The sequence below is a fragment of the Rhodanobacter sp. FW106-PBR-R2A-1-15 genome (assembly GCF_058789735.1).
In genome coordinates, this window is record NZ_JBYTEM010000027.1 from 1 (window position 1) to 56691 (window position 56691).

Annotated in this window: 47 protein-coding genes and 2 riboswitches (1 of these 49 only partly in view); of the genes, 23 read left to right on the forward strand and 24 right to left on the reverse strand. The window is 68.5% G+C overall.

Features of this window, described 5'->3' with window-relative positions:
* Positions 1-142 precede the first annotated feature (142 nt).
* Positions 143-1750: an electron transfer flavoprotein-ubiquinone oxidoreductase gene (locus tag AC3WTD_RS13585; protein WP_492614078.1), complete on the reverse strand. Its 1608-nt coding sequence runs from the start codon at positions 1748-1750 to the stop codon at positions 143-145.
* A 168-nt stretch (positions 1751-1918) separates the two neighbouring features.
* Between AC3WTD_RS13585 and AC3WTD_RS13590 the strand changes: the two genes are divergently transcribed.
* The 7 genes from AC3WTD_RS13590 (at position 1919) to AC3WTD_RS13620 (ending at position 10701) form a co-directional block, all read left to right on the forward strand.
* Complete coding sequence (locus AC3WTD_RS13590; RefSeq protein WP_492614079.1) at positions 1919-3316, forward strand: amidase; 1398 nt, start codon at positions 1919-1921, stop codon at positions 3314-3316.
* A 415-nt stretch (positions 3317-3731) separates the two neighbouring features.
* Positions 3732-4649 (forward strand): sulfate adenylyltransferase subunit CysD, encoded by a 918-nt coding sequence (gene cysD, locus AC3WTD_RS13595; RefSeq protein WP_492614080.1) that lies wholly within the window; start codon positions 3732-3734, stop codon positions 4647-4649.
* Positions 4649-6526: an adenylyl-sulfate kinase gene (gene cysC, locus AC3WTD_RS13600; RefSeq protein WP_492614081.1), complete on the forward strand. Its 1878-nt coding sequence runs from the start codon at positions 4649-4651 to the stop codon at positions 6524-6526. The genes cysD and cysC overlap by 1 nt, the downstream gene beginning before the upstream one ends.
* 88 nt (positions 6527-6614) lie before the next feature.
* A complete protein-coding gene (gene gcvT, locus AC3WTD_RS13605; protein ID WP_492614082.1) occupies positions 6615-7715 on the forward strand; it encodes a glycine cleavage system aminomethyltransferase GcvT in 1101 nt (366 codons plus the stop codon).
* Between the two features lie 91 nt (positions 7716-7806).
* Positions 7807-8202 (forward strand): glycine cleavage system protein GcvH, encoded by a 396-nt coding sequence (gene gcvH, locus AC3WTD_RS13610; RefSeq protein WP_492614083.1) that lies wholly within the window; start codon positions 7807-7809, stop codon positions 8200-8202.
* Positions 8203-8811: 609 nt separating this feature from the next.
* Complete coding sequence (metJ, locus tag AC3WTD_RS13615; RefSeq protein WP_027492813.1) at positions 8812-9345, forward strand: met regulon transcriptional regulator MetJ; 534 nt, start codon at positions 8812-8814, stop codon at positions 9343-9345.
* 327 nt (positions 9346-9672) lie between these two features.
* A complete protein-coding gene (locus AC3WTD_RS13620) occupies positions 9673-10701 on the forward strand; it encodes an energy transducer TonB (RefSeq protein WP_492614084.1) in 1029 nt (342 codons plus the stop codon).
* Positions 10702-10773: 72 nt separating this feature from the next.
* On the opposite strand, the gene AC3WTD_RS13625 is transcribed toward AC3WTD_RS13620, so the two are convergent.
* On the reverse strand, positions 10774-12093 hold the full coding sequence (locus AC3WTD_RS13625) for a serine hydrolase domain-containing protein (RefSeq protein WP_492614085.1): 1320 nt from the start codon (positions 12091-12093) through the stop codon (positions 10774-10776).
* A 57-nt stretch (positions 12094-12150) separates the two neighbouring features.
* Here AC3WTD_RS13625 and AC3WTD_RS13630 point away from each other — a divergent pair, with 57 nt between their 5' ends.
* Complete coding sequence (locus tag AC3WTD_RS13630; RefSeq protein ID WP_492614086.1) at positions 12151-12738, forward strand: LemA family protein; 588 nt, start codon at positions 12151-12153, stop codon at positions 12736-12738.
* A gap of 44 nt (positions 12739-12782) precedes the next feature.
* Positions 12783-14666: a M48 family metallopeptidase gene (locus AC3WTD_RS13635; RefSeq protein ID WP_492614087.1), complete on the forward strand. Its 1884-nt coding sequence runs from the start codon at positions 12783-12785 to the stop codon at positions 14664-14666.
* A gap of 112 nt (positions 14667-14778) precedes the next feature.
* Here the strand turns inward: AC3WTD_RS13635 and AC3WTD_RS13640 are convergent, their stop codons facing one another.
* Positions 14779-16377: a GMC family oxidoreductase gene (locus AC3WTD_RS13640; RefSeq protein ID WP_027492818.1), complete on the reverse strand. Its 1599-nt coding sequence runs from the start codon at positions 16375-16377 to the stop codon at positions 14779-14781.
* 69 nt (positions 16378-16446) lie between these two features.
* Here AC3WTD_RS13640 and AC3WTD_RS13645 point away from each other — a divergent pair, with 69 nt between their 5' ends.
* Positions 16447-17754 carry an NTP/NDP exchange transporter gene (locus AC3WTD_RS13645; RefSeq protein WP_492614088.1) on the forward strand — a complete coding sequence of 436 codons (1308 nt, stop codon included), beginning with the start codon at positions 16447-16449 and terminating at the stop codon, positions 17752-17754.
* 40 nt (positions 17755-17794) lie between these two features.
* On the opposite strand, the gene AC3WTD_RS13650 is transcribed toward AC3WTD_RS13645, so the two are convergent.
* The 3 genes from AC3WTD_RS13650 to mtgA all read right to left on the reverse strand — a co-directional run bounded on the left by AC3WTD_RS13650 (position 17795) and on the right by mtgA (position 20060).
* A complete protein-coding gene (locus AC3WTD_RS13650) occupies positions 17795-18223 on the reverse strand; it encodes a CBS domain-containing protein (RefSeq protein WP_027492820.1) in 429 nt (142 codons plus the stop codon).
* A 95-nt stretch (positions 18224-18318) separates the two neighbouring features.
* Positions 18319-19257: a glycosyltransferase family 2 protein gene (locus AC3WTD_RS13655; protein WP_492614089.1), complete on the reverse strand. Its 939-nt coding sequence runs from the start codon at positions 19255-19257 to the stop codon at positions 18319-18321.
* Positions 19258-19319: 62 nt separating this feature from the next.
* Positions 19320-20060, reverse strand: a complete 741-nt coding sequence (mtgA, locus tag AC3WTD_RS13660; RefSeq protein WP_492614090.1) for a monofunctional biosynthetic peptidoglycan transglycosylase — start codon at positions 20058-20060, stop codon at positions 19320-19322.
* A 108-nt stretch (positions 20061-20168) separates the two neighbouring features.
* Between mtgA and hslO the strand changes: the two genes are divergently transcribed.
* Positions 20169-21068: an Hsp33 family molecular chaperone HslO gene (gene hslO / locus AC3WTD_RS13665; protein ID WP_492614091.1), complete on the forward strand. Its 900-nt coding sequence runs from the start codon at positions 20169-20171 to the stop codon at positions 21066-21068.
* Positions 21069-21117: 49 nt separating this feature from the next.
* Here hslO and AC3WTD_RS13670 read toward each other — a convergent pair whose 3' ends face one another.
* Positions 21118-24018 carry a bifunctional diguanylate cyclase/phosphodiesterase gene (locus AC3WTD_RS13670; protein WP_492614092.1) on the reverse strand — a complete coding sequence of 967 codons (2901 nt, stop codon included), beginning with the start codon at positions 24016-24018 and terminating at the stop codon, positions 21118-21120.
* A gap of 239 nt (positions 24019-24257) precedes the next feature.
* Here AC3WTD_RS13670 and AC3WTD_RS13675 point away from each other — a divergent pair, with 239 nt between their 5' ends.
* Positions 24258-25166, forward strand: coding sequence for a hypothetical protein (locus AC3WTD_RS13675; protein ID WP_369490795.1), 909 nt, complete (start codon positions 24258-24260; stop codon positions 25164-25166).
* Between the two features lie 74 nt (positions 25167-25240).
* Here the strand turns inward: AC3WTD_RS13675 and AC3WTD_RS13680 are convergent, their stop codons facing one another.
* The 5 genes from AC3WTD_RS13680 to AC3WTD_RS13700 form a co-directional block, all read right to left on the reverse strand.
* Positions 25241-26143 (reverse strand): DUF4097 family beta strand repeat-containing protein, encoded by a 903-nt coding sequence (locus AC3WTD_RS13680; protein ID WP_492614093.1) that lies wholly within the window; start codon positions 26141-26143, stop codon positions 25241-25243.
* A gap of 263 nt (positions 26144-26406) precedes the next feature.
* The gene (locus AC3WTD_RS13685; protein ID WP_492614094.1) at positions 26407-26865 is read right to left on the reverse strand and encodes a hypothetical protein; all 459 of its coding nucleotides are present in this window, start codon (positions 26863-26865) and stop codon (positions 26407-26409) included.
* Positions 26862-27407 (reverse strand): RNA polymerase sigma factor, encoded by a 546-nt coding sequence (locus AC3WTD_RS13690; RefSeq protein WP_369490789.1) that lies wholly within the window; start codon positions 27405-27407, stop codon positions 26862-26864. Before AC3WTD_RS13690 ends, AC3WTD_RS13685 begins: the two co-directional genes overlap by 4 nt.
* 132 nt (positions 27408-27539) lie before the next feature.
* A complete protein-coding gene (locus tag AC3WTD_RS13695) occupies positions 27540-29405 on the reverse strand; it encodes a phosphoenolpyruvate carboxykinase (GTP) (protein WP_492614095.1) in 1866 nt (621 codons plus the stop codon).
* A 45-nt stretch (positions 29406-29450) separates the two neighbouring features.
* Positions 29451-30029: a TetR/AcrR family transcriptional regulator gene (locus tag AC3WTD_RS13700; protein WP_369490787.1), complete on the reverse strand. Its 579-nt coding sequence runs from the start codon at positions 30027-30029 to the stop codon at positions 29451-29453.
* Positions 30030-30169: 140 nt separating this feature from the next.
* Between AC3WTD_RS13700 and AC3WTD_RS13705 the strand changes: the two genes are divergently transcribed.
* The 3 genes from AC3WTD_RS13705 to AC3WTD_RS13715 are packed head-to-tail and all read left to right on the forward strand — an operon-like array spanning position 30170 to position 34078.
* Positions 30170-31108, forward strand: coding sequence for an alpha/beta fold hydrolase (locus AC3WTD_RS13705; RefSeq protein ID WP_492614096.1), 939 nt, complete (start codon positions 30170-30172; stop codon positions 31106-31108).
* Positions 31099-33549, forward strand: a complete 2451-nt coding sequence (locus tag AC3WTD_RS13710; protein WP_492614097.1) for an acyl-CoA dehydrogenase — start codon at positions 31099-31101, stop codon at positions 33547-33549. The genes AC3WTD_RS13705 and AC3WTD_RS13710 overlap by 10 nt, the downstream gene beginning before the upstream one ends.
* 55 nt (positions 33550-33604) lie before the next feature.
* A complete protein-coding gene (locus AC3WTD_RS13715) occupies positions 33605-34078 on the forward strand; it encodes a hotdog fold domain-containing protein (RefSeq protein ID WP_492614098.1) in 474 nt (157 codons plus the stop codon).
* Positions 34079-34096: 18 nt separating this feature from the next.
* Here the strand turns inward: AC3WTD_RS13715 and AC3WTD_RS13720 are convergent, their stop codons facing one another.
* The 4 genes from AC3WTD_RS13720 to AC3WTD_RS13735 form a co-directional block, all read right to left on the reverse strand.
* Complete coding sequence (locus tag AC3WTD_RS13720; RefSeq protein WP_492614099.1) at positions 34097-35092, reverse strand: diguanylate cyclase domain-containing protein; 996 nt, start codon at positions 35090-35092, stop codon at positions 34097-34099.
* A 72-nt stretch (positions 35093-35164) separates the two neighbouring features.
* On the reverse strand, positions 35165-37999 hold the full coding sequence (locus AC3WTD_RS13725; protein WP_492614100.1) for a response regulator: 2835 nt from the start codon (positions 37997-37999) through the stop codon (positions 35165-35167).
* Between the two features lie 74 nt (positions 38000-38073).
* Positions 38074-38967, reverse strand: a complete 894-nt coding sequence (locus AC3WTD_RS13730; protein ID WP_492614101.1) for a CPBP family intramembrane glutamic endopeptidase — start codon at positions 38965-38967, stop codon at positions 38074-38076.
* A gap of 52 nt (positions 38968-39019) precedes the next feature.
* Positions 39020-40621: a peptide chain release factor 3 gene (locus AC3WTD_RS13735; protein WP_492614102.1), complete on the reverse strand. Its 1602-nt coding sequence runs from the start codon at positions 40619-40621 to the stop codon at positions 39020-39022.
* 147 nt (positions 40622-40768) lie between these two features.
* Between AC3WTD_RS13735 and AC3WTD_RS13740 the strand changes: the two genes are divergently transcribed.
* Genes AC3WTD_RS13740 through AC3WTD_RS13755 form a run of 4 tightly spaced genes read left to right on the forward strand, consistent with a single transcriptional unit; the run spans position 40769 to position 42712 of the window.
* Complete coding sequence (locus AC3WTD_RS13740; RefSeq protein WP_369490771.1) at positions 40769-41110, forward strand: ArsR/SmtB family transcription factor; 342 nt, start codon at positions 40769-40771, stop codon at positions 41108-41110.
* Entirely contained in the window at positions 41107-41565 is a 459-nt protein-coding gene (locus tag AC3WTD_RS13745; protein ID WP_369490769.1) for a VOC family protein, read from the forward strand. The genes AC3WTD_RS13740 and AC3WTD_RS13745 overlap by 4 nt, the downstream gene beginning before the upstream one ends.
* The gene (locus AC3WTD_RS13750; protein WP_369490767.1) at positions 41562-41945 is read left to right on the forward strand and encodes an arsenate reductase ArsC; all 384 of its coding nucleotides are present in this window, start codon (positions 41562-41564) and stop codon (positions 41943-41945) included. Before AC3WTD_RS13745 ends, AC3WTD_RS13750 begins: the two co-directional genes overlap by 4 nt.
* Positions 41946-41947: 2 nt before the next feature.
* Positions 41948-42712, forward strand: a complete 765-nt coding sequence (locus tag AC3WTD_RS13755; RefSeq protein ID WP_492614103.1) for an aquaporin — start codon at positions 41948-41950, stop codon at positions 42710-42712.
* 59 nt (positions 42713-42771) lie between these two features.
* Here the strand turns inward: AC3WTD_RS13755 and AC3WTD_RS13760 are convergent, their stop codons facing one another.
* Positions 42772-44130 (reverse strand): M20/M25/M40 family metallo-hydrolase, encoded by a 1359-nt coding sequence (locus AC3WTD_RS13760; RefSeq protein ID WP_492614117.1) that lies wholly within the window; start codon positions 44128-44130, stop codon positions 42772-42774.
* Positions 44131-44301: 171 nt separating this feature from the next.
* Positions 44302-44395, forward strand: a riboswitch (yybP-ykoY riboswitch).
* Positions 44396-44473: 78 nt separating this feature from the next.
* Between AC3WTD_RS13760 and AC3WTD_RS13765 the strand changes: the two genes are divergently transcribed.
* On the forward strand, positions 44474-45040 hold the full coding sequence (locus tag AC3WTD_RS13765) for a manganese efflux pump MntP (RefSeq protein WP_369490761.1): 567 nt from the start codon (positions 44474-44476) through the stop codon (positions 45038-45040).
* A gap of 67 nt (positions 45041-45107) precedes the next feature.
* On the opposite strand, the gene AC3WTD_RS13770 is transcribed toward AC3WTD_RS13765, so the two are convergent.
* The 7 genes from AC3WTD_RS13770 to AC3WTD_RS13800 form a co-directional block, all read right to left on the reverse strand.
* The gene (locus AC3WTD_RS13770; RefSeq protein WP_235642531.1) at positions 45108-48038 is read right to left on the reverse strand and encodes a TonB-dependent receptor; all 2931 of its coding nucleotides are present in this window, start codon (positions 48036-48038) and stop codon (positions 45108-45110) included.
* A gap of 185 nt (positions 48039-48223) precedes the next feature.
* Positions 48224-50353, reverse strand: coding sequence for an elongation factor G (fusA, locus tag AC3WTD_RS13775; protein WP_492614104.1), 2130 nt, complete (start codon positions 50351-50353; stop codon positions 48224-48226).
* 96 nt (positions 50354-50449) lie between these two features.
* Entirely contained in the window at positions 50450-50854 is a 405-nt protein-coding gene (locus AC3WTD_RS13780) for a shikimate kinase (protein ID WP_492614118.1), read from the reverse strand.
* Positions 50761-51615 carry a M24 family metallopeptidase gene (locus AC3WTD_RS13785; protein ID WP_492614105.1) on the reverse strand — a complete coding sequence of 285 codons (855 nt, stop codon included), beginning with the start codon at positions 51613-51615 and terminating at the stop codon, positions 50761-50763. The genes AC3WTD_RS13780 and AC3WTD_RS13785 overlap by 94 nt, the downstream gene beginning before the upstream one ends.
* Before the next feature lie 13 nt (positions 51616-51628).
* Complete coding sequence (locus AC3WTD_RS13790) at positions 51629-51991, reverse strand: DUF1304 domain-containing protein (RefSeq protein WP_492614106.1); 363 nt, start codon at positions 51989-51991, stop codon at positions 51629-51631.
* A 94-nt stretch (positions 51992-52085) separates the two neighbouring features.
* Positions 52086-52808, reverse strand: a complete 723-nt coding sequence (locus tag AC3WTD_RS13795) for a 2OG-Fe dioxygenase family protein (RefSeq protein WP_492614107.1) — start codon at positions 52806-52808, stop codon at positions 52086-52088.
* A gap of 125 nt (positions 52809-52933) precedes the next feature.
* Positions 52934-53947: a cysteine synthase A gene (locus tag AC3WTD_RS13800; RefSeq protein ID WP_492614108.1), complete on the reverse strand. Its 1014-nt coding sequence runs from the start codon at positions 53945-53947 to the stop codon at positions 52934-52936.
* A gap of 173 nt (positions 53948-54120) precedes the next feature.
* A riboswitch (SAM riboswitch) is annotated at positions 54121-54236 on the forward strand.
* A gap of 87 nt (positions 54237-54323) precedes the next feature.
* Between AC3WTD_RS13800 and metX the strand changes: the two genes are divergently transcribed.
* The 3 genes from metX to AC3WTD_RS13815 form a co-directional block, all read left to right on the forward strand.
* Positions 54324-55343: a homoserine O-succinyltransferase MetX gene (gene metX / locus AC3WTD_RS13805; RefSeq protein ID WP_492614109.1), complete on the forward strand. Its 1020-nt coding sequence runs from the start codon at positions 54324-54326 to the stop codon at positions 55341-55343.
* An 89-nt stretch (positions 55344-55432) separates the two neighbouring features.
* Positions 55433-56620: a cystathionine gamma-synthase gene (gene metB, locus AC3WTD_RS13810; protein WP_492614110.1), complete on the forward strand. Its 1188-nt coding sequence runs from the start codon at positions 55433-55435 to the stop codon at positions 56618-56620.
* Positions 56617-56691 carry the beginning of a homoserine dehydrogenase family protein gene (locus AC3WTD_RS13815; RefSeq protein ID WP_492614111.1) on the forward strand. 1008 nt of this gene lie beyond the right edge of the window, so the window shows 75 of its 1083 coding nt (coding positions 1-75); it begins with the start codon at positions 56617-56619; its stop codon lies off the right edge, out of view. The genes metB and AC3WTD_RS13815 overlap by 4 nt, the downstream gene beginning before the upstream one ends.

Consider the following 56691-nt stretch of genomic DNA (forward strand, 5'->3'; position numbering starts at 1 on the left):
GCGTTAGCGACCCCGCCCAAGCCGCTTTGAGCGGCTCACACAACTAAAGCCCCCGGCTTTGCCGGGGGATACTTACCGGTCGCCGGAGGGAGAAGGGAAAAGCGTCGTCGCCAATCGGGCGAGCCAATGGACAGCCGCAAGCTCAGAGGTTCTGGTAATTCGGCCCCGAGCCACCCTCCGGCGTGACCCAGGTGATGATCTCGTACGGGTCCTTGATGTCGCAGGTCTTGCAGTGCACGCAGTTGGCGGCGTTGACCTGCAGGCGCTTGCCGTGCGGGGCGCTTTCGTCCGGCACCATTTCGTAGACCGCGGCCGGGCAGAAGCGGGTGCACGGGTTGTCGTATTCCTCGACGCACTTCGTGGCGCAGATGTCGGGGTCGGCCACGCGCAGGTGGATGGGCTGGTCCTCGTCGTACTCGGTGGCGGCGAAGTAGACGCCGGCCAGGCGGTCGCGCGGGGGCAGCGTGCGCTGCACGTAGTCGCGCTTCGGCTCTTCGTATTCGCCGAGCTTGTGCAGGCTGGACCAGTCGGCCTTGTTCTTCAGTGTCCACGGCGACAGGCCGGCGGTGGCGGTTTCCCAGCTGGCGTTGAATATGCCGAACCACAGGCCTTTCTTGAAGCCGGGTTTCACGTTGCGCACTTTCTTCAGCTCGGCCATCACCGCCGAACTGCGCAGCTTTGCGTCGAAGCCGGCGCTGTCGAGCTTGCCGGCCAGATGTTCGGCGGCGAGCATGCCGCTCCTGATCGCCTGGTGGGTGCCCTTGATCTTGGGCACGTTGAGCAGGCCGGCGGTGTCGCCGATCAGCAGCGCGCCGGGCATCTCCACCCTGGGCAGCGACTGGTAGCCGCCGGTGGCCATGGCGCGCGCGCCGGCCGAAAGAATGCTGCCATCTTCCAGCAGCGGCTTGATCAGCGGGTGGTGCTTCCACTGCTGGAACGCTTCCCACGGCTTGTACTCGGGGTCGCTGTAATCGAGCCCGCTGACATAGCCCAGCGCGATGCGGTCGCCGTCCAGGTGGTAGAGGAAGCCGCCGCCGTAGGTCCGGTTGTCGGCGGGCCAGCCGAAGCTGTGCACGATCTTGCCTGGCGTGACGCGGCCGGCGGGCACCTGCCACAGCTCCTTGATGCCGATGGAATAGCCTTGCGGGTCGCTTTGTTCGTCCAGCTTGAAGCGCTTGACCAGTTGTTTGGTCAGGCTGCCGCGTGCGCCCTCGGCCAGCACGGTGACCTTGGCCTTGATGTCGATGCCCTGGGTGTAGTTGGCCTTGTGCGAGCCGCCCTTCGCCACGCCCATGTCGCCGATGCGCACGCCGGCGACCGCACCGTTCTCGTCGTAGATGTTGTCGGCGGCGGCGAAGCCAGGGAACACGTCCACGCCCAGCGCCTCGGCCTGCGGCGCCAACCAGGCGCACAGCGCACCCAGCGAGACGATGAAGTTGCCGGTGTTGTGCATGCCCGGCGGCATCGGCAGCTTGCGCGCGCCGGTCTTGCTGAGCAGGTAGAACTCGTCCTTGCCGGCCGGCACGCAGATCGGCGGCGGGTTGTCGCGCCAGCCGGGCAGCAGCGCGTCCAGCGGCTGCGGCTCGATCACCGCGCCGGAGAGGATCTGCGCGCCGATGGTCGATGACTTCTCGATCACGCACACGCTCACGTCCGGCTTGATCTGCTTCAGGCGGATCGCGAAGGACAGGCCGGCCGGACCGGCGCCGACCACGACGACGTCGTATTCCATGGTTTCGCGTTCGCTCATGGTGGACTCCCTGAAGCTGGGTGGTGGCGTAGGCGTGGCCGTGCGCACGGGTATGGGTCGAGCCGCCATTGTCCGTTTTCGCGCGCCGTGCGGCAACGCGTGCTGCGCTACCGCTTGCAATCGCTTCACCGGGGGCGGCGATAATCGGGCCAACCCAAGGGAGCGTTCATGAATTCCATGTCGCCGATCGCCGATCTCGACCTGCGCCGCGCCTCGCTGTGCCAGTTGCTGCATTGGCTGGCGGTGGGCCGCGTGCAGCCGCAGGCGCTGACCGACGTCTACCAGCAGGCGATCGAGCGGATCGATCCGCAGCTGCATGCCTATGTGGACCAGCGCTCGGGCCTGCTGCAGGATCAGGCGGAGCTGGCCGAGCGGCGTCGCCGCGACGGCGTGATCGGCCGGCTGGACGGCATTCCGATCGCGCTGAAGGACAACTTCGATATCGCCGGCTGGCCCACCCGGGTCGGCCTGCCCGGCCGCAGCAAGCCGGTGCGGGAGGACGCGCACGTGGTGGCGCGGCTGCGCGCCTCCGGCGCGGTGCTGCTGGGCAAGACCAACATGGACGAGGGCGCGCTGGGCGCGGTCACCGACAACCCGCACTTCGGCGCCACCCACAACCCGTACCGTCACGGCTGCACCGCCGGCGGTTCCTCCGGCGGCGCGGCAGCGGCGGTGGCCGCGGGCCTGGCCGCGGCGGCGGTGGGCTCGGACAGCCTGGGCTCGATCCGCATCCCGGCCAGCTACTGCGGCGTGTACGCGCTCAAGCCCACCCACGGCGAGATCTCCGCGCGCGGCCTGGTGCCGGCGGCGCGCCGGCTGGATGCGGTGGGCCTGCTGGCGCGCAGCGCCAACGACCTCACCGTGCTGCTGCAGGTGCTGGCCGGCTACGACGCCGACGACGCGCGCTCGCGCCGGCGCCGGGTGGCGTTCGCGCCGCCGGACTGGGAACCGGGCAACCTGCGCACGGGCCTGATCCCCGACCTGGCCACGGTCGGCGTGCAGCCGGAGGTGATCGAGGTGTTCGAGGCGGCGCTGGCGAAATTGCCGCATGCGCTGGGCGACCGCCGCACGGTCGACTTCGCCGACTGGGATTTCGCGCGCACCCGCCGCGCCGGCCTGCTCCTGATGGAGGCGGAGATGCTCGGCACCTTCGCCGCGGACCTGGCCGATGCCGGGCGCCCGGTGTCGGAACGCTTCCGCCGCCTGCTCGGCTACGCCGCCGGCAAGAGCGCGGCCGACTACGCGGTGGCCGACCGCGTGCTCGACGCGGCCACGCTGAAGATGCGCCGGCTGTTCGCCCAGGTCGACGTGCTGGTGCTGCCGACCACGCCGCAGGGCGCGTTCCCGCTGGATGGCCAGGTGCCCGATTCGCAGGCCGACCTCACCAGTTTCGCCAGCCTCGCCGGCTGCCCCGCCGTGAGCCTGCCGATGGGCATGCTGCCCAACGGCATGCCGGTGGGCCTGCAACTGGTCGGCGCCCGCGGCTCGGACCTGCGCCTGCTGGAACTGGCCGCGGTGTGCGCGGCCACGCTGGATGCCGATCCGGTGTATCCAGCGATCGCCTGAGGGCACCCCGGCAAAACTCCGATTGCACCACCCGGCCGCGCAACGGGACGCCTGCAGGAGCAAACCTCAAACGTCCGTCATTCCAGCGCAAGCTGGACAAAAGCGAGCTATGCGAGCGTTGAACAGCCGGAGGCTGGCCCCGAAGGGGCGAGCGTAGCGAGTCATCCAGCGCCTTGGATGCCCAAGGGCTTGGAGACACTGGATCCCGGCTTGCGCCGCGATGACGAACGAGAAGCCGGTTGTTTGATGATCTCAGGAGGCGGGCTTGCCCGTAGATTTCATAGAAAGGCATATGCCATACACGTGCGACATGCCGCACTCAGGTTATTTCGGAACCTCGCCGGCGATCGCGTAACATGGCCGGATGACCGGCGCGCGATGGCGCGCCCGCGCAAGGCCAGCTTGGGTTCCACGCATGAGCACAGACAACGCGCCGACACATTCGCATCTGGACGAACTGGAGGCGGAAAGCATCCACATCTTCCGTGAGGTGGCGGCCAGCTTCCGCCATCCGGTGATGCTGTATTCGATCGGTAAGGATTCCTCGGTGCTGCTGCACCTGCTGCGCAAGGCGTTCCACCCGGCCAAGCCGCCGATGCCGCTGCTGCACGTGGACACCACCTGGAAGTTCCGCGAGATGATCGCGTTCCGCGACCAGGTGGCGGCGGCCGGCGACGTGCAGGTGCTGGTGCACATCAATGAGGAGGGCGTGCGCCAGGGCATCTCGCCGCTCGTCCATGGCGCCACTATGCATACCGACGTGATGAAGACGCAGGCGCTGAAGCAGGCGCTGGACCGGCACGGCTTCGATGCGGCGATCGGCGGCGCGCGCCGCGACGAGGAGAAGTCGCGCGCGAAGGAGCGCGTGTTCTCGTTCCGCAACGGCCAGCACCGCTGGGACCCGAAGCGCCAGCGTCCGGAGTTCTGGCACACCTACAACACACAGATCCGCCAGGGCGAGAGCGTGCGGGTGTTTCCGCTGTCCAACTGGACCGAGATGGACGTGTGGCTGTACATCCGCCGCGAGGGCATCCCGGTGGTGCCGCTGTACTTCGCCGCGCCACGCCCGGTGGTGGCGCGCGACGGCGCGCTGATCATGGTGGACGACGAGCGCTTCACCCTGCGCGAGGGCGAGGCGGTGGAAACGCGCCTGGTGCGCTTCCGCACGCTGGGCTGCTACCCGCTCACCGGCGCGGTGGAATCGTCCGCCGACACGCTGGACAAGATCATCGCCGAGATGGCCGACTCGCGCAGCTCCGAGCGGCAGGGCCGGGTGATCGACCACGACCCCGGCGCCTCGATGGAGCGCAAGAAGCAGGAGGGCTACTTCTGATGGCCGCCACCACCGCCACCGACGCGGGCCGCGGCCTGTTGCGCTTCATCACCTGCGGCAGCGTGGACGACGGCAAGAGCACCCTGCTCGGCCGCCTGCTGTACGACGCCGGCACGGTGCCGGAGGACCAGCTCGCCGCGCTGGCGCGCGACAGCCGCCGGCTGCATGCCGACGCCGGCGGCGCGCTGGACTTCGCCCTGCTCACCGACGGCCTGGACGCCGAGCGCGAGCAGGGCATCACCATCGACGTCGCCTGGCGCTACTTCCACACCGCGCGACGCAGCTTCATCGTGGCCGACTGCCCCGGCCATGAGCAGTACACCCGCAACATGGCCACCGGCGCTTCCAACGCCGAGCTGGCGGTGGTGCTGGTGGACGCGCGCAAGGGCCTGCTGCCGCAGACCCGTCGCCACACATATATATGTGCGCTGCTGGGCATCCGCCAGGTGGTGCTGGCGGTGAACAAGATGGACCTGGTCGACTGCGACGAGACGGTCTACCGCGGTATCACCGACGCCTACCGGGCGCTGGCGCAGTCGCTGGGCATCGCCGCGGTGGCGTGCCTGCCGGTGATCGCGCCGGACGGCGACAACGTGGGTACGCGTTCGTCGCGGATGCCCTGGTACACCGGCGCCAGCCTGCTCGAACTACTGGAGTCGGCCGATGTCGCGCCACGGCGTGCCGGCGATTTCCGCATGCCGGTGCAATGGGTGAACCGGCCCGACCAGAGCTTCCGCGGCTACGCCGGCACGATCTGCGGCGGTCGCGTGGCGAAGGGCGACGAGGTGCTGGTACAGCCCGGCGTGCAGCGCGCGCACATCGCGCGCATCGTCACCGCCGACGGTGATCTCGACAGCGCTGGCGACGGCCAGGCGGTGACGCTGTGCCTGGACCGCGAGATCGACGCGAGCCGCGGTGACGTGATCGCCGACGCGCTGCACCCGGCACCGGTGGCCGACCAGTTCGCCTGCCACCTGCTGTGGCTGGGCGACAACGCGCTGCTGCCGAACCGCACCTACTGGCTGAAGCTCGGCACGCGCACCGTCAACGCGCGGGTGATGTCGATCAAGCACAAGGTGGACGTCAACAGCCAGGCGAAACTTGCCGCGCGGCAGCTGGTGCTCAACGAGGTGGGCTACTGCGCGCTAGGCCTGGACGAGGAGGTCGCGTTCGAGGCGTACGCGGACAACCGCACGCTCGGCGGCTTCATCCTGGTCGACCGCCAGAGCAACGCCACGGTGGCTTGCGGCATGCTGGATTTCGCGCTGGGTCGCTCGGCCAACGTGCACTGGCAGCACGTCGACATCGACAAGGGCGTGCGCGCCTCCAGCAAGGGGCAACAGCCGCTGTGCCTGTGGTTCACCGGCCTGTCCGGCGCCGGCAAGTCCACCATCGCGAACCTGGTCGAGCGCCGCCTGCACGCGCTGGGCTGCCATACCTATCTGCTCGACGGCGACAACGTGCGCCACGGCATCAACAAGGACCTGGGTTTCACCCCGCAGGACCGTGTGGAGAACATCCGCCGCATCGCCGAGGTGGCGCACCTGATGGTGGATGCGGGGTTGATCGTGCTGGTCAGCGCGATCTCGCCGTACCGCAGCGAGCGGCGCTCGGCACGCGAGCTGTTCGCCGCGGCGGAGTTCATGGAAGTGTTCGTGGACGCGCCGCTGGCAGAGTGCGAGCGGCGCGACCCGAAGGGCCTGTACCGCAAGGCGCGCGCCGGCACGATCCGCAATTTCACCGGCATCGACGCGCCGTACGAGCGGCCCGAAGCGCCGGAGCTCCACCTGCTGAGCGGCGGCCAGCGCGCCGAGCAGCTCGCCGAGCAGGTGGTGGCGCGGGTGCTGGTGGGCATCGACGGCGACGCCGACGGCTGAAGCGAAAGCGGCACCGGCCGCGCATGGGTTGGATTGCCCGGTGCCGGCGGCGATAATGCAGGACTTTCCCCCGCAAGGCGCCGCCGCGATGACCGAGAAAACCGTACTCAACGCCACCCACCGTGCGCTCGGCGCGCGCATGGTCGACTTCGGCGGCTGGGACATGCCGATCAACTACGGCTCGCAGATCGAGGAGCATCACGCGGTGCGCCGTGACGCCGGCATGTTCGACGTCTCGCACATGACGGTGGTCGACCTGCACGGCGCGCGCACGAAGGACTTCCTGCGCCATCTGCTGGCCAACAATATCGACAAGCTGAAGGTGCACGGCAAGGCGCTGTACTCGTGCATGCTGGACGAGCGCGGCGGGGTGATCGACGACCTGATCGTGTACTTCCTGGGCGACGAGTTCTACCGCCTGGTGGTGAACGCCGCCACCCGCGCCAAGGACCTGGCCTGGATCGAACGCCAGGCGAAGGCGTTCGATGTGGAGGTGAAGGAGCGCCCCGAATTCGCCATGATCGCGGTGCAGGGCCCGCATGCACGCGCCAGGGTGCTCGGCCTGCTGCAGGAGGTGGATCGCCCGCGCATCGAGAAGCTGGGCAAGTTCGCCGCCGCCGCGGCACAGGGGCCACACGGCATGCCGCTGTTCGTGGCACGCACCGGCTATACCGGCGAGGACGGCTTCGAGATCATGGTGCCGGCCGAGCATGCGGTGGCGTTGTGGGAGGCGCTGGTTGCCGCGGGCGTGAAGCCGGCCGGACTCGGCGCACGCGACACGCTGCGGCTGGAGGCCGGCATGAACCTGTACGGCCAGGACATGGACGAGAGCGTGTCGCCGTGGGAAGCCAACCTCGGCTGGACCATCGCGTTGGACGAGGGGCGCGATTTCATCGGCCGCAAGGTGCTGGAGGCGCAGAAGGCCGCCGGCGTGAAGCGCGTGATGGTCGGCCTGGTGCTGGACGAGAAGGGCGTGCTGCGCCACGGCCAGAAGGTGCTCACCGCCAACGGCGAGGGCGAGATCCTCTCCGGCAGCTTCGCACCGACCCTCGACAAGGCGGTGGCGTTCGCGCGCATTCCCGTCGGCGAGCCGGGTGCCATCCGCGTGGACATCCGCGGCCGCGAAGTGCCGGTGCGCCTGGTGAAATACCCGTTCGTGCGCGACGGCAAGCCCTGCGAAGGGATCTGAGCGGCATCGCGCCGCAGTACATTCTTCCCCGGCGGATATCGCTAGAATCACCGCCGGCAACCCGACCCAACCCAACGACTGGACCCCGATCATGAGCGAGATTCCCGGCGATCTGAAATTCCTCAAGTCCCACGAGTGGGCCCGCGCCGAAGACGACGGCCTGGTCCGGGTGGGTATCTCCGACCACGCGCAGGACCAGCTCGGCGACCTGGTCTACGTCGAGCTGCCGGAAGTCGGCTCCGCCGTGAAAGCGGGGAGCGGCGCCGCCGTGGTGGAATCGGTGAAGGCCGCCTCGGACATCTACTCGCCGGTGTCCGGCGAGGTCGTCGCGGTCAACGAGCTGCTCAACGACAAGCCCGAGACCATCAACGAGGACGCCTTCGGCGAAGGCTGGATCTTCCTGGTGCGCCCCAGCGACCGCGCCGAACTCGACGAGCTGCTCGACGCCAACGACTACGCGGAACTGGTCGAGAACGAAGACCACTGAAGTCGCGCGCGAGCATGCCCGACCCTGCCGGCCGCCCAGTGCGGCCGGTGTCGTTTTGTCGCAGTGATCCGTGCCCGCGTGGTGCGCGCGGCAGGCGTTGCGCAAGCGCATCTCGTCGACGCGGTGGTGCCAGCGATGACTTCGCGCGATCGTCTTGCGCGAGGTCGCCGCCGCCGATGTCACGCCTTCCGTTCGCGTCGCCCGAGCCCGGGCGGGGCGATCGCGAAAAATATTTTTCGCCTGGCCGGGACGCGGACCGGACCGCTTCCGGTCGTGTTCCGTTCATCTGCAGGCAGCTTGTCGGCGACCCGGAAAGTGCTTCGTGCTGAAGGCTTCGTGTAGCGGTCGTTTCAATGACCACTGCGGGGATTGGCCTTGAAATCGTTGTGTACCAACGGTTTCGGGAGTAAGGCCGATTTATTGAAGAAAATACTATGGACGTCCAGACGTCTATTTGATTAATCCTCATGATACCCCGCAAGCCTTGGTGCGGAAGGCCTCGGGCCGATTTGGAATGGTTGGAAAAGGGTTGATTTGATGATTGAAATCAATTGACAGCCGAAATCTTCGGGGATAGCTTTCGCAACAGATCACAGGGAATGGGTTTTCATGGCGACAACGAAGTACATCAAGCCGTATGTCGAGCACGGTGAAAAGGCCAACGCAGTACGCAAGATCACCGTCTCGATTCCGCTGCACGTGCTGCGGCGGCTTTCTGATTTGCGCACCCACCGCCAAGTGAACAATCTTCGGCACGCCACCAACAGCGATTTGTTGGTCGAGGCGTTCCTGCACGCTTTTACTGGGCAACCACTGCCAACTGATGAGGAGCTGAGACGAACCATGGCCACTGCCAAGAAATCCGCTGTAAAGAAACCGGCCGCCAAGAAGGCCGCCGCCAAGAAACCCGCCGTGAAGAAGGCCGCCGCCAAGAAGCCGGTTGCCAAGAAGCCGGCCGCCAAGAAGGCTGCCGCCAGGAAGTCGGCCAAGAAGGCCACCGCCAAGAAGCCGGCGGCCGCCAAGAAAGCCGCGGTGAAGAAGGTTGCGAAGAAGGCTGCGCCGAAGAAGGCCGCCGCCAAGAAAGCTGCACCGGCCAAGGTGGTGAAGGCCACCAAGACCGCGAAGACCAAAGCGAAGAAGTAAGGCGACACGCGACACCCCACAATAAGATTAGCCATCGACTTCTCTCCCCGCGGTGCCCAGCGCGGGGAGAGCACTTCGAGAAGCCTTCGTCCCGGCCTGGCCGGGACGCTTCGTTTCAGGGGCGGGAAAATCCTCGTCTGATGCGTCCGGTCACGCTCGCCTGCACCGGGTTTCCGGCCGTTGCCGTGACAGCGCGCATGATTTGCCGTGCTGCGCCGTTGGAGTTACCTTCTGCATATCCGCGCCGCGGTGAATCCGGGGGATTCGCCGCTCCTGGATGGACAGGGGGAAAAAGCGCGGGTATCTGTCGATACTCAGTGAGAGACCATGGATACCCGATACATACTCGATACGCGCCGGCGTGCGCGTGGGGCCGTTCGGCCGCTGGTCATTGCCATCATCGCCATTTTTGTCCTGCTCGCCGTGGGCGCGTGGTTCCTGATCATCAAGCCGCATCAGGACCTGATCATGGCCGACGCGGGCGGCCATCCGTCCACGCCGGTTTCCACCGCGACGCAGGCGGCGCCGCCGCCGGCCAACGTGGCGGCGATGGATCTCAACCAGCTGCTGGCCGAGGCGCGTACCGCCATGAACGAGCAGCGCTACCTGGCGCCGACCGGCAACAACGCCTTCGAGTTCTACCTGCGCGTGCTGGAAAAGGACCCCGGCAACAAGGTGGCTTCCGATGCGTTGCGCGAGACGTTCCCGTTCGCGGCCAACTCGGCCGAGCAGGCGATCAACTCGCGTGACCTCGGCGAGGCGCAGCGGCAGATCGAGCTGCTGGCGAAGGCCGATCCGGCCAACTTCACCCTGACCATCCTGCGCTCCAAGCTGGATGCCCAGCGCAAGACGCAGGACAAGCAGCAGCAGCTCGCCGTCGGTCAGGAGAAGACCGCGCAGTTGGCCGCCCAGAAGGCCGCCGCGGAGAAGCAGGCGGCAGAGCAGCTGGCCGAGCAGCAGAAGGTCCAGTTGGCCGCACAGCAGAAGACGGAACAGTCGCGCGCGGCGCAGCAGTCCGGTTCGGCACCGGCGGCGACCGGCGGCAACGCCACCGCGGCGGCGGACAGCGGCAGCAATGCGGCTGGCGGGACCACGGCGGCGGTGCTGGTGAAGGGCGCACCCGCGCGCTACCCCACGGCCGCGATGCGTGCCCGCCAGGAAGGCTGGGTGGTGGTGTCGTTCACGGTCGATCCCGACGGCACGACCAGCGACGTGAAGGTGGTCGAGTCGCAGCCGCGGCATGTCTTCGACCGTGCCGCGGTCGACGCGGTGGAGCGTTACCGCTTCAATCCGGCGATGAAGGACGGCGTGGCGGTTTCCAGCGTCAAGCAGCAGCGAATCGAGTTCAAGCTCTGATCGTGGCGTAAGCGCAACAGGCCGGGCGGCGCATGTTTCGCATGCGCCGCCTTTTTCTTCGGGCAAGGCTACTCAGCGCTGCCGCGGCATGCGGCGATGCGTGCGTGGTTTGGTCCTGGCCTTTGCCTTTGCGCGCGGTTGCACTGCCGGTTTGGCGGCGCTGTCGAGATTGGCCCAGTCGACGTGCGGCAGGCCCAGCAGGTCGTCGAACACCATCGGCATCAGTCCGCTTGGCATGGGGCCGGTGGAGTTCCACAGGGTGACCACGCCGGTGCGGTACTTCGGGAAGAAGCCGATCATGGTGCGGTAGCCGGCGACGGCGCCGGCGTGGTAGATCAGCGTTTCGCCGCCGTATTCGTACACCCGCCAGCCGAGCCCGTAGTACGCGCCGCTCAGCCGCTCGCGGCGCCAGGGCGTGGCATGCAGTTCGCTGGGAGTGGCGACGCCGGGCTTGTGCAGCGTGTCCAGCAGCGCGGTGGGCAGCACGTCCGGGCGGCCGCCCATCTGCGCGATCAGCCACTTTTCCATGTCGCGCAGGCTGGCGTTGACGCCGGCCGCCGGCGCAACCCGGTAGTAGGTCTCGTTCGGATCGAACGGCACCCAGCCCCGGCTGGTGGCGCGGTGCGGACGCGCCCAGCTCTTGCTCGATTCCAGCGCGGCGCGACCGTAGCTGGCCGTGGTCATGCCCAGCGGATAGAAGATGCGCTTGTCGACCTGGCGATAGAAGAAGTCGCCGGTGCGCGCGAGCACCACGTCGCCGATCATGCTGAAGGCGACGTTCTGGTAGCCGTAGCACTGGCCCACGCCGCAGACCATGCTGACCTCGTCCAGCTTGCGCACTAGCTCTTCGTACGAAGTGTCGCCTTCGAGCATGTTGTCGTAGGTGTTGCGCGGCAGGCCCAGCCGCTGCCCCAGGATGTCGCCGACGGTGGCCTGCGAGGCGGCCTGCATGTCCTTCAGCTTGAAGTACGGCAGCACGTCGACCAGCTTGGTGTCCCAGTCCAGCTTGCCGTCGTCGACCAGCAGGCCGGCAATGGCGGTGGCGAACGCCTTGGACAGCGAGGCGAGGCGGAACACGGTTTCCGGTTTGATCGGCTGCTTGGTGGCGGCATCGGCATAGCCGACGGTGCCTTCGAACACCACCTTGTCGTCGATCACCACCGCCGTGGCCAGGCCGGCCACGGCATCGCGCTGGGCGAGGCGGTCCAGCCAGTGCTGGTAGTCCGCGAGAGTCTGCTTGACGCGCGCCGCGGGCAGCTTCTGCGGCGCATTGTCGACGCTGGTCGACAGCGCGGCGGATGCCGGCGGGGCGAGCGACGCGGCGGCGGGCAGCGGCGTGCAAGCCAGCCCCAGCGCACCGGCGATCAGCAGGAAGATGTTCTGAAACTGCATGGTATTCTGGCGTGGTTCCGGCGCGGGGGATGCGCTTTGGGAAAGGGGAGCGTGACGATGGGCCTGATCATTTTTCTGATAGTCATCGTTCTGATTGTCTTGTACTTCGTGGCGATCTACAACGGACTGGTCACTTCGCGCAACGGCTACAAGAACGCGTTTGCGCAGATCGACGTGCAGCTCAGCCGGCGCCACGACCTGATTCCGAACCTGGTGGAGACCGCCAAAGGCTACCTGGCGCACGAGCGCGGCACGCTCGAGGCGGTGGTGCAGGCGCGCAACGCGGCGGTCAGCGGGCTGGCCGGTGCGAAGGCCAACCCGGGCGACCCGGCCGCGATGCAGCAGCTGGCCAGCAGCGAAAATGCCCTGACCCAGACCCTGGGGCATTTGTTTGCGCTGCAGGAAGCGTACCCCGACCTGAAGGCGAACCAGACCATGATGCAGCTCTCCGAAGAGCTGACCTCCACGGAAAACCGGGTGGCATTCGCGCGCCAGGCCTATAACGATGCGGTGCTGACCTACAACAACCGGCGCGAGGTCTTTCCCGCCGCGCTGGTGGCGAACGGCTTAGGCTTCGCCGCCGCCGAACCGCTGGCGATCGACAACCCGGCCGTGCGCGACGCGCCGAAGGTTTCCTTCGGCTGATCGCGGCGTCGCGGCGCGCGCCGCGGCGCACTCCGGGAGCTTGCATGGATTTCTTTGCGCAACAGGCGCGCGTACGCAGCAGCAGCCGGCGGCTGGTGCTGCTGTTCGCACTGGCCGTGGCGGCGATCGTGGCGGCGATCGACGCGGCGGTGTGGCTTGCCTTTGGCCGCTATCCGGCCGACGGCGAGCCGGCGGCGTCGAACCTGCCGCTGCTGTTGGTCAGCAGCGCCGCGGTGGTCGTCGGGATCGGGTTGGGTTCGCTGTTCCGCAGCATGAGCCTGTCCGGCGGCGGCAAGGCCGTGGCCGGAAGCGTCGGCGCGGTGGCGGTGCCGCCGGACACCGGCGACCCGCAGCTGCGCCGGCTGCGCAACGTGATCGAGGAAGTCGCGATCGCCTCCGGCGTGCCGGTGCCGGACATCTACCTGATGGCCGACGAAGCAGGCATCAACGCGTTCGCCGCCGGCTACTCCGGCTCCGACGCGGCGGTGTGCGTGACCCGGGGCTGCCTGGACAAGCTCAGCCGCGACGAGTTGCAGGGCGTGCTCGCGCACGAGTTCAGCCACGTGTTGAACGGCGACATGCGGCTCAACATCCGCCTGATGGGCCTGCTGTTCGGCATCCTGGTGCTGGCGGTGGCGGGGCGCAGGCTGCTGCAGTTCGGCGGCCGCGGCAGTCGTCGCGGCGGCAGCCAGGTGCTGCTGATCGGTGTGGCGCTGATGGTGGTCGGCTACATCGGCTATTTCTTCGCGCGCTTGATCCAGGCCGCGGTGGCGCGTTCGCGCGAAGCGTTGGCGGATGCCTCGGCGGTGCAGTTCACCCGCCAGACCGACGGTCTCGCCGGCGCGCTGAAGAAGATCGCGATCGACGTCGAGGGCTCCGCCTTGCAGGTGGCGAACCGGCAGGAGGTGGCGCACATGCTGTTCGGCGAAGCCGGGCGGTTCAACGCGTTGTTCGCCACTCATCCGCCCCTGCTCGAGCGCATCCGCGCATTGGAGCCTGGCTTCAACGAGGCTGACCTGACCCGCATGGCGGCAGGAATGCCGCGCGAAGCGGCGTCGCCACCGCCTGTGCGGGCGAACGCCGCGGCCGCCGCCTCCGGCATGCCGGGCTTGCCGTTGCCACCGATACCGACGGGCGTGCTGGCCGGCGGCGTTGCCGCGGCTGCGCCAGCGTTCCAGCGTGCCGCGGCCGTGCAGCAGGCGATACCGCCGAGCCTGAGCGTAGCCGTGCAGCAGCCCGAGTCCGCACTGACGGTGATGCTGGCGCTGGCGCTGTCATTGGAGGCAGAGCTGCAGCCGGCGCAGCGCCGGATCGTCGCCGATGCCTTTGGCGACGACGTGCAGCGCGCCGTGCAGGCGCAGGCTTCCACCCTGGCCGCATTGACGCCGGTTGCGCGTCTGCCGCTGGTCTCGCTGGCGTTTCCTGCACTCAGGCAACTGCCTGACGGACGCCAGCAGACTTTGCTGCACGCGCTCGACGACCTGGTCAAGGTGGACGGCCGGGTCGACATCAACGAGTACTGCCTGGCGCGGCTGCTGCGCATTCAGCTGAGCGAGGCGCGCGCGCCGCGCCGCGCGCCGGTCGATGGCGTGAAAAAGCTCCCGGCTGTGCGCGACAGCGTGGTCCTGGTGTGCACCATCGTCGCCGCGGCCGGTTGCTCGGACGAGGCCGGCGCAAGGCGCGCATGGCTGTTCGCGATGCAGCAGGCGTTCCCCGGCGAGGCCATCGAGTGGACGCCGCCGCCGGCGGCCTGGCAGGCGCCGTTCGAGCGCGCGCTGGACGATCTGGACGGCCTGAGCCCGATGGCCAAGGAACGGGTGATCCAGGCCTTGCTGCGCGCGATCCGCGCCGACGGCCAGGTCAGCGTGGAGGAGGTGGAACTGCTGCGGGTGATCTGCGCCAGCCTGCATTCCCCGCTGCCTTTGTAGGAGCGCGCCTTGTCCACAAGGGACTTCCTTCGGTCGCGCGCGATGCTCTTGGTCACGTGACGGAAAGCATCGCGCACAGAGCCTGCCCCGGACTCGATCCGGGGGTGCGCTCCTACAGGGTTCGTCCTTCGTCGAGGATCAACGCGCTCGCGCGTTCGGCGATCATGATCGTGGGTGCGTTGGTGTTGCCGGTCGGCAGGCTCGGCATGATCGAGGCATCCACCACGCGCAAGCCGGTCACGCCGCGCACGCGCAGCTCGCTGTCGACAACCGCGCGCCCGTCGCGGCCCATGCGGCAGGTGCCGACCGGGTGGTAGATGGTTTCCGCCTTGCGCCGGATGAAGTCGGCGTACTCGGCATCGCTGGTGATGCGCCGCTCGGGGAACACCGGCGCGCCGCGGTACGGCGCGAACGCGGCCTGGTCGAGGATCTCGCGCGACAGCCGTGCGGCCTCGATCATCAGCTTCAGGTCGTGGCCTTCCGGATCGCTCAGGTAACCGGCGTGGATCGCGATCGGTTGCGCCGGGTCGGCCGAGTGCAGGCGCAGCCGGCCGCGGCTGCGCGGATGCAGGTAGCAGGCGTGCAGGGTGTAGCCGTAGCCGGGCAGGCGATGGCGGCCGTGGTCGTCGAGCAGCGCGGGCACGAAATGGAACTGCAGGTCGCAGCGCGCGTCCGCGGCGTGGCGGCTGCGCACGAAGCCGCCGGCTTCGGCCACGTTGGAGCTGCCCGGTCCGTCGCGGTGGCGCAGCCAGCGCCAGCCGGCAGCCAGCTCGTTGAGGTGGTCGTAGCTGACCCGGTTCGGGTTGCCGTCGAGCGTGCAGACGTCCAGGTGATCCTGCAGGTTGGCGCCGACCTCGGGCAGGTCGGCGAGCACGGCGATGCCGTGCTTGCGCAGGTGGTCGGCCGGGCCGATGCCGGACAACATCAGCAGCTGCGGCGAATTGATCGCGCCGCCGGCGAGGATCACCTCGCCCGCCTCGATCCGCTCGGCGCCGTGCTGGCCGCGGCGCAGCTGCACGCCGATCGCGCGGCCGTGCTCGAGCAGTACGCGCTCGACCAGCGCGTGCGTGCGCACGTGCAGGTTTGCGCGCCGGCGCGCCGGCTTCAGGAAGGCGGTGGCGCTGGAGCAGCGGGCGCCGTCGCGCTGGGTCACCTGGTACAGCCCGAAGCCGGCTTGCGGTTCGCCGTTGAAGTCGTCGTTGCGCGCGAACCCGGCGCTCGCGGCCGCGTCGAGCAACGCTTCCGACAGCACGTTGTGGTGGCGCAGATCGGCGACGCCCAGTGGGCCGCCGACGCCGTGCAGCGCGCTGGGGCCGCGGCTGTTGTCCTCGCTGCGCAGGAACCACGGCAGTACCTCGCGCCACGACCAGCGCGGGTCGCCGCTGGCCTCGGCCCAGCCGTCGTAGTCGGCCGCCACGCCGCGCACGTAGCACATCGCATTGATCGAGCTGGAACCGCCGAGCGTCCTGCCGCGCGGCCACCACAGGCGGCGCTGGCCGAGCGTCGGCTCCGGTTCGGTGCGGTAGTTCCAGTTGAGTGCGCGGTTGGTGGCCAGCCGCGCGATGCCGGCGGGCAGGTGGATCAGCGGGTTCCAGTCGGCGGGGCCGGCTTCCAGCAGCAGCACGCGCTTGCCCGGGTCGGTACTTAGCCGGTTGGCCAGCACGCAGCCGGCCGAGCCGGCGCCGACGATGATGTAGTCGAAGTTTTTCAAGACGTCCCCGCTTGGCTGGCTCGATGTGGCCGCGTGCTAGGCTTGCCGCGCCCCACGCCGGATGCCCCCGTGAGTTTGCCCCGTTCATCGCCAGTGGAACAAGCCGCTGCGCCGGCGCTGTCCGCGCTGGCGTTCTTCTTCGTGATGACCTCGTACTACATCATCCGGCCGGTCCGGGACCAGCTGAGCGGGGCGGTCGGTTCGCAGTCGCTGCCGCTGTTCTACGGCGCGGTGTTCGTGGTGATGCTGCTGCTGACGCCGCTGTTCGGCATGCTGGTGGCGCGTTTCCGGCGCCGGCCGCTGCTGGCCTGGAGCTACGGCTTCTTCATCGTCTGTCTGCTCGCGTTCGTGCCCGCATTCATGGCGCAGGAGCGCATCGGCGCGCGCGAGCTGGGTGTGCTGTTCTTCGTCTGGGTCAGCGTGTTCAACCTGTTCGTGGTGTCGCTGTTCTGGAGCTTCATGGCGGACATCTTCTCCAGCGGGCAGGCGCGGCGAGTGTTCTCGCTGATTGCGCTCGGCGGCATGGGCGGGGCGTTGTTCGGGCCGCTGGTGACCAAGCTGCTGGTGCGGACGATCGGGGTGGCGCCGCTGCTGCTGGTCTCGGCGCTGGCATTGTCGCTGTCGCTGGCCTTGTTGCTGCGGCTTTCGACGAACCATGAACGCCAACCGGGCGGTCATGGTGATGAGGCCATCGGCGGTTCGTTGTGGGCCGGCATCAGGGAGCTGTGGTCGCGTCCGTTCCTGCGCTACATGGCCCTGCTGATGCTGTTCGGCGACGGCATCGGCACGCTGGCCTATGCGCTGGTGGCCGATTATGCCAAGGCGCACTTTGCCGACGCAGTGTCGCGCACGGCGTTCTACAACGACCTCGACCTGGCCACCAACCTGCTCGGTGCGGTGTTGCAATTGAGCGTGACGCCGTGGCTGCTGGTGCGTTGCGGCGCGGGCTGGGGATTGGTCGTCCCATCGCTGGTGAATCTGGCCTTGCTGGCCGGGGTGGCGCTGATCGGTGGCGGGAGTTTCGCGTTCTTCAGCTACAGCGTGCCGCTGCTGGCCGTGATGCAGGTGATCACGCGCGGCTTCGCCTACGGCATGACCAAGCCGGCGGTGGACGCGCTGTACACGCGGGTGCCGCGCGAGACGCGTTACAAGGGCAAGAACTTCGTGGAGACCGCGGTGTGGCGCTTCGGCGACCTGGTGGTGACCAGCGCGGTGAGCGGCCTGCGCCTGCTGGGCTGGGGCGTGGCCGGCCTGGCCCTGGCCGGTACCGGCGTCGCCGCGCTGGCGACCGTGGTGGCGCGGCGTGCCGGCTGGTCGCCGGATCTGACGCCGGACGACCGTGCGCCAGCGGACAAGGATACGCAAGCACCGGTTTGAGCCGATGCTTTCCCGAATCCCGAATCCCGAATCCCGAATCTCAGCTCGTGATGTAACGCTGCAGGTGCTCGATCTGCTCGGCCTGCGCGTCGATCACCGCCTTGACCAGATCGCCGATCGAGATCACCCCGACCACCTTGCCGCCCTGCACCACCGGCAGGTGGCGGATGCGGCTGTCGGTGCACAGGCGCATGCAGTCGAACACGTCGGTGTCCGGACTCACGGTCAGCGGGGTGCCGCTCATGATGTCGGACACGGCGGTCCGCGACGAGGAGCGGCCCTGCAGGATCACCTTGCGCGCGTAGTCGCGTTCGGACATCACGCCGACCAGCTGCTCGCCGCGCATCACCAGCAGCGCGCCGATCCGATGCTCGGCCATGTGCTTGATCGCATCGAGTACCGGCGCTTCCGGCGCGATGCTGTAGACCGCGTTGCCCTTGCCCTGCAGCAGATGCTTGACCTGGCTCATGCTGGACTCTCCCATCGGCCCGGACGGGCCGCCCGCAATGAGTCTAGCGCCGCGGCCGGGCTGGCGTGTAGCGAAGTTGTGAAGCCCTGCCGGGTTCAGCGCGGCGTGCGTGGCGGGCGTCGTTCCTCGATGAAATACAGCGGCCGCTGCTTGCTCTCGGCGTAGTTGCGGCCGAGGTATTCGCCGATCACGCCGAGCGCCAGCAACTGCACCCCGCCGAGGAACAGGACCACCAGGATCAGGGTGGGGTAGCCGCGCACCGGGTCGCCGTAGAGCAGGGCCTTGAGCAGCACGAAGGCGCCGTAGGCGAAGGACACCCCGGCCGCGGCCAGCCCGACCCAGGTGGCCAGCCGCAGCGGCGCGGTGGAGAACGAGGTGATTCCCTCGATCGCCAGCTGGCCCAGCCGCCAGTAGTTCCACTTGGTGGTGCCGGCCTGGCGCGGTTCGCGCTGGTAGTGCACGGCGGTCTGCCGGTAGCCGATCCAGCTGAACAGGCCTTTCATGAAGCGCTGCCGTTCGCGCAACTGCTGCAGCGCGTCCAGCGCCCGGCGCGAGAGCAGGCGGAAGTCGCCGGTGTCGCGCGGGATCGCGGTGTCGGACAGGCGCTCCATGCTGCGGTAGAACGCCGCCGCGGTGAGGCGCTTGAAACCGCTCTCGCCCTCGCGCGCGCTGCGCGTGGCGTAGACCACGTCGTAGCCGGCCTGCCATTGCTCGACCAGGGCGGGAATCAGTTCGGGCGGGTCCTGCAGGTCGGCATCGATCACCACCGCGGCATCGGCGCGCACGGCGTCGAGTCCGGCGGTCAGCGCCGCCTCCTTGCCGAAGTTACGCGACAGCTTCAGCGCACCGGTGCGCGGATCGGCGGCGACCAGCGACTCGATGATCGACCAGGTGTCGTCGTGGCTGCCGTCGTCGACGTAGAGCACGTCACACGCCAGCGGCAGGCCGTCCAGCACCTTGCACAGGCGCTCGTGGAACGACCGCAGCACGGCCGATTCGTTGTAGGCGGGAACGACGACGGTGAGCTGCGGCATGGGTGGAACCTGCGGAAGTCGGCGTCATGCTAACCAACTGGCTGCGGCGAGGCGAGCCGCGCTCAATGCGGCGGACGCAGCGGCGCGCGGCCCTCGACATAGCCGGGGCCGCCGAGCCGGACCATCTGCTGCTGGATCCAGCCGGCGCGGCGCTGCAGGTAGGCGCTGGGGCGGTCGGCGTGCAGCCGACGTGGGCTCGGCAGCACCGCGGCGAGGCGGGCGGCCTGGGCCGGGCCGAGCTGGGCCGGCGCAACGTGGAAGTACGCCTCGCTGGCCGCGCCCACGCCGTAGACGCCGTCGCCCAGCTCGGCGATGTTCATGTACACCTCGAGGATGCGCTGCTTCGGCCAGCTCAGTTCGATCAGCACGGTGAAGTATGCCTCCAGCCCCTTGCGCACGAAGCTGCGGCCGTTCCACAGGAACAGGTTCTTGGCGGTCTGCTGGCTGATCGTGCTGGCTCCGCGCAGGCGCCTGCCGTCATCGGCCGCGTCGAGCGCGTCCTGGATGGAATGGAGGTCGAAGCCGTGGTGGTAGGGGAATTTCTGGTCCTCGCCGGCCACCATCGCCAGCGGCACCCAGCCCGATACCTGGCTCCACGGAACCCAATGCTGGCGCAGCTGGAAACCCTTCTCGCCGTGGATCCACGCGCCGAGCTGGCGCTCCAGCATCACCGCCGATGTCCACGGCGGCACGAAGCGCAGCACCAGCACCACCAGCCAGCTCAGCGCCAGCCATGCCAGCAGCGCGATCGCCAGCATGCGCAGCAGACGTACCAGCGGGGCGCGGCGGAACGGAAAAGGCATGGCGGTACGCGCGGAAGGAGGCAGGCAGTATAAGGGCCAGCCTCCGGGACGTTGTCCGGGCGCCGCGGCGCCCCCATCTGTGGCGCTTGACCCGAAGAGACCCTTGCCGTGGACGAACTGCCTGTGGACGACGTGTTGCACCGCTTCCTGCTGGAACGCGCCGGGGTGCGCGGCACGCTGGTGCGACTGGGGCCGGCCTGGCGCGAGGTGGCCGCTCGCGCCGATTACCCGCCGGCGTTGCACGCGCTGCTGGGCGAGGCGCTGGCGGCCAGCGCGCTGCTGACCGGCAACATCAAGCTGGACGGCGCGCTGTCGATCGAGCTGAAGAGCGCTGCCGCGTTGCGCCTGCTGTTCGCCGAGTGCAGCGACCACGGCCGCCTGCGCGGGCTGGCGCGCTGGAACGCGCCGCTGCCCGCGCCGCTGGCGCTGGATGCGCTGGCCGACGCGGTGATGGCGATTACCATCGGCAACGTCGATCGCGGCCAGCGCTACCAGGGCCTGGTCGACCTGCGGCACGCCGGGTTGGCGGAGTCACTGGAGGGCTACTTCGTGCAGTCCGAGCAGTTGCCGGCGCGGATCCTGCTGGCCGCCGACGGCGAGCACGCGGTTGGCCTGATGCTGCAGAAGATGCCGGGCGAGGGCGGCCACGATGCCGTGCAGGACGACGATGCGTGGAACCGCGTGGTGCACCTGACCGCCACCCTGGGCGCGGCGGAACTGCTGACCAGCGCGCCGGAACAGCTGCTGTACCGGCTCTACCACGAGGAATCGGTGCGCCTGTTCGAGCCGCGCCCGCTGGCATTCGGCTGCAGCTGCAGCCGCGAGCGGGTGAGCGCGATGTTGCGTTCGCTCGGTCGCGACGAGGTGGAGGCGGCGCTGGCCGCGCGCGACGGCGAGATCGAGGTGATCTGCGAGTTCTGTGCGCAGCACTACCACTTCGACCGCATCGATGCCGAGCACCTGCTCAGCATGGCGGCGGCACCCGGCGCGCCGGGGACGGCGCAGTAGGAAAGCCCCGCACCGGAGACCTTCGTGCCGGCCGGGTGCGGCGGCGCGCTCAGCCCTGCAGCGGCGGCCTGCCCGCGCCGAGCCAGGTGCTGGCGGGTTGCGGTTCGGCGAACAGGAAGCCCTGACCGTAGCGGCAGCCCACCCGCAGCAGCGCCTGCCGCTGCGATTCTTCCTCGATGCCTTCGGCGATCACCTTCATCCCCAGCGAATCGGCTAGCACCTGGATCGCGCGCACCAGCGCCAGGCCCTGCGTTTCGGTGTCGTCCGGCGGCAGTTCGGTGATGAACGAGCGGTCGATCTTCAGCGTCTCGAACGGGTACTGGTGCAGGTAGCTGAGCGAGGAATAGCCGGTGCCGAAATCGTCCAGCGCGATGCCGACGCCGTGGCTGCGCAGGTTCTGCAGCATCTGCTTGACCTGGGTCGGGTTCTCCAGCAGCGCGTGCTCGGTGACCTCGATGCGGATGCAGCGCGTGGGCACGGCGTACTGCTCGAACAGCGCAAGCAGCCGCCGGTCGAGGTCGGCCGAGCGGAAATGCCGGCCGGATACGTTGATGCTGATGAAGCCATCGGTGCCGATCAGCCGCACCGCCTGGGTGCACACCTGCTCGAAGATCTGCCAGTCGATCGCCTCGGCGCAGCCGCATTCCTCGGCGATCAGCACGAAGTCGTGCGGCGGCAGCAGGCCGCGCTCGGGATGGTGCCAGCGCAGCAGCGCCTCGTAGCCGGTGACGTGGCCGTCGGCCAGTTCCACGATCGGCTGGTAGAACGGCTCGAACTCGTTGCGGCTGAGCGCATGGCGCAGGTCGCTCTCCATGTCCAGCAGCGACAGCGCCTCACGGCGCAGGCGGTCGTCGAACATCGCCGCGCGATGGCGGCCGCCGTCCTTCGCGTTGTACATCGCCGCGTCGGCGTCGCGCAGCAGTTCCTCCGGCTGGCGGTAATGCGGGCGGGCCAGCGCGATGCCGATCGAGGCGGAGGTGAAGATCTCCTTGGTGCCGAGCCGGAACGGCGTCTGCAGCTCGCTGATGATGCGTTCGGCGATCAGCGTCGCCTTGCCGGTTTCGACGATGCCTTCCAGCAGCACCGCGAACTCGTCGCCGCCGAGCCGCGCGACCACGTCACGGGTCTTCAGGCAGGCGCGGATGCGGCCGCCGACCTGGAACAGCAGGTCGTCACCGACCAGGTGGCCGACCGAGTCGTTGATGACCTTGAAGCGGTCCAGGTCGATGAACAGCACGGCAAACTGTTCGTCGGGGTTGTCGGCGTAGCGCTGCATGGCCTGTTCCAGCCGTTGCAGCAGCAGGGTTCGGTTCGGCAGGCCGGTCAGCGAGTCGTGCAGGGTCTCGTACTTCAGCCGGCGCTCGACGCGTTCGCGTTCGGCGATCTGTTCGCGCAGGTCGCGGTTGGCCAGCGCCAGCGCGCGGGTGCGCCCGGTGACGCGGCGTTCCAGCCCGGCATAGGCGTGCTTCAGCGACGCGGCCGCCTGCTTGCGCTGCAGCGCGTTGGCGATGTGGTAGCTGACGAAGGTCAGCAGTTCCTGGTCGCGCTCGCTGTAGGTGTGTTCGGGCGAGTAGCTTTGCAGCGCCAGCACGCCCATCGCCTTGCCGCCCCAGATCAGCGGCACGCCGAGCCAGCACACCGAGCGCGCGCCGGTGTGGGTGATCTCGCCGAGTGCGACCAGCTGGGCCAGTTCGGTCGGCGTGGCCAGCAGCGGTTTGGCGTGGCGCAGCACATATTCGCTGGCGCCACGGCCGTGCGCGCGCGGTGGGCGCACGCTGTCCATGTCGTCCACCGAATAGGGAAAGGTGAGATGGCCGCTTTCCTCGTCGATCAGCGCGATGTAGAAGTTGCGCGCGTACAGCAAGCCGCTGATCACCTGGTGCATGGCCGCGTAGAACTTGTCCGGGCTGTCCGAGGTGTTGGCCAGCTCGGCGATGCGGAACAGCGCCGCCTGCAGGCGCTCGCCGCGCTGGCGTTGCAGCACCTGCTGGCGCAGTACGCGGTTCGCCTCGCGCAGTGCGGCGGTGCGGTCGGTCACCCGGCGACCGAGTTCGAGGTGCGCCTCGCGCCGCTCCAGTGCGGTCTGCATGTGCTGGGCCACATAGTTCAGCAGTTCCAGGTCGTGCCGCGAGTAATGCGTATCGGCGCGGTAGCTCTGCATCACGATGCCGCCGACGACGCGGCCGGCGCGCAGCAACGGCGCGCCGAGCCAGTGTTCGCAGCTGGGGCCGAGCGGCACGAGGCGGTTGCCGAACTGCTGGCGCAGCTCGTCGATCGAACCCATCAGCGGCCGGCCCTCCTGCAGCAGGTTCCAGGTCAGGCTGTGCAGCATGTCGTGCAGCGGCACGCTCTGGTCCGGCGGTGGCGGACCGGTGTCCTTGATGTCGACGTAGTAGGGGAAACGCACCGTCTCGGTGGCTTCGTCGTAGAGCACGATGTAGAAGTTTTCCGCGTACATCAGGCTGCTGACGATGGCGTGCAGCGAGCGCATCATCTCGGACATGTCGTGCTCGGCGCCGGCCTGCTCGGCGATCGCATACAGCGCGCGCTGCAGCCGCTCGGCCTGCGCCAGCCGCGAGATGGCCTCGTACAGGCGGCTGGTCTCGGCCAGTTGATGCAGGCGGATGTCGGCCAGGCGGCCCAGCCAGTCCAGACGGTCGCGCAGGAGCTCGGGCAGCGGCAGGTCGGCCCATTCCAGCACCAGGCTGCGCGGGCCTTGCGGATCCTCGGCAAGGAGCAGTTGCCCGGCCAGGTGACCGGGCTGCTCGTCCATGCGCCGCCAGCGCAGGCGGCCGTGGATGCCGAGGTTGTCCAGCATGAGCTCGCAGACTTCCATGACGCCGGCGGCGTCGGGAGCCTCGAACAATCGTTCGACCGCCGCATGCAGGGCCGCAAGATCCTTGGCCACCGGCGGTGGCTGGGATGAACGGATCGTCGGTGTGGCACTCATGGGGCTGCGACTGGTTCCAGTGCGATCTGGCGGGGTTGGCGCGTCTTTATATCGTGTAAGTCCGCCCCCTCGCCAGTTTCATGCGGGGGGCGGGAACCCGCGGCGGGCCAAGGGGTCATAGCTGCGCCGGGTGCCGCCATTTGTGCGTTGGCGCGGATTTCCGGGGTGTTAGCAAAACGTAAAGCGGGGTATACTGCGCAGCAAGTATCCTCCATCGAGCGAGTCTTCGGTCCGTCCTCATGCGCCGCCTGTCCATCCTGCTGCTGATCCTCTCGCTGCCGCTTGCGGCGGCCGGGCAGTCCGTGGGCGGCGACAGCAGCCTGGCGCAGCGCCTGCTGGCGCAGCCGCCGGAGCAGACGGCCGAGGTCGAGCCGGGCGTCGTGGTGCCGTTGTGGCGCGGCGCCGATGGCCGGCTGCTGGCGATCAAGGCGGATCGCAGCACCGGTGCCGAAGCTCTGCGCAAGCATGCGCCGCTGGCGTTGCGGGTGGTGGATGCCTCCACGGTGATGACCACCGGCGTGGAATACGGGCTGGGGCCGCGGCTGCAGGCGCACGCGGAGGTCAGCGAGCAGGCGTGGACGAACCCGGGCCTGCGCGTGTTGGACAGCGAAGTGGGTGCCACCTATGACGCCGGCAGCTACAGCGTGGGTGTCAGCATCGGCAGCACCACCACACCGAACAGGAACGTGTTGCCGCGCGTGCTGCCGGGTGCCGCGCCGGGCGTAGATGGCCTGCCCAGCTTCGAGAGCAGTACCCAGCTCAACGCGCATGGGCGGCTGGCCCTGGGCAGCAGGAGCGGCATCGACCTCGGCGCCAGCGTGGGCCGCATCCATCTGCTGCCGGGCAACCTGCTCGGCGTCGACACGCTGGATCAGAAGGCGCTGAGCTTTGGCGTCGACCATGGCCCGCTGAGCGGCGTGGTGACCGGCCGCACGATGCAGCCGCAGGCGGGCATCCCCGGTGGCCTGAACGCCGACCGCCGCTGGAACAGCATCGACCTGGGCGTGACCTGGCGCCTGCCGTGGCGCGGCTCGCTGAGCGTCGGCGCGCAGAACCTGTGGTCGTCCGGCACGTCGGCCAATACGCCGGTCGGCCCGGAACCGGACCAGTCGCGCACCCCGTACGTGCAATACCACCAGGATCTCTGACCGGTCTTCTTCCGCCGGTCCCATGAGGAAAAACGCCGTCGCCATGCGACGGCGTTTTTCGTTCGCGCGTGCGTTCAGTCCCGCTTGCGCACGCGCAGGTCGCCGCTGAACGTCTCTACATTGATCTTGCCGGCACCGTCGCCGAGGCGGACATCCAGCGAGCTGCCGGGGCCGTGCCCGGCTTCCTTCGGCGTGCCGAAATCGCTGCGCAGGTTGCCGCTGAAGCTGCTGGCATGCAGGCTGGCCGAGGTGGCCGCAGGCAGCTGGAGCTGCACGTCGCCACTCATACTGTCGATGCCGAGGCTGCCGCCGGCGGTCACGCCGCCGGTGAGCTGCACGTCGCCGGACACGGTGCTGAGAGTGAGCTTCCGCCATGGTCCGCCGCTGGCCTGGATGCGACCGGAAATGGTCTGCAGTTCGACCTCGGGACCCAGCGCGGGCGCGAGAATCTCGCCGCTGACGGTCTGCAGTTCCGCCTGGTCGGCATGCCCGGCCTGCTCGATGCCGCCGCTGATGCTGTGCGCCTTCAGCGAGGGTGTGCGTGCATTGATCCGCGCCTTGCCGCTGACCGTGTTGACCTGGATGCTGCCGCCGTCCATGCCGTCGATGAGCAGCGGCGCGCTGACCACGTTGACGTCGAGCGAGGCGGCCTTGGGCACGTGCAGTTCCAGCGTGGTCGGCGCCATCCTGCTGTCGCCGCCCCGGTTGAACCAGCCGGAGCCGCCTTGCGGTTCCACCCTGATCTCCAGGCTGCTGTTGTTGCCGGTGATCGCCAGTGGCTTGGCGCCGTCGCCGAGCCGGCCGTTGACCTGCACTTCGTTGCGGTCCCAGGCGGTCACGCTGACCGTGCCGGCGACGTTGCCGACGCCGATGCGGACGGTCGGGGTGGCGTCGTGGCGCAGCTGGATCGGCGAGTCGGCGAGCGCCTGGCCGATGCACAGGCACAGCAGCAGGGGAAGATAGCGGACGGGTTTCATGGTCGTTCCTGGTGGTCTCAGAGCTTGTGAAGAAAACCACTTCCTGTGGTTTTCTTCAGTCGCGAGTCCGGTACATGCCCGGACTCGCTCACATGAAACAGTCACTTGCGTGGCTGTTTCATGTCCGGCCATCGGGCAACCGCTCCTGCGTTGCCTCAACTCGGGCATCGGGCAACTGCTCCTGCGTTGCCTCAACTCAGGCATCCATGCCCTCGCCATGCCCTCGCCGTGGCCGGTCTGAGAGGTTGAAAAATCACAACCGCTCAGCCGGCGTGGTTGGCCAGGTGGCGCAGTTGCGTCTGTTGCTGTTCGATGCGGCCGAGCAGGCGCTGCAGCGCCGGCGAATCCGGGGCCTGCTGCAAAGCCAGCTGCAGTTCCATGTGGGCCGCGTCCAGTTCGATCGCGGCGCCGGCGAGGCGCGGGTCGGAAGGTTTCCAGTGGGTGCTGGCCTGCAGGCGGCCTGTCGCCGGCGCGGCCGTCGGGTTCTGCCATACGCGCCAGCCGATGCCGGCGGCGAGCAGCAGCGAGGCGGCGAGCCCGGCGGCGGCGAGCATCCGGCGCCGGCGCGGCGCCGGATGAGGCTCGCACGGGTGCGGCGCCGCGGGTGCCTGCATGCGCTCGGCGTCTTCCAGCATGGCGTCGATCGCGGACCAGAGGTCGCGCCGTGGTGCCAGCGGCTGGCGCAGGTCGCGCAGCTGGCGGCGCCATTCAAATTCGTTCATGAGCTTTCTCCCAGGATCTTGCGCAGCAGGCCGCGTGCGCGGTGCAGTTGCGCTTTCGAGGTGCCGCTGGCCATGCCCAGCTCGCCGCCGATGTCCTCGTGCCGCCAGCCCTCGATGTCGTGCAGCACCAGCACCGCGCGGGCGCGCGGCGGCAGCCTGGCGATGGCGCGCTCCAGCTCCTCGCGCTCGGCGGCGCAGAACGGGGTCTGGCCGGTGTCCGGCAGATGCTCGTCGTCGAGCATGCTGACCGGGTCGGCGCCGCGCGCGCGGATGTCCATCAGCGCCACGTTCACCGCGAGCCGGTACAGCCAGGTGCCGAACGCGCTCTCGTGACGGAAGCCGGGCAGCTTCTGCCAGGCGCGGATGAACGCGTCCTGGGTGAGGTCCTCGGCGCGGGCATGGTCGTAGCCGGCGAGCCGACATACCGCGCCGTGCACGCGGCCCACATGCAGCCGGTACAGTCGCTGGAACGCCTGGCGGTCGCCGGCGGCCGCCGCGCGCACGTCATCGCTGTCGTTGGCTCCCGCTGAGGCAGGCGACATGGAGCTTCCAGGGGCGGGACAGGCGGCGATCATCTTGCCAGCTTGGATGCGCCGTGGCACGAAAGGGTTTGCACGGCGGCCCGGCGGCGGGTACCGCACACAGGTCGCGACGACCTGCGCGGTCCGGTTGCCTCAGGAGGCGGCAGCCTCGCGCCGGGCCGGGCCGACATCGCTTTGCAGCGCCTGCGCCACGCGTTGCTGCTCCCGTCGCAGGCGTTCGGGCAAGCGCGGGGCGAAGCTGGCGAGATAGTCGCCGATGGCGGACAACTCGGCCTGCCAGCCGGCGCTGTCCACGTCGAGCAGTTCGTCGAGCCGGCGGCGGTCGAGCTTGAGCCCGTCGAGCTGGAGTTCACCCTCGCCGGGCAGGATGCCGATCGGCGTCTCGACGCCGCCCACGCGGCCCTCAACGCGGTCGATCATCCATTCCAGCACGCGCAGGTTGTCGCCGAAGCCCGACCACAGGAACTTGCCGTCGGCGCCCTTGCGGAACCAGTTGACGTGGAAGATCTTCGGCAGCTTCGCGCCCGGCTTGTCGAATGACAGCCAGTGCGCGAAGTAGTCGCCGTAGTGGTAGCCGCAGAACGGTTTCATCGCCATCGAGTCGCGGCGCAGCACGCCGACCGCGCCGGTGGCGGCGGCGGTGGTTTCCGAGCCCATCGCCGCGCCCATCAGCACGCCATGGGTCCAGTCGCGCGCTTCCATCACCAGCGGCAGCAGCGAGGGTCGGCGGCCGCCGAACACGATGGCGCTGATCGGTACGCCCTGCGGCGCCTCGGCCTGCGCCGACCAGGTCGGGCACTGCTTCGCACTCACAGTGAAGCGCGAGTTAGGATGCGCAGCCGGGCCGTTGGCCGGGTCGTAGGGCCGCCCCTGCCAGTCGGTGACCGGCGTGCCGGGCAGGCCTTCCCACCACGGCTGGTGGTCGGCGGTGACGGCGACGTTAGTGAAGATGGTGTCGTGCGAGATGCTCTGCATGGCATTGTGGTTGGTGGCGTCGCTGGTGCCCGGCGCCACGCCGAAGAAGCCGGCCTCCGGGTTGATCGCGTACAGCCGTCCATCCGCGCCGGGGCGCATCCAGCAGATGTCGTCGCCGATCGTCCACACCTTCCAGCCCTCGTGCAGGTAGCCTTCGGGCGGGATCAGCATCGACAGGTTGGTCTTGCCGCAGGCGGAGGGGAAGGCGGCGGCGATGTAGTGCGTCTGGCCCTGCGGGTTCTCGATGCCCACGATCAGCATGTGCTCGGCCAGCCAGCCTTCCGTGCGGGCCTGGTTCGAGGCGATGCGCAGCGCGTGGCACTTCTTGCCCAGCAGCGCGTTGCCGCCGTAGCCGGAGCCGTAGGACTTGATCGAAAGCTCGGCCGGGAAGTGCATGATCCAGCGCTGCTCGGGATCGAGCTCGCCGACCGAATGCACGCCCTTCACGAACGAACCCTCGCGCTCGATGCGCGCCTGCGCGGCCGCGCCCATGCGGGTCATGATTTTCATGTTGGCGACCACGTATGGGCTGTCGGTGATCTCCACCCCGCAGCGCGCCAGCGGCGAGTCGACCGGGCCCATGCAGTACGGGATCACGTACAGGGTGCGGCCTTCCATGCAGCCGTCGAACAGCGCGTCGATCTTCGCATGCGCCTCGGCCGGGTCCATCCAGTGGTTGTTCGGGCCGGCGTCTTCCCGGTTCGGGTGGCAGACCAGGGTGAGGTGCTCGACGCGGGCCACGTCGGTGGGATGGGAACGGTGCAGATAACAGCCGGGATGGGTCTGCTGGTTCAGTTCGAGCAGGGTGCCGTCGGCCAGCATCTGCCGCACCAGGGTCTGGTATTCGGCCTCCGAACCGTCGCACCAGTGGATCCGGGCGGGGCGGGTCAGCGCCGCCACTTCGTCGACCCAACGATCAAGCGCTTCCAGCGTGCTGGCCATCGTGCCCTCTAAGGTCTTGTGGAAAAAAAGAGTTGAAACGCTAGTTTGCGCGCACTGGTATTGCAAGGTTGGGCGCAGCAAAACGGCGCCGGATGGCGCCGTTCGGGATGTTCCGCGGGAGCCGGCTCAGGCCGGGATCAGGGTCGCGATCATGTGTTCGACGTAGGCGTCGAACTCTTCGAGGTTGATCCGCGGCAGGCCCAGGGTGAAGTTCAGCTGCAGGAAGCCGACGTAGGCGGCGTAGGTCAGCCGCGCGCGGTTGAGCGCCTCGGCGGGCGGCAGGCCGGCTTCGCGGTAGGCGGTGGTGAGGAACTCCATGCGCCGCTGCGACACGCGGGCCATCACCGGCACCACCTGCGGGTGGTCCAGCGCCTTCAGCAGCGCGGCGTAGACGCGGTGCGGCTGCAGCTCGTGGGCGACGCGGCGGAACAGCTCGGGCAGGCGCTGACGCGGATCGGCGATCTGCTCGATCTGGCCCAGCACCTCGCGCTCGCCGTACTGCTCCCAGCGCTCCAGCGCGGCATGCAGCAGCGCCTCGCGGGTGCGGAAGTGCCAGTAGAAGCTGCCCTTGGTCACGCCCAGCCGGCGTGCCAGCGCTTCCACCGCGAGTGCGCCGACGCCTTGTTCGGCGATCAGCTGCAGCGCGGCAAGTTCCCAATCCTCGGCCGACAGCCGGGTACGTTCTGGCTTGCTGCTGACATTCATTTGCGTATGGTAACGGCAGGCCGCGCATTTTTGTAATGCGGCATGCCGGTCGGCGCACACGTCCGGGCGTACCCGGCCCGTGGCGGCAGCGTTGGACGCATGGTTGACGCCGCTTGCCGGGGCAATCCATACTCATCCGTATGGTAAGCAATATCCCCGCATCCCCGGCGATCAGCCGCTTCCCCACCGCCGACCTTCGTCTGGCGGTGGAAACGCGTGGGCCGGTGGGCGGTCCGGCCCTGCTGTTCGCGCACGGCTTCGGCCAGACCCGTGGCGCCTGGAACAGTACCGCCGCGGCGCTGGCGCAGGCGGGCTGCCGTTGCGTCAGCTTCGACGCGCGCGGGCATGGCGAGAGCGAGCGGATGGCGGGCGGCGCCGATTCCCGCACCGGCTATCACATGGACCAGTTTGCCGATGACCTGCGGCGGCTGGCCGTGGCGCAGCCGCAGCCGCCGATCCTGGTGGGCGCCTCGATGGGCGGCCTGCTCGGCATCGTGCTGGCCGGCGAGGTGCGGCCGTCGCCGTTCCGTGCGCTGGTGCTGGTGGACATCACGCCGCGCTGGGAAACCGCCGGGGTGGAACGCATCCTTGCCTTCATGCAGGCGCATCCGCACGGCTTCGCGAATTATGCCGAGGCCGCCGAGCAGATCGCCGCCTACCTGCCGCAGCGGCGCGAGCGCAAGAGCGAACAGCAACTGCGGCCATTGCTGCGTGAGGGTGCCGATGGCCGCTTGCGCTGGCACTGGGACCCGGCGCTGCTGGCCGGCGACCTGGTGCAGGAGAGCGAGCGCTACCAGCCGCGCCTGCAGGCCGCCGCGACGAAGATCGAGGTGCCCGTGCTGTTGTTGTCCGGCGCGCGCAGCGACGTGGTGTCGCGCGCCACCGTCGACGAATTCCTGCAGCTGGTGCCGCATGCGCAGCACGTGGAGTTGCCGCACGCCACCCATATGGTGGCCGGCGACGCGAATGACGCTTTTACCCGCGAGGTGGTCCGCTTCGCGCAGAACCTTGCCCTTGACCAACCGGCCGGCGCGTCGCCGGCTCCGTTCGATCGCCATGAGGTGTTGAGATGTCCGTGATACTGACCCTGCTGGCGGCGCTCATTGCCACCGGCGTCTGTGCCTACCACCGCAGCAGCCTGCGCAACTGGGCGATCGCCACGCTCGCCGCCACGCTGGTGGTCGGCCTGGTCGTGCATGCGCCGTGGACCACCACGATCCTGCTGATCGTCGAGTTGGCGATCGCGCTGCCGCTGTTGCTGGTGGACTTCCGCCGCAGGCAGATCAGCCTGCCGCTGCTGAAGCTGTTCGCCAAGGTCACCCCGCAGCTGTCCGAGACCGAGCAGACCGCGCTGGAGGCCGGCACGGTCGGTTTCGAGGGCGAGCTGTTCTCCGGCAAGCCGGACTGGCACGAGCTGCTGAAGCAGCCGAAGCCCGAGCTCTCCGTGGAGGAGCAGGCCTTCATGGACGGCCCGGTGGAAGAGCTGTGCGGGATGATCGACGACTGGCAGATCACCCACGAGCTGGCCGACCTGCCGCCGAATGTGTGGGCGTTCATCAAGAAGAACCGTTTCTTCGGCATGATCATTCCGAAGCGGTACGGCGGCCTCGAGTTCTCCGCACTGGCGCATTCGGCGGTGCTGCAGAAGCTGTCCACCATCTCGGCCACGGTGTCCTCCACGGTGGCCGTGCCGAACTCGCTGGGCCCGGCCGAACTGCTGCTGCACTACGGCTCGGAAGAGCAGAAGAACCACTACCTGCCGCGCCTGGCGGTGGGCGAGGAGATTCCCTGCTTCGCGCTGACCGGCCCTTACGCCGGTTCCGACGCCACCTCGATCCCCGACGTGGGCATCGTCTGCAGGCAGGTGGTCGATGGCGTGGAGACGCTCGGCATCAAGCTCACCTTCGACAAGCGCTACATCACGCTGGCGCCGATCGCCACGGTGGTCGGCCTGGCCTTCCGCATGTTCGACCCCGAGCACCTGCTGGGCGACAAGGAGGATCTCGGCATCACCCTGGCGCTGCTGCCGCGCTCGACGCCGGGGCTGGAGATCGGCCGCCGCCACTTCCCGCTGAACATCCCGTTCCAGAACGGGCCGGTGCGCGGCAACGACGTGTTCGCGCCGCTGTCGGTGCTGATCGGCGGCCCGCAGATGGCCGGCCACGGCTGGCGCATGCTGGTCGAGTGCCTGTCGGTGGGCCGCGCGATCTCGCTGCCGTCCAACGCCACCGGCGGCATGCGCGCCTCGGCGCTGGCCACCGGGGCCTATGCGCGCATGCGCAAGCAGTTCGGCCTGGCGGTGGCCCGCTTCGAGGGCGTGGAGGAGGCGCTGGCGCGCATCGGCGGCCTCACCTACGCCACCGCGGCGCTGTCGCGCGCCACCGCGGCGGCGGTCGATCGCGGCGAGAAGCCGGCGGTGCCGTCGGCGATCGCCAAGTACCACGCCACCGAGTGGGCACGGCAGATGGCCAAGGACACCATGGACGTGCACGGTGGCAAGGCGGTGCAATTGGGCCCGAAGAATTACGCCGGGCGCGGCTGGTCGGCGGTGCCGATCGCGATCACCGTGGAAGGCGCCAATATCATGACGCGCAGCCTGATGATCTTCGGCCAGGGCGCGATCCGCTGCCATCCGTACGTACTGAAGGAAATGCAGGCGCTGTCGATCGCCGACCGCGGCGAGCGGCTGAAGACGTTCGACCGGCTGCTGTTCGGCCACCTCGGTTTCGGCATCTCCAATGCGGTGCGCAGCTTCGCTATGGGCTTCTCCGGTGCGCGCCTGGGCGAAACCGCCGGCGACGCCTACACCCGCCGCTACTACCGCAAGCTCGACCGCTACTCGGCCGCGCTGGCGCTCACCGCCGACGTGTTCATGGGCGTGCTTGGCGGCAAGCTGAAGTTCAAGGAGAAGCTGTCGGCGCGCCTGGGCGACGTGCTGAGCTACCTGTACATCGCCAGCGCCATGCTCAAGCGCTACGAGGACACCGGCCGGCCGGAGGCGGACCGCCCGTTCCTGGCCTGGGGCTTCCACGAGTGCATGTGGCTGATCCAGAACGCGCTGGACGGCGCGATCCGCAACTTCCCGGTGCGTCCGGTGGCGTGGCTGCTGCGTGCGCTGGTATTCCCGCTGGGCCGGCGCGAGGTGCCGCCGTCCGATCGCCTCGGCCGCCGCGTCGCCGCGCTGCTCACCGCGCCGAATGACGCGCTCGACCGCCTCACCGACTGGGTCTACACCACGCCCACGGCGAACAACACGATCGGTCGCATGAAGGCGCTGCTGCCCGACGTGATCGCCGCCGAGCCGGTCGACCGCAAGTTCGGCAAGGCGCTGAAGGCGGGGCAGTTCAAGTCGCACGACTACCTCGGCCAGCTGGCCGAGGCGCAGCAGGCCGGGGTGATTTCGGAAGCCGAGGCGGACCTGCTCAAGCGCGTGCGCGAAGGCGTGTTCGAGTTCATCTCGGTGGACGACTTCGACACCGACGAGCTGCGCGCGTTCAAGACGCGGGCGGATGCCGCGTAAATCGACCGACCGACCGGCCCGCCTTGCGGGCCGGTTCTTTTTCTGGGGGCCATCGATGAGTGCTTCGGTATTGTCGCTGTACCGCCGCATCACGCGCTGGCCGGCAGGCCACGGGATCTTCTCGCGACTGGTCTGCCTCAAGGCGCCGTACTTCGCCACGATCGCGCCGCGTTTCGTGGTGCTGCAGCCGGGGCGCTGCGAGGTGCGCATCCGCGACCGTCGCCGCGTGCACAACCACCTCGGCACCGTGCATGCGATCGCGCTGTGCAACCTAGCCGAACTGGCCGCCGGGGTGATGACCGATGCGACCATCCCGGCCGACATGCGCTGGATCCCCAAGGGCATGACCGTCGAGTACCTGAGGAAGGCGGTGGGCACGATGCACGGCGTCGCCACGCCGGAGCTGGCCGCGCTCGTGTCCGGCGAGGGTCATGAATGGCCGGTCAGGGTGGAGGTGGCGGATGATGCCGGCGAGACGGTGTTCCGGGCGCACGTGCTGATGTGGATATCGCCGCGCAAGCGCGGCTAACAGGCAGCCCGCGCCGGTTCAGTCCGCCAGCACGCAGCGGCCCTTGCCGCTGCGCTTGGCTGCGTACATGGCATGGTCGGCCGCCTGCATCAGTCGCTGGTCGGCATCATCGGCGGCCGCATCCGGCCGGTAGGGCGCGATGCCGATGCTGGCGCCGACATGCACCTCGATCGGCTGGCCGCCGACGCTGAGCGCATAAGGCTCGCCCAGCGCCGCGCACAACTTCTCGCCCAGCTGCAGCGCCAACCGGGGGTCCTCGATGTCCTCCAGCAGCAGCGCGAATTCATCGCCGCCCAGTCGCGCCACCGTGTCGTTGCGGCGCAGCTGCGCCGACAGCCGTGCGGCGATCTCCTGCAGCAGAGCGTCGCCGGCGGCGTGGCCATGGGTGTCGTTGACCTGCTTGAAGCCGTCGAGGTCGATGCTGGCGAGGGCGAACCTGCTCTGGTGGCGGTTCGCACGCTGGATCGCGCCGTACAGGCGGTCCTGGAACAGGATGCGGTTCGGCAGGCCGGTCAGCGGGTCGTGCTGGGCCTGATGGCGCACCATCGCCTCCATCAGCTTGCGTTCGGCGATTTCCCTGGTCAGTTGCTGGTTGCGCTCGGCCAGCTCGTCCAGTGCCTGCTGCAGCTTCATGCGTGCCGTGTACAGCTCCAGGAATACGCGCACCTTCGACTGCAGGATCGTGTCGTTGATCGGCTTGGCGATGTAGTCGACCGCGCCGGAGTGGTAGCCCTTGAGCCGGTTCAGGTCGTCGGCGTAGGCGGCGGTGACGAAGATGATCGGGGTGTCGCGCAGGTGCTCGGCGCTGCCGAGCAGGGCGGCCACCTCGAAGCCGTCCATGTCGGGCATGTTGACGTCGAGCAGGATCAGCGCGAACTCGTGGTCCAGGCACAGCACCAGCGCCTCGGCGCCGCCGTGCGCCTCGAACAGCTCGGCACCGCTGTGGGCGAGCAGCCGGCGCATGGCGACCAGGTTGGCAGTGGTGTCGTCGACTACAAGAATCTTCGGCAGCATCGTATTCGCCAGACAGGCAGACCTGGGTTTACCTTAACCGTTGCCGCCGGCGGGGCATGAATGCCGTCGTACTCAACGACGCAGCCAGGCCAGCATGGTGACCGCCAGGAGGTCGAGATCGATCGGCTTGGACAGATAGTCGCTGGCACCCATTGCCAGGCACTTCTCGCGGTCGCCGTGCATCGCCTTGGCGGTCAGCGCGATGATCGGCAGGGCGCCGTAGCGCGGTTGCGTACGGATCGTGCGGATCATCTCGTAACCGTCCATGCCCGGCATCATGACGTCGATCAGCAGCAGCTCCGGCATCGCCTCGTCGGCCAGCATGCGCAGCGCCTTGGCGCCGTCCTGCGCCAGGCTCACCTGCATGCCCCAGCCGCGCAGCACCTTGGACAGCGCGAACAGGTTGCGCACGTTGTCGTCCACCAGCAGCACGCGGCGGCCGGCCAGCTCGCCGCCGACGGCCGCCGGCTGGGCGGTGGTGGCGACGGTCACGGCGTACGGTGCGGCATCCTGCCGGTCGGGCGTGGCCTCCGACTGCGCCGACGCGGTCGCCGGCGGCTCCTCCGGCAACAGCACGGTGAAGCGGCTGCCGCGACCCGGTTCGCTGCGCACGACCAGCTCGCCGCCGAGCAGCCTCGCCATTCGCCGCGAAATGGCCAGACCCAGGCCAGTGCCGCCGAACTGCCGGCTGGTGCCGGCGTCCACCTGCTCGAACGCGTTGAAGATGTGTTCGAGCTTGTCGGCGGGAATGCCGATGCCGGTGTCGCTGACGGTCAGCGCCAGCAGCAGCTGGCCCTGCAGCGAGTCGGGCACGTCGAGCTGGTCAGGACGACCGATGTGCAGGCCCACCGCACCTTCGGTGGTGAACTTGAAGGCATTGCCGAGCAGGTTGTTGGCGATCTGTTCCAGCCGGGCGCAATCCGTGCGCAGGGTCGCCGGCAGCCCGGCTTCGACCTCCAGCGTCAGCCCCAGCGATTTCTGCACGGCGACGTGGGCGAAAGTGCGGCGCAGGCGCTGCACCAGCTCGGCCAGCGGCAGCTCGTCGATCACCAGCGCCATCTTGCCGGCCTCGATCTTGGACAGGTCGAGGATGTCGTTGATCAGGTGCAGCAGGGCGTTGCCGGCGTCATGGATGATCTGCGCCGACTCGACCTGCTCCGCGTCCAGGTTGCCGCCGGCGTTGCCGGCCAGGTCGCGCGACAGGATCAGCAGGCTGTTCAGCGGCGTGCGCAACTCGTGCGACATGTTGGCGAGGAACTCGGACTTGTACTGGCTGGCACGTGCCAGTTCGGCGGCCTTGTCGGCGGTTTCCTGTTGCAGATCCTCCAGCACGTACTTCTGCCGGTTGAGGCTGTCGGTCTTCTCGCGCAGTTCCTCGTTCGACGCCTGCAGCTCGCAGGCCTGTATGCGCAGTTCCTCTTCGGAGGCGATCAGCCGCCGGGATTGCTCCTCCAGTTCTTCGGTCTTCGCCTGCAGGGCGTCGTTGTTGTTGCGCAGCACCTCCTTCTGCTGGCGCATCACCAGTTCGGACACGCGCAGCTCGTCGGCCTGCTCCTGCGTGCGCAGCAGAAGACCCTGCACGCTGACCGCGTGGTTGAGGTTCTCCAGGCTCAGCGCCACCAGCGGCAGCAGTTCGTTCAGCAACTGTCGCAGCAGCGGGGTCGGCGGGGTGAAGCCGGCCAGTTCCAGCACGCCGATCAGGGTGTCGCGGTACAGCACCGGCAGGATCACGATGTGGCCGGGCAGTGCCTCGCCGCTGCCGGAGTCGATGTGCAGGTAGTCAGCCGGCACGTCGTCCAGGATGATCGGCTTGCGCTCGATCGCGCACTGCCCGACCAGGCCCTCGCCAGGCATGTACTGGTCGGCCGAACGATTGCTCAGGCGCAGGCCGTAGCTGCCGAGCAGGTCGAGCCGCTGGCGCGCGTCGTCGTAGGAATAGAACAGGCCCACGCCAGCCTTGCACAGCGGCACCAGCGCGCTGGTCAGCCACTGCGCGAACTCCTTGTGCGTGGTGGCCTGCAGCAGCAGGTGGGCAACGTCGGACACTTGTTGCTTGATCCGGCTCTGCGCCTCGGTCTCCATCGACATCTGCCTGAACACCTGCAGCGCGCGGGCGATCTCGCCGATCTCGTCGCGGCGGTCGATCCGGCGGATCTCGAAATCGTGGTCGTGGTTCGCCAGCCGGGTCAGCTGGTCGGTCAGGCCGCGCAGCGGGCGGGTCACCAGGCGCAGGGTCAGCCGGATCACCGCCACGCCGAACAGGATGGCGAGCGCGGCCGCCACGAGGTCGACCGTGCGGGTGATGGTGATGGTCCGGTCCAGGCGCCGGTTGCGTGTGGACAGCAACCGCTCCTCGTCCAGCGTCATCTGCGTGATGATGTCCTTGATTTCCTTCGCGCTGATGCTGCGGTGTTTCAGGTAGTCGGACTGGATGCGCTGCCGCTGCAGCGCGGCCTGCACGGGGTCGAGCGTGTCCAGGCCGGCGAGGGCGTCGACCACACCGCTGCGGAACTCGCGCTGCCACAGCTGCGCCATCTCCTCCACCTTGTCCACGCGCGACAGCTGCAGCGGGTTGTCCGACATCAGTCCGCGCAGCCGCGCGAGATCGGTGTGCAGGTTCCGGCTGGCGCTCTCGAAGGCGTAGAGTTCTGCGGCATTCTGGGTCAGCAGGTAGCCGCGGGCGCCAACCTGGCTGGCCTGCATCGATTGCAGCACATGGTCCAGTTGCAGCAGCACCTGGTAGGTGTGCATCGACCAGCCGCGGTCATCCTCCTGCTGGCGCATCGAGCGCACGCTGATCGCGTTGGCCAGCAGGAACAGCCCCAGCAGCAGGCCGATGGCCAGCATGATCTTGTGCTGCAACGGCTGGTTGGCCAGCCAGGTATTGGATGTTCGGGTCGGTGCCATACGCACATTATCGCAGCTTGTCGCTGCGCCTATCGCAGGTCTGGCGCGGGGCAGGCGCGGCGGCAGTCATCGCTTCAGCGACGCCAGACCGGCGGCACGATCGAGCCGCGCCGCCGCGCCACGGCCAGCAGGCCGAGCGTGCCCAGCGAGCACAACGCCAGCGCGATCACCGATGCCTCGGCGCCAAACGCGCCGCCGGTAAGCCAGTCCGGGCCGCTGCGGGTGGAAACCAGCCAGCCGTCGGCGGGGGTGCCGGAAACCGGGATGCCGTAGATCGTGCCCTGGGCGAAGTTCCATGCTGCATGCAGGCCCATGCACACCGGCAGCGAGCGGGTCACGTGGTAGACCATGCCGAACAGCAGGCCGGCCTCGATCGCGATGGCCGCCGAGCTCCACAGCGTGGCGCCGGGGTTGGCGAGGTGGATCGCGCCGAACAGCAGCGCGGAAATGCCCAGCGCCCACCAGGTGCCCAGGCCTTCCTCCACGATGCGGAACAGCACGCCGCGGAAGACGATCTCCTCGCCGATGCCAGCGCCCAGACCCACCACCAGCAGCGCACCCAACCACGGTGCGTGCGGCTGGAACGCGCTCACCTGGTAGCTGCCGGCCAGCCACAGCACGGCCACCACGGCGCTGAACAGCAGCAGCCCACACAATGCGCCGAGCAGGCCCTGCGGCAGCAGCGAGCGTGGCGCCAGCTCGACGAGTGCCCGGCGTTCGACCAGCTTCACCAGGATCAGGTAAGCCGCCAGCGGCACCAGCGCACGGGCGACGAACTGCGCCAGGTTCTGCTGCAGGACCGGCGTGTCCTTGCCCATGCCCAGCGCAAGGAAGCCGAACCGCAGCATCACCATCAGGCCGACCAGCCAGGCCACGAAGATCGCGATCCGCCCCGGCGGGGAAAGCAGCCAGCGCTGCTGGCGTGGCGCTCCGGGCGGCGTGGTGAAGGCGATGGCCTGGTCGTGCATGCGTGGCTCCCCCGGCAAAGCCCCGCACGTTAGCAGTGCGGTGGCGTTGCGGCTACAGCTCCACCGCCGCCGCGTGCTCGCGGGTGGCGGCGAAGCGCACCTGTGGCCAGCGCTCCTGCGCCAGCTGCAGGTTGACCCGCGTCGGCGCGATGTAGACCAGCTCGCCGGCCGCGTCCAGCGCGAGGTTCATCGCATTCTTTTCGCGGAATTCCTCCAGCTTCTTCGGGTCGTCGCAGTGCACCCAGCGTGCGGTGGTCACTGTCACCGGCTCGAAGCTGGCGTCCACGTTGTATTCGTCCTTCAGCCGGTAGGCGACCACCTCGAACTGCAGCACGCCGACCGCACCCAGGATCAGGTCGTTGGACATCAGCGGGCGGAAGAACTGGGTGGCGCCTTCCTCGGAAAGTTGTGCCAGGCCCTTGTGCAGCGCCTTCATCTTCAGCGGGTCGCGCAGCCGCGCGCGGCGGAACAATTCTGGCGCGAAGTTCGGAATGCCGGTGAAGGTGACCAGCTCGCCTTCGGTGAAGGTGTCGCCGATGGCGATGGTGCCGTGGTTGTGCAGGCCGATCACGTCGCCGGGGTAGGCCGTCTCCACGATCTCGCGGTCGCTGGCCATGAAGGTCAGCGCGTTGGCGATGCGCACTTCCTTGCCGGTGCGGGTCTGGATCATCTTCATGCCGGCCGCGTAGGTGCCCGAGCACACGCGCATGAAGGCCACGCGGTCGCGGTGCGCCGGGTCCATGTTGGCCTGGATCTTGAACACGAAGCCGGAAAGCTTCTCCTCCTCCGGCTGGATCTCGCGCGTGGCGGTGGCGCGCGGGCGCGGGCTGGGCGCGTGTTCGACGAAGAAGTCCAGCAGCAGCTGCACGCCGAAGTTGTTCACCGCCGAGCCGAAGAACACCGGCGTCTGCCGCCCGGCCAGGTACTCGCCGAGATCGAACGAGGGCGCGGCGCCCTGCACCAGCTCCAGTTCCTCGCGCAGCTCGCGCATCGCCTCGGCACCGATCTTCTCGGCCAGGCCGGGCGCGTCGAGGCCCTGGAAGATGGTCGAATCCTGCCGGGTGAAATTCTTGCCCTGCTCGAAGATGTGCACCTCGTCCAGCGCCAGGTGGTACACGCCCTTCAGCCGCTTGCCCATGCCGATCGGCCAGGTCAGCGGCGCGCAGGCGATGCCCAGCACCGACTCCACCTCGTCCAGCAGCTCGATCGGCGAGCGACCCTCGCGGTCGAGCTTGTTGATGAAGGTCATGATCGGCGTGTCGCGCAGGCGGCACACCTCCATCAGCTTGATGGTGCGCTCCTCCACGCCCTTGGCGCAGTCGATCACCATCAGTGCCGAATCCACCGCGGTCAGCACGCGGTAGGTGTCCTCGGAGAAATCCGCGTGGCCCGGCGTGTCGAGCAGGTTGACGATCTTGCCCTCGTAGGGGAACTGCATCACCGACGAGGTCACCGAGATGCCGCGCTCCTTCTCCAGCGCCATCCAGTCCGAGGTGGCGTGACGCGCCGTCTTGCGGCTCTTCACGCTGCCCGCCATCTGGATCGCGCCGCCGAACAGCAGCAGTTTCTCGGTCAGCGTGGTCTTGCCCGCGTCGGGGTGGCTGACGATGGCGAAGCTGCGGCGGCGGCGGGTTTCGTCGAGATGGGTGGGCATGGAGAGCGGGTCGACTTGAGCGCGAACCGGTAATTGTAGCGTGGATCGGGTCAGGACCCTGGCGCGGCGATGACCCGCCGCCCGCCTGCGGCCGGGCTTCGGCATGACCCGCTTGACATGTTTCCATTATTCCAAAACCATGGAACCATGAATACCCGAACCGCGCTTGCCTCCCTTGGCGCATTGAGCCACGAGTCCCGCCTGGCCGCGTTCCGCCGGCTGGTGCAGGCCGGCCACGACGGCCTTTCCGTCGGCGAGTTGCGTGAGCAGCTCGACCTTCCGCCGGCCACGCTGAGCGCACACCTCAACGTGCTGCGGGCCGCTGCGCTGGTGGAAGACCAGCGCGAGGGGCGGGTGATCCGCGTTCGCGCCAACTATCGGCAGATGAACGCCCTGCTGGCCTACCTCACCGAGAACTGCTGCGCTGGAACCGCGGATTGCGGGCCGGCCGTTTCCTGCACGCCGCGCAAGACCGGAGCGAAGAAATGAAACGATTCCACCTACACCTCGATGTTGCCGACCTCGCCGGCAGCATCCGCTTCCATACCAGGCTGTTCGCCGCCGAACCGGGCGTGCTGAAGCACGACTACGCCAAGTGGAGGCTGGAGGATCCGCGGCTCAACTTGGCGATCTCCAGCGCTGGCCGGACCCCGGGCATCGATCACCTTGGGTTGCAGGTCGATAGCGCCGAGGAACTTGCGGCGCTCGGCCCGCGCTTGGAGGCCGCCGGCGGCGCCGTGGTGCCGCAGGGCGCGGCCGCCTGCGGCTACGCGCGTTCCGACAAGCTCCGGACCGAAGATCCGCAGGGCACGCGCTGGGAGACTTTTCACACTTTGGGCGAAGCGACGACCTACTGCGCGGCCGATGGCGCAACTTGCACGCCTGACATGTGCACGGCGAGGCCGCAGGTTGCCGAAGGCCGGGCGTGCTGCGCGCCGCGATGAAACGCGTCCTGTTCGTCTGCGTCGAAAACTCCAACCGCAGCCAGATGGCCGAGGCGTTCGCGCGCCTTCATGGCGGCGATGCCGTCGAGGCGCTGAGCGCCGGCTCGGCCCCGTCCGGCAGGATCAACCCCAAGGCGGTGCGTTTCATGGCCGAGCTCGGCTACGACCTGACCAGGCACGCGTCGAAGTCGCTGGACGACGTCGGCGGCGAGTTCGACGCGGTCGTCACCATGGGCTGCGGCGACCAGTGCCCCTGGGTGCCGGCGAAGCGGCGTGAGGACTGGAACCTGCCCGACCCGAAACACCTGGACGACGACGGCTATCGCGCGGTGCGCGACGAGATTTCCGCGCGGGTCAGGCAGCTGCTGACGGAACTGTAGTGATGCTCATGCGACGGCTGACCGCCGAGTTCCTCGGTACCGGTGTGCTGCTCGCTGCGGTGGTGGGCTCCGCCATCATGGGGGCGGCGCTGTCCGGCGGCAATGACGGTATCGCGCTGCTGGCCAACGCGGGTGCCACGGCGGCCATCCTGTACGTGCTGATCGCCGTGCTTGGCCCCATCTCCGGCGCGCACTTCAACCCGGCCGTGACCGTAGCGATGCGCTTGCGCGGCGAGCTGCGCACGACCGAAGCGATTGCCTACGTCGCCGCGCAGCTCGTCGCCGCCATCGGCGGTGTACTGCTGGCGCATGCGATGTTTGGCCAGCCGCTGTGGCAGCCCGGCGTGCACGCGCGCACGGGGCCGGCTCAGTGGCTGAGCGAAGGCGTCGCCACCGCCGGACTGCTGCTGACGATTCTGCTTGGCATGCGTTCGCGGCCTGCGGCCATGCCAGGCCTGGTGGCGAGCTACATCTTCGCGGCGTACTGGTTCACCGCCAGCACCTCCTTTGCCAACCCCGCGGTCACCCTGGCGAGGGCATTCACGCAGTCCTTCGCCGGCATCCGCCCCGGCGACGTAGTGGGCTTCGTGGCGGCACAGTTCACGGGCATGGCGTTCGCGCTAGTGGTGGCTTTCGCCCTGGATGAACGCCCCGCCGACACGGCGTGGCGGTCGGCCGAGAGCGAAGGCACTTCCGCGCCGAGCGGCCGGCTGCGTCGGCTCGGTCAGCTGGCTGCTTTCAGGCGGGCTGGAACGGGGTCAGGTTAAGTTATTCCAACATCTGTCCTCGCTCGGGAGTTGGCATTTCGTGGGCCCCGCCAAGTGCATCACTTCGCCAGTTGCCTCAGCACCCGATGCCAGAACTCCAGCCCTGCCTCGACTTCCGAGGCCGGCAGCTTCTCGTTGAGGCCGTGGGCGAAGCTGTCGTCGGGTTTGGTGAAGGCGGCGTCGATGCCGTAGCTGGAAACGCCAGCGTTGCGGAAGTACATGCTGTCGGAGGCGCCGGCGGACATGCCGGGCACCACGTCCACGCCGGGGTAGCGGGCGTGCACGGCTTCGGTGACGGCGGCGATCACGTCCTGGCGCAGCGGCGAGGCGGGGCTGGCCACCGGTGGGGGCGATTGCACGGTCACGCTGGCGGACTTGTCGTCGATCACCTTGACCAGCGTGTCGCGCACGCTGTCGACCGGCGTGCCCGGGAAGATGCGGCAGTTGATGTTGACGCTGGCGCCTTGCGGCAGCGCGTTGAGCGCATGGCCGCCGTTGAGCATGGTCGCCACGCAGGTGGTGCGGATCTGCCCGACGTAGGCGGGGTCGGCCGAGATGGTGGCCGCGGCAGCGGCATCGTCGGGATGGGCGGCGAACTGCGTCATCGCCGCACCGAGTGGGCCGGGTGTGTGGGCGCCGAGCGCGCGCAGCGAGGCGAGCGTGATCTCGCTGCTCTGCGGCGGAAACTGGTGGCCGGCGACGCGGTCGATGACGCGCGCCAGTCGGTAGATCGCGTTGTCCGCGGTGGGTTCGCTGGAGTGCCCGCCGGGCGAGGTGAGGCTGATCCGGAAGTCCGCGTAGGTCTTCTCGGCGGCCTGGATCTGGTACAGCGCGGGTTTGCCGGTGTCGGGGTTCAGCGTGCCGCCGCCGGCGTCGGCGTTGAGCAGGAATTCGGCGTCGTGATAGCGCTTGGCCAGCTCGCGGGTCGAGGCCATCGTGGTCTCCTCGTCGCCGGACAGCAGCAGGATCAGGTCGTGGCGCGGCTTGAAGCCCTCGCGCCTGAGCCGGATCAGTGTTTCGACCAGCACCACCACCGCGGTCTTCATGTCGGCGGTGCCGCGGCCGTAGAGGTAGCCGTTCTCCTCGATCAGGGTGAACGGGTCGCGGGTCCAGTCCTGGCGCTTGGCCGCCACCACGTCCATGTGCCCGGACAGCAGGATCGGCTTGCCTTCACCGGTGCCGCGGTAACGTGCGACCAGTGCGGCGGTTTCGCCCACCGGGACGATCTCGACGTCGCCGGCGGCGAAGCCCGCGGCCTTGAGCTTGTCGGCCAGGTACGCGGCCAGCACCGGCACCTGGTGCTGGCCCTCGACCGTGGGAAGGCTGATGGCGTGTTTCAGCATGGCCATGGTCTCGGGCAATGCTTCAGCGGCGCTGCCGGCATGAGCCGTGCCGATGCCGGTGCAGAAGACCAGCATGGCCGTGGCGGCGAGTCCGAGTGTGCATGCTGATCCCATGTGGGGTTGCCTGTGCTTGTGGTGAATGGAGCCCGAGTATGCGCGGCGGCCCCGCTGCCTGCACATGCCGGATTCACCGCGTGGTCGTGCTAACCTAGCCGCCGCGCTGGCGGTGCTGCCGCCGGCGCGACACCCCTTGGGGAGTAGCCTGCCTCGCTCGCGCGAGGCGTCTTCGTCAACATACTCGGCACGAGCTGCCGTGGCGGAGACACCGATCCTGGTTGGCGAGACCAGCGGCTGACGGCGCCACGACGGTCGGGCGCGCCGTCGTGCCGTTGCGCCTGGCCCGACCGAATGGCAACCCATGAATCCCGTTTCCATCCTGCTGCTCGGCTTCGCCATGTCCACCGACGCGTTCGCCGCGGCGATCGGCAAGGGCGCCGCCATGACGCGTCCGCGGCTGTCCCAGGCCATGCGCGCCGGCGTGATCTTTGGCGTGATCGAGGCGATCACGCCGGTGATCGGCTGGCTGCTGGGCAAGGGCGCCTCGCGCTACATCGAGGCCTGGGACCACTGGATCGCGTTCGGCCTGCTGCTGGTGCTGGGCCTGCACATGATCTGGGCCGGCGTGCAGCCGGATTCCGGCGAGCCGGTCGACGAGGCGAAGAAGCACGGCATCGTCGGCCTCGCCGTCACCGGCCTGTCCACCAGCATCGACGCGCTGGCGGTGGGCGTGGGGCTGGCCTTCGTCGATACGCCGATCGCCGTGGTGGCGCTGGTGATCGGCCTGTGCACGTTCAGCATGGTCACGCTGGGCATCATGCTCGGCCACATGCTGAGCGCGATGGTCGGCCGGCGCGCGGAGATCATCGGCGGCGTCATCCTGATCGGGGTGGGCGCGGTGATCCTGTACGAGCATCTTTCCGCCTGACGGGCGCCCATGAAAAACCCGGGGATCGCTCCCCGGGTTCTATGCTCCCGCCGTGTTGCGGGATGGCCTACAGCTTGTAGTTCACGCCGAACAGCACCGTGCGGCCCCAGGTGTCGTACTCCAGCGGGCGCACCACCTGCACGTTGTTGGGCAGGCCGGAGATCTGCACGCTCTTGTCCGCCGTGTTGCTGAGGTTGCTGACCTGCAGCAGCAGCGACAGGCCGTTCAGGCTGCCCTCGGAGAACGCGTAGCCCACCTGCAGGTCCGTTTGCCGGTTGGCCAGGATCTTGGTGTAGGCAATCTGGTTGAACCGGGGTGTGATTTCGCCACTGAACGACGAGCGGTAGCGTTCGGCCACGCGCACCGACCAGCCGTACTTCTCGTAGTACAGCGCCAGGTTGGCGACCTTGCGCGACAGACCGGGCAAAGTTGTAGGCGGATTCGGACCAGGAATGGAACCAATGACCTTTTGCGGGATGCTGCTGTTAGTCAGCGAGAAGCTGGCCTGCACGCCGAAGCCGGCCAGCGCATCGGCCAGCAGCCCGCCTTCCAGCGCACCGGACAGCTCCAGACCGTCCATCTTGCCGCCGGTGCCGTTCGCTGGCCGGGTGAACGAGCCGATGTTGCTGGTCGGGGTGAGCGTGGGATCGTTGTTGGTGTAGTGCGAGAAGTCGTAGTTCAGCGTGGTCTGGTTGTAGATGTAGTTCAGCAGATTCTTGTGGAACGCCGCTGCGGCGAAGTAGCTGGACTTGCCGAAGTAGAACTCGTAGGAGAGGTCGGTGCCCACCGCCACGTACGGCTTCAGCTTCGGGTTGCCGCCGCTGCCGGACCACAGCACCTGGCCGGCGGCCGGGCCGTTCTGCACCTTCGACAGGCCGGCCGAGGTAGACACCTTCTCGTCATCGATGCGCCCGCGCGCCATGGTCTTGGCGAAGCCGAAGCGCAAGTACTGGCGGTCGGTGAGATGTGCCACCAGGTTCAGGCTGGGCAACACGTTGTTGTACTTCGTGCCGTCGTTGATGCGGCCGACCAGGGTGTCACCGTTGGTCTGCAGCGCGGTGGAGGACTGGTCGGTGCGCACGAACTGCACGCCCACGTTGCCGGTCAGCGGCACGCTGCCCAGCGTGGTGTCGATGTTGAACTTGGCGTAGGCCACCGGGACCTTCTCTTCCACGGTGTAGTTGCGGCTCCAGTCGCCCTCGCTGTTGCGCTGGGTCAGGTAGAACTGGTTCGCCAGCGCGCCCAGCACGTTGTAGCTGAGCGCACCGGGGATGCCGCCGTAGCCGAGCGTGGTCGGCGACCACAGGAAGGCCGGGTTCACCGGCGCGCTGAAGTGGTTGTCGTAGGTGCTCTGGGTGGAGCCGTTGCCGTTGAGCCAGGCGAACTGCACATCGGCCCGCTTGGTCTTGGTGCGGTCGGAGTAGTTCACGCCCAGGTTCATGCTGCTGAAGATCCAGCCCAGCGGGTGGCTCACCTCCAGCCGCACGGCCTTGATGGTGTCCTTCTGGGTGTCGAACTCCTGGCGGCCGTTGTAGCCGTAGCCGCCCGGGTCGGTGAACACCACCAGGGACGGGTCGGCCAGGTTCACCGCCGGCGAGAAGTACGGGTAACCGTTGCCGGCCGGGGTGCGGAAGTCGACGCTGGTGAAGGCGCCGCCGGCCAGGCCGGTGAACAGGTAGGCGTCGTGCAGCTTCTTCTTCGCGCTGGAGTACGAAAGGTCCGCGGTGGCGGTCCAGCCGTTGTCGAAGTCGTACTGGTTGTTCCAGCCGGCGGAGAACAGCTTGTCGTGCTCCTTGGTGTACTGGTTCTGCAGGATCGGCGCGATGCCGCTGATGGTGCCGGAGGTGACGATCGGGTAGGGCTGCGCCGGCGTGACGCCGACGTTGGAATAGCTGACGTTGTCCCACGGGTTGCTCGACCACTGCGCGCCGTTGGTGAACTTCTTCTCGCCGAAGATGGAGTGGTACAGGTCCAGGGTGGAGTGGTAGTGGTCGCCCGGCGCCCATTCCAGCACGGCCATCAGGCCGCTGCGTTTCTGGGTCAGTGACTGCGCACGCAGTTGCATGCCCTCCTCCGAGATCACGCCGTCAGGCATGCCGGGCGTGTGCGGCGCCCACCAATTGGTCTCGGCGCTGCCCGGGCCGTTGTTCATGCTCCACCACCAGGCCTGGTACTGCTTTTCCTGGATCGGCGAGTCGAGGTGGGCGAAGCCCACGGCCAGGCCCAGGGTGTGGTCGAAGAACTGGTTGATGTAGGAAATGCTGGCGCGATGGCCCATGTCGCCCACGCCGCCGCCCGGGTTGAGGTCGCCGTTGGTGGTGTGCTCGCCGCGCACATTGACCGCGAAGGCGGGGCCGGGCAGGTCCAGCGGCTTGATCGTGTGCAGATCGACGGTGCCGGACAGGCCCTGGCCGATCAGGCTGGCGTCGGGCGTCTTGTAGATCGCCACGCCGCTGATCAGCTCGGACGGGTACTGGTCGTATTCGACGCCGCGGTTCTCGCCGATCGTGGCCTGCTCGCGCCCGTTCAGCGTGGTGCCGGCAAAACCGGGGTCCAGGCCGCGGATCGAGATCATGTTGGCGCGGCCGTTCAGGCGCTGGGTAGCTACGCCCGGCACGCGCGACAGGCTTTCGGCGATGCTCGCATCGGGCAGCTTGCCGATGTCCTCAGCCGAGATCGCCTCGATGATGTTGTCGGAGTTCTGTTTCGCCTTCAGCGAGTTCTCGATGCTGGCGCGGATGCCGGTAACGACGATCGCGTCGAGGTTGCTGACCGTGTTCTCGGATTTCTTGTTCTTCTTTTCGGCGGTCTTGCTGTCCGGCTTGGCCGGCGCGGTCTGGTTGTCGGTCGGTTGGGGCTGCGGCTGTGCCTGCTGTGCCGAGGCCGAAGCGCTCAGCGTCAAGCCAAGCAGCACGGCCGCGCAGGAGGCGGCCAGCGGCCGCAGACGAAAACGGGCGAACGGCGCACGCGGCGCCTGCGACATGCGGAAAGAGCTCATGGCGTCCCTCGGTCGGAATGGCGAGTGCCCCCCCGGCACTCAGGCGCCGACGGAGGCGGCTCCGCGACCGGCCTATGCTACTGCCAGACCATGCCGGCGTGTCCAGCCCCATTTTTCCTGCATACATGTTCGAGTGAGCAGGGCACCAATCGCTGCAATGCAGCATCGCAGCGCCGAGCGCGGCGCTATTTCACTTCCTTCTCCATCAGTTTCTCCACCATGCCGGCGGGCACCTCCTGGTAGTGGTCGAACTCCATGCTGAAGGTGCCGCGGCCGCGGGTGGCCGAGCGCAGGAAGTTGATGTAGCCGAACATTTCGGCCAGCGGCACGAAGCCCTGCACGAAGGCGGAACTGCCTTTGTGGCCCTGGTCGCTGACCGTGCCGCGGCGGCGGTTGATGTCGCCGATGACGTCGCCCAGGTAGTCCGCCTCCATCACCACTTCGAGCCGCATGATCGGCTCCAGCAGTTTCGGGCTGCTGAGCTTCTGCGCCTCGCGGAAGCACTGCCGCGCGGCGATCTCGAACGCCAGCGCGGAGGAGTCGACGTCGTGGTACTTGCCGTCGATCAGGCGCGCGGCGAAGTCGACCACTTCGTAGCCGGCGACCTGGCCCTCCTGCGCCTCGACCTTGATCGCGTGCTCCACCGCGGGAATGTACTCGCGCGGCACGCGGCCGCCGACCACCTCATCGGAGAACACCACGCCCGAGCCCGCTTCGCCCGGCTCGAAGATCATCGTCACCTCGGCGAACTGGCCGGAGCCGCCGGTCTGCTTCTTGTGCGTGTAGGTGTGCTCGACGGTCTTGCCGAACGCCTCGCGGAAGCTGACCCGCGGTTTGCCCATGTTCGCCTCCACGCCCAGCTCGGTGCGCATGCGGTCGATTGTCACCTCCAGGTGCAGCTCGCCCATGCCCTTGAGCACGGTCTGCCCGGTTTCCTGGTCCACCTCGAGCTTCAGCGACGGGTCGGCCTTGACCATCTTGTAGAGCGCGCTGGACAGTTTGTCGACGTCGTCGCGGTTCTTCGGCTCGACCGACACGCTGATCACCGGGTCGGGAAAGCGCATGCGTTCGAGCAGTGCCGGATGCGCCGGGTCGGACAGCGAATCGCCGGTCTCGGTGTCCTTCATCGAGACGAACGCGCAGATGTCGCCGGCGCGCACCTCGTCGATTTCCCGGGTGTGGTCGGCCTGCACCTCGACGATGCGGCCCACGCGCTCCTTCCTGCCGCGGGTGACGTTGAGCAGGGTGTCGCCCTTTTTGATCACGCCCGAATAGATGCGGCAGAAGGTGAGCGTGCCGAACTGGTCGTTGATCACCTTGAACGCCAGCGCGCGCGCCGGCGCGTCGTCGGTGACGGCCTGTTCGCCGACGACGTGGCCGTCCTCGTCGACCAGCGCGATGCCGCCGTTCTCGCCCGGGTAGGGAAGATAATCGACCACCGCGTCCAGCAGCTGCTGCACGCCCTTGTTCTTGTACGACGAGCCGCACAGCACCGGCACCAGTGCGCCGGTGACGGTGCCCTTGCGGATGCACTGCTTGAGCACGGCCGGGTCGAACCCGCCGGTGTTCAGCAGGCGCTCGAACGCGTCGTCGTCCAGCGCCAGCGCGGTTTCCAGCAGGTCCTGGCGCAGCTTCGGCAGGTCGGCGATCCATGCGTTGTCGGCGCTGGCGCCGAACGTCAGGCGATCCTTAAGCTGTTCCAGCGGCACGGTTTCCCACACGCTGTCCTTGTCGTCGGAGGCCCACAGGTAGCCCACGCCGGCGACCAGGTCGGCCATGCCGACGAACTCGTCGCTGCTGCCCAGCGGCACCTGGCACAGCAGCGCGTTGGCACCAAGGCGCTCGCGGATACCCTGCACGCAATACGCGAAATTCGCGCCGATACGGTCCATCTTGTTGACGTAGCAGAGGCGTGGCACCTTGTACTGGTCGGCCAGGCGCCAGTTGGTCTCGGTCTGTGGCTCCACCCCGGCGACGCCGTCGAACACCACCACCGCGCCGTCCAGCACGCGCAGCGAGCGGTTCACCTCGATGGTGAAGTCGACGTGTCCGGGGGTGTCGATCACGTTGATCTGGTGGCCCTTCCACTCCGCGGTCACCGCCGCCGACTGGATCGTGATGCCGCGCTTGCGCTCCTGTTCCATGTAGTCGGTGGTGGTGGAACCCTTGCCGTCCTTGGTGTCGTGCACGTCGACGATCTGGTGCTTGCGCCCGGTGTAGTAGAGGATGCGCTCGGTGGTCGTGGTCTTGCCCGCGTCGATGTGCGCGATGATGCCGATGTTGCGGTAGAGCGGGAGGGGTTTCTTGCGGGCCACGATCAGGTTTCCGGAAAGTGCTGCGGCAAGCGCAGGGTGAGACTGCTCAGGTGCTTCCTGTCGACGGCATTTTCAATGGGCGACAAGTGCAGGCGATCAGCTGCGATCGACTGAATCAGTATGCAGCGGAACCGCCTGGATGTGTTCCGTCTTGTTGCCGCCGAAGGCATCGAAGATCTGCCGATGACGGCCATACGACCAGTCGTCGTCGCGTTCGTAATAGCCACTGACCCATGCCTGCAGATTTATCAGCATGGCGTCTTGTGCTTCCGGCGACGCGTACTTGTGCGGCTCCCACGAGCGACGCGTGTTGTTGGCGAGACAGGCATCGCGTCCGGGATTGAGGAATACCAGCTCGCTGCAATGCGGCGCGGCGGCTTCCACCAGCTCTCCGTAGCAACCTTCGATCACCCAGGCAACGTGACTGTCAAGGAATTCATGCAGCGACGCAGCGATGGCCTCGGCTGCACGGAGCACGGCAATCTGCCCCGGCTCCCACACGATGGTGTCGAGATCCAGGTGGGCCAGCGCGTGTCGTTTGGCCAGCAGCATGGCAAGTGTGCTCTTGCCGGAGCCGGAGTTGCCATAGACGAGGATCTTCGTGCGACGAGCAGGTCCTCGTGGAACGCGCCGAACGGTTCGGTCGGATGCGCGAGCTGGATTTCCAGCATCCACAATCCGCTCGATGGCGATGCTTCCAGTTCGCCGAGGTCGCCGCCTTTGTGGATCGCGTGCGGGAAATCGCTGATCCGGTGCCCCTTGATCGCGTGATTGAACTGCCAGCCCATCGCCGCGGCGCGTTCGCCTGCCAACGCGTACAGCGCCTGGCCGCTCAGCCCTTGTATTCGCCACGCGTCAGCCACTTCGCCGAACAGCGCGCGCGCCGCTTCCGCGCAGGCCCGCCGTTGCGGCGCGTGGCCGACCACGAAAGTGTCGCCCACATCGCCCTCGTGGCCGTCGAAGACCAGGCCGAGGTCGATGAAGTAGCTGTCGTTCTCGCCCAGCCGCACGCCGGGCTCGGAGCGCTGCCGGTAGGTTTTCACGGTGTTCGCGCCGATGCGGATGATCGCCGGGTGCCACAGCCGCTCGACACCCAGCTCGCGAAATACGTCGGCGGCTTCGACTTTCGCCTCGTTCTCGCTGATGCCTGGGTGCATGCGCGCGCGGATGCCGTGCAGCGCGGCCCAGCTCTTCTCGCGAGCACGCTGCATCAGGGTTGGGTCGTAGCGCTGGCCGACGGCTTCGCGCAGAAGGGAGGTCATGGCTGGTGAGCCGTCAGGCGAGGTGGAGCAGCACCAGGGCAACCGCCGCGGGCAGGGCCTGGAACAGCAGGATCTTCCGGGCTGCGGTCAGCCCGCCGTAAATGCCGGCGATCAGCACGCAGGCGAGGAAGAACAGCTTGACGCTGAAGCCGGCGCCACCGTTGCCGAGCAGCAGTCCCCACGCCAGGCCGGCGGCGAGGAAGCCGTTGTACAGGCCCTGGTTGGCGGCCAGCGCCTTCGACTGCTCGGCGAATTCCGCCGTGGTGCCGAACGCGCGGCGGCCGGAGGGCCGTGTCCACAGGAACATCTCCAGGATCAGGAACCAGACGTGCAGCAGCGCGAGCAGGCCGATCACGAGGTTGGCGGCGAGGGACATGCGATTTCCAGTGTGGTCGAGGCGTATGCCAGCGTAGCGCAGCCCAGAGGCTGTTCAATACCTGCGCCCGGCCCGCGCCAGAAGCCGGTTGCACTTAGTTCGCCTTGAACGTCACCACCAGCACGTCGCGGTGCGCCGGCTGTTGCGGGTTGAGCGGGGTGACTGGAGTGACGCCGTGGAACACGCGGTGGTCGTCGACCAGCGCCGCGTCGAAGGCGTGGGCGAGGGTGAAGCTGCCCAGCTCGCGGCCGTCCGGCGCATGGATGGTGGTGGTGCCGCGCTCGATGTTCTCGCGGTCGATCAGCAGCACCAGCACGTAGTCGACGCCGTCGCGGTGCACGCCCTCGGGCGTGGGTTCGCCGGCCTCGTCCGCACGGGCCTCGATGCGGAACTGGTGCACCTCGACGTGCCAGTGGCTGACAGCCGGGGCCAGCGCGCCGAAGCAGTCATGACAGAAGGCGAGGATGCGGTGCAGGCTGGCGCCGTCAGCGATCGCCGGCAGCACCGGCTCGAACCAGCGCTGGATGTCGCCCTGCAACGGGTTGTACTTGAGGCTCTGGTAGTGCGGCTGGTGCGCCTCGCGGCGGATGCCGCCATTGGCATCAACGGAGAACGTGGCGTGCCGGCGGCGCCGGTGGCGGCCGCTGGCGGCGAGGTAGGTGTCCGGCGCCAGCTCGTTCCAACTGGCGACGAAGGCGGGCCAGTCGCCCAGCGTCGGTGCGTCCAGCAGGTGGCGCATGATGTCGGCGGTGGCAAAGGCAAAGCCGTCGCGCTGCAGCCGGTCGTGCAGCGCGGACGTGTCGGGGAGGGGAGTCATCCGGATACGTTAGCAGGACGCCGGCAAGGCAGCGCTGGTTTTGTAGGAGCCCGCTTGCGGGCGATGCTCTCCCGAATCCCGAATCCCGAATCCCGGCTTTCAAAGCATCGCCCGCGAGCGGGCTCCTACGGGAAGGCCGTGGCGAGCCAGTCCGGCACTGGGATGTTCTTTTCGCGCAGGAACGCCGGGTTGAACAGCTTGGCCTGGTAGCGCGTACCGGCGTCGGCGAGCACGGTGACGATGGTGTGGCCGGGGCCGAGTTCGCGGGCCAGGCGGATCGCGCCGGCCAGGTTGACGCCGCTGGAGCCGCCGATGCACCAGCCTTCCTCGGCCAGCAGGCGGTGCAGCAGCGGCACCGATTCGTCGTCCGGGATCGACCAGGCCAGGTCGATCGGCGCGCCGTCGAAGTTCGCGGTGACGCGGCTGGAGCCGATGCCCTCGCTGATCGAGTTGCCGCTGGCGACCAGTTCGCCGGTGTTGATGTAGCTGGCCAGCGCCGAGCCGGCCGGGTCGGCCAGCGCGATGCGCACGCGCGGGTTGCGCGCCTTCAGCGCGCGGCCCACGCCGGCCAGGGTGCCGCCGGTGCCGGCGGCGCAGACGAAGCCGTCGACGTGGCCACCGACGTCGTCCCAGATCTCCGGTCCGGTGCTGGTCTCGTGCCAGTCGCGGTTGGCGGTGTTGTCGAACTGGTCGGCGAACCATGCGCTGCCCGGCTCGGCCGCATTCGCCGCCTCGGCGTGGGCGCGCGCCTGGTGCGCGTAGTGGTTCGGGTCCTTGTACGGCACCGCGGGCACCAGCCGCACCTCGGCGCCGGCGATGCGCAGCGCGTCGATCTTCTCGCGGCTCTGCGTGTCGGGCATGAAGATGGTGCTGCGGTAGCCGCGACTGGCGCCGAGCAGGGCCAGCCCGATCCCGGTATTGCCGGCGGTGCCCTCGACGATGCGGCCGCCGGGGTGGATCTGCCCGCGTCGCTCGGCATCCAGCAGCAGGCCGAGCGCGGTGCGGTCCTTGATCGAGCCGCCGGGGTTGAGGAACTCGGCCTTGGCCAAGATCTCGCAGCCGGTCAGGGCGGAGGCGTGGCGCAGGCGCAGCAGCGGGGTGCGGCCGATGGCGGCGGAGAGATCGGGCTGGATGCTCATGGATGAAGGTTTCGTGGAGAAATGTCGATTTTGCTCCTTTCCTGCCGCATCCCAAAGGAAATTCCTTCAGTCTCGGGGGCGGCACGGCAGATGACACAGTTAGATAGGCATATATACGCCTAGACGTTTAGACGTCTATTGACAGGCTGCCTCACAACATTCAATATCGGTCCCACTCATCGAGACCGGCTGAGGGACAGGCCCTTTGAAGCCGGGGCAACCTGCGGAGCGCTTCCGCCACGGTGCCAACTCCTGCGGAGGTGCTGCGGCACCCACCGGAAGATGGGCGTCATCCGGCTCGCGGCGGTCTGCCGCCGAAACCGGGGCTGGCGACCTTTCCGGTACTTCGCAGGGCGATGCCGACCGGAGAAGTTCCATGACGTTCCAGCCCGAAGCCCGCAGCAGCGAAGCCGCCACCGCCTTCCCCTCCGCCCCCGAACCGCGCGCGCGGCTGGCCACCCAGCGCGGCACGCGCCGGCTGCGGCTCAGCCCGAAGTACGGCAGCGGCCCGCGCGAGGTGGACGTGGACTACCTGTGGTGCGGGGCGGCGGGCGCGCCCACCGTGATCGTGCAGGGCGGTATCTCGGCCGACCGTGACGTCACCGCGCTGGATGCCGCCACGGCGCCGGGCTGGTGGCAGGCGCTGGTTGGTCGCGGCGCGGCGATCGACCTGGAGCGCTGGCGCGTCCTGTCCATCGACTGGCTCAGCCCGGACCGGCTCGGCGCCGCTTCGGTCTCCAGCGAGGACCAGGCCGATGCGCTGGCCGCGCTGCTGGGCGAATTGGGCATCGCGCAGGCGCATGCCTTCGTCGGCTCCTCCTACGGCGCGATGGTGGCGCTGGCGTTCGCCGCGCGGCACCCGCGCAGCGTGGACCGCCTGCTGCTGCTGGCTGGCGCGCACCGGCCGCATCCGCTCAGCACCGCGCAGCGCAGCGTGCAGCGCGGCATCGTGCGGCTGGGCCAGGCCAGCGGCCAGGCCGACGAGGCGCTGGCGCTGGCGCGCCAGCTGGCGATCACCACCTACCGCGGCAGCGCCGAGTTCGGCCGGCGCTTCGCCGGCGGGCCGGAGTGGCGCGAGGAGCGCTTCCACTTCCCGGTCGAGGATTACCTGGCACACCAGGGTCGCCGCTTCGTCGAGCGCTTCGATGCGGACCGCTTCCTCGCGCTGTCCGAGTCGATCGACCTGCACGACGTGCAGCCCGAGCGGATTCCCGTCCCGGCCACGCTGATCGGCTTCCCCTCCGACCGGCTGGTGCCGCTGGCCGACCTGTGCGAGCTGCAGCGTCGCCTGCATGGGCCGGCCACGCTGGAGGTGGTCGAATCGCCGTACGGCCACGACGCCTTCCTGAAGGAACCCGAACAGCTCGCGCCGCTGCTGCGCGAAGCGCTCGCGTAGCCGCGCGCGCACTGCCTTCGTAGGGCGGGCAGTGCCCGCCCTACCCAAGAACCCGCATTCACCGACTGACGAAAGACCTGGAGATCGAGATGACCGAGCCCACCCCCTGTACCCGCGCCGTGCGCGCCGGCATCGAGAGCGACACCCAGCACGGCGCCGTGGTGCCCGCGCTGCACCTGTCGACCAACTACAGCTTCGCCGGCTTCGGCCGCAAGCGCGCGTACGACTACTCGCGCAGCGGCAACCCGACCCGCGACCTGCTCGGCGAGGCGCTGGCGGACCTGGAGCAGGGCGCCGGCGCAGTGGTGACCTCCAGCGGCATGTCGGCGGTGGCGCTCGTGCTGGAACTGGTGCCGGCCGGCGCCACCGTGCTGGCGGCGCACGACTGCTACGGCGGCACCTGGCGGCTGCTCGATGCATGGGCGAAGAAGGGCCGCTTCCAGGTCGAGTTCGCCGACCTCACCGACAGCGCGGCGCTGGCTGCCGGCCTGTCGCGCAAGCCGGCGCTGGTGTGGGTGGAGACGCCGTCGAACCCGCTGCTACGCATCACCGACATCCGCCACGTGGCGCAGGCCGCGCATGCCGTCGGCGCGCTGCTGGTGGTGGACAACACCTTCCTGTCGCCGGCGCTGCAGCAGCCGCTGCTGCTCGGCGCCGACGTGGTGGTGCACTCCACCACCAAGTACATCAACGGCCACAGCGACGTGGTCGGCGGCGCGGCGGTGGCGCGCGACGCGGCGCTGGCCGAGCAGCTGAAGTGGTGGGCCAACTGCAACGGCCTCACCGGCGCGCCGTTCGACAGCTACCTGACCCTGCGCGGCCTGCGCACGCTCGGCGTGCGGCTGCGCCAGCACCAGGAAAACGCCGCGCGCATCGCCGAACGGCTGGACGCGCACGCTGCCGTACGCAAGGTGTATTACCCCGGCCTGGCCAGCCACCCCGGCCATGCGCTGGTGGCACGCCAGCAGCAGGGCTTCGGCGCGATGCTGAGCTTCGAGCTGGACGGCGACCTGGCGCAGATCGAGGCGTTCGTCAACGGCTTGCGGTATTTCTCGCTGGCCGAGTCGTTGGGTGGCGTGGAAAGCCTGATCGCGCACCCGGCCACCATGACCCATGCCGCGATGGCGCCGGAAGCGCGCCGCACCGCCGGCATCGCCGACAGCCTGCTGCGGCTGTCGGTGGGCATCGAGGACGGCGACGACCTGCTGCGCGACCTCGACGCGGCGCTGCTCCGCGCCGCGGCGGCAGGGACGTCCAAACGCCGGGTGCTTGCATGAGCGCGGTGCTGGCCGAGCGCGCGACGGGCGCCGCGAACGAGGCGTCCTCCACCATCGCGATCGTGCTGTTC

Bases quoted from the DNA above. Each gene is read 5' to 3' on its own strand.
- AC3WTD_RS13585 (WP_492614078.1), bottom strand. From the start codon at position 1,750: ATGAGCGAACGCGAAACCATGGAATACGACGTCGTCGTGGTCGGCGCC.
- AC3WTD_RS13590 (WP_492614079.1), top strand. From the start codon at position 1,919: ATGAATTCCATGTCGCCGATCGCCGATCTCGACCTGCGCCGCGCCTCG.
- cysD (WP_492614080.1), top strand. From the start codon at position 3,732: ATGAGCACAGACAACGCGCCGACACATTCGCATCTGGACGAACTGGAG.
- cysC (WP_492614081.1), top strand. From the start codon at position 4,649: ATGGCCGCCACCACCGCCACCGACGCGGGCCGCGGCCTGTTGCGCTTC.
- gcvT (WP_492614082.1), top strand. From the start codon at position 6,615: ATGACCGAGAAAACCGTACTCAACGCCACCCACCGTGCGCTCGGCGCG.
- gcvH (WP_492614083.1), top strand. From the start codon at position 7,807: ATGAGCGAGATTCCCGGCGATCTGAAATTCCTCAAGTCCCACGAGTGG.
- metJ (WP_027492813.1), top strand. From the start codon at position 8,812: ATGGCGACAACGAAGTACATCAAGCCGTATGTCGAGCACGGTGAAAAG.
- AC3WTD_RS13620 (WP_492614084.1), top strand. From the start codon at position 9,673: ATGGATACCCGATACATACTCGATACGCGCCGGCGTGCGCGTGGGGCC.
- AC3WTD_RS13625 (WP_492614085.1), bottom strand. From the start codon at position 12,093: ATGCAGTTTCAGAACATCTTCCTGCTGATCGCCGGTGCGCTGGGGCTG.
- AC3WTD_RS13630 (WP_492614086.1), top strand. From the start codon at position 12,151: ATGGGCCTGATCATTTTTCTGATAGTCATCGTTCTGATTGTCTTGTAC.
- AC3WTD_RS13635 (WP_492614087.1), top strand. From the start codon at position 12,783: ATGGATTTCTTTGCGCAACAGGCGCGCGTACGCAGCAGCAGCCGGCGG.
- AC3WTD_RS13650 (WP_027492820.1), bottom strand. From the start codon at position 18,223: ATGAGCCAGGTCAAGCATCTGCTGCAGGGCAAGGGCAACGCGGTCTAC.
- AC3WTD_RS13655 (WP_492614089.1), bottom strand. From the start codon at position 19,257: ATGCCGCAGCTCACCGTCGTCGTTCCCGCCTACAACGAATCGGCCGTG.
- mtgA (WP_492614090.1), bottom strand. From the start codon at position 20,060: ATGCCTTTTCCGTTCCGCCGCGCCCCGCTGGTACGTCTGCTGCGCATG.
- AC3WTD_RS13670 (WP_492614092.1), bottom strand. From the start codon at position 24,018: ATGAGTGCCACACCGACGATCCGTTCATCCCAGCCACCGCCGGTGGCC.
- AC3WTD_RS13675 (WP_369490795.1), top strand. From the start codon at position 24,258: ATGCGCCGCCTGTCCATCCTGCTGCTGATCCTCTCGCTGCCGCTTGCG.
- AC3WTD_RS13680 (WP_492614093.1), bottom strand. From the start codon at position 26,143: ATGAAACCCGTCCGCTATCTTCCCCTGCTGCTGTGCCTGTGCATCGGC.
- AC3WTD_RS13685 (WP_492614094.1), bottom strand. From the start codon at position 26,865: ATGAACGAATTTGAATGGCGCCGCCAGCTGCGCGACCTGCGCCAGCCG.
- AC3WTD_RS13690 (WP_369490789.1), bottom strand. From the start codon at position 27,407: ATGTCGCCTGCCTCAGCGGGAGCCAACGACAGCGATGACGTGCGCGCG.
- AC3WTD_RS13700 (WP_369490787.1), bottom strand. From the start codon at position 30,029: ATGAATGTCAGCAGCAAGCCAGAACGTACCCGGCTGTCGGCCGAGGAT.
- AC3WTD_RS13705 (WP_492614096.1), top strand. From the start codon at position 30,170: ATGGTAAGCAATATCCCCGCATCCCCGGCGATCAGCCGCTTCCCCACC.
- AC3WTD_RS13710 (WP_492614097.1), top strand. From the start codon at position 31,099: ATGTCCGTGATACTGACCCTGCTGGCGGCGCTCATTGCCACCGGCGTC.
- AC3WTD_RS13715 (WP_492614098.1), top strand. From the start codon at position 33,605: ATGAGTGCTTCGGTATTGTCGCTGTACCGCCGCATCACGCGCTGGCCG.
- AC3WTD_RS13720 (WP_492614099.1), bottom strand. From the start codon at position 35,092: ATGCTGCCGAAGATTCTTGTAGTCGACGACACCACTGCCAACCTGGTC.
- AC3WTD_RS13725 (WP_492614100.1), bottom strand. From the start codon at position 37,999: ATGGCACCGACCCGAACATCCAATACCTGGCTGGCCAACCAGCCGTTG.
- AC3WTD_RS13730 (WP_492614101.1), bottom strand. From the start codon at position 38,967: ATGCACGACCAGGCCATCGCCTTCACCACGCCGCCCGGAGCGCCACGC.
- AC3WTD_RS13735 (WP_492614102.1), bottom strand. From the start codon at position 40,621: ATGCCCACCCATCTCGACGAAACCCGCCGCCGCCGCAGCTTCGCCATC.
- AC3WTD_RS13740 (WP_369490771.1), top strand. From the start codon at position 40,769: ATGAATACCCGAACCGCGCTTGCCTCCCTTGGCGCATTGAGCCACGAG.
- AC3WTD_RS13745 (WP_369490769.1), top strand. From the start codon at position 41,107: ATGAAACGATTCCACCTACACCTCGATGTTGCCGACCTCGCCGGCAGC.
- AC3WTD_RS13750 (WP_369490767.1), top strand. From the start codon at position 41,562: ATGAAACGCGTCCTGTTCGTCTGCGTCGAAAACTCCAACCGCAGCCAG.
- AC3WTD_RS13755 (WP_492614103.1), top strand. From the start codon at position 41,948: ATGCTCATGCGACGGCTGACCGCCGAGTTCCTCGGTACCGGTGTGCTG.
- AC3WTD_RS13760 (WP_492614117.1), bottom strand. From the start codon at position 44,130: ATGCTGGTCTTCTGCACCGGCATCGGCACGGCTCATGCCGGCAGCGCC.
- AC3WTD_RS13765 (WP_369490761.1), top strand. From the start codon at position 44,474: ATGAATCCCGTTTCCATCCTGCTGCTCGGCTTCGCCATGTCCACCGAC.
- AC3WTD_RS13770 (WP_235642531.1), bottom strand. From the start codon at position 48,038: ATGAGCTCTTTCCGCATGTCGCAGGCGCCGCGTGCGCCGTTCGCCCGT.
- AC3WTD_RS13785 (WP_492614105.1), bottom strand. From the start codon at position 51,615: ATGACCTCCCTTCTGCGCGAAGCCGTCGGCCAGCGCTACGACCCAACC.
- AC3WTD_RS13790 (WP_492614106.1), bottom strand. From the start codon at position 51,991: ATGTCCCTCGCCGCCAACCTCGTGATCGGCCTGCTCGCGCTGCTGCAC.
- AC3WTD_RS13795 (WP_492614107.1), bottom strand. From the start codon at position 52,808: ATGACTCCCCTCCCCGACACGTCCGCGCTGCACGACCGGCTGCAGCGC.
- AC3WTD_RS13800 (WP_492614108.1), bottom strand. From the start codon at position 53,947: ATGAGCATCCAGCCCGATCTCTCCGCCGCCATCGGCCGCACCCCGCTG.
- metX (WP_492614109.1), top strand. From the start codon at position 54,324: ATGACGTTCCAGCCCGAAGCCCGCAGCAGCGAAGCCGCCACCGCCTTC.
- metB (WP_492614110.1), top strand. From the start codon at position 55,433: ATGACCGAGCCCACCCCCTGTACCCGCGCCGTGCGCGCCGGCATCGAG.